Here is a 57,671-nt window from a genome sequence, read left to right as displayed (position 1 = left end):
ACGCCATGGGCATGGTGGATCTGCGTGATGACGCCAATCGCGTCTTCATGCAGAATTTCCCAAAAAGTGATTACCTGTCTGGCAAAGCACGCTCTCGTGATGCCTGGTGGAAGTTCTGGTAGGTCTTGGCAATAAGTCAGATCAAGCAGTCGGTCACAGCAAAAGTTTTACCTCTTGCTGTGACTGAACAAAGCATATTGTTTGCTTAATCCTCGATTTTGCGGCGAAAAAACCAATTACTGCCGGTGGACTCTTCCTGGCAATAATGATACCCCTCTTCTGCAAATGCCTTTAGATCATCAGGGCGACGAATCGCATTTTGTGCGCTGAACCTGGCCATCAGGCCGCGCGCACGTTTGGCATAGAAAGAAATGATTTTATATTGACCATTTTTCCAATCCTGAAACACAGGGTGAATCACCGGCACATGCAATAGCGAAGGCTTGACAACCTTGAAGTATTCATCAGAAGCCAGATTGACAAGCACCCTGGACTTTTGTGGCCTGTTTTGTTGCTTAATGACATCGTTTATGAGCAAACTGACCTTCTCACCCCAGAAAGCATACAGATTCCTGCCGTAAGGGTTATCCAGCGATGTTCCCATTTCCAGACGATAGGGTTGCAAGGCATCCATAGGGCGCAGCAAACCATACAAACCAGACAATATCCTTACGTGATCCTGCAGGTATTTCAATTCAGAGGTGTTCAGGTTTTTGACATTCAGGCCCTCGTAGACATCACCATTAAAGGCGAATACGGCTTGCCTGACATTTTGGGGAGACGCATTTTTTTCCCAATCAGCAAAGCGTTGTGCATTGAGTTGCGCCAGCGCCGGTGAAATATTCATCAGTTGTCCAAGCTGATCAGGACTGTAGCCTCTTGCTATACGAGCCAGCTCCTCTGCCTCCTCCAGAAAATGTGGAGCAGTCAACGTTCTACGCTTGACCGGGGTCTCAAAGTCAAGGCTCTTGGCAGGAGATAATACAATAAGCATAAATTCAATTTAAAAGACGAAAATGACCGACATCATACCTAAGCGCCTCGTTCTTGACACCAATGTCTGCCTGGACCTGTTTGTCTTCAAAGACCCAAGATGGGCTGTTTTACTTGACGATCTCCAGAGCGGTCATTTGAGTGCCGTCACCCGCCAGGATTGCAGGGATGAATGGATAGCTGTACTTGACTACCCCCACCTGTCTTCCAGGCATGCAGGGAGTGCGGCAGTCACGGCAGTATTCGACGCCCATATCAGTTGCATCACCTCCGCTTCGCCTTTCAGCTATAAATTACCAGTATGTAGTGACAAGGACGATCAGAAATTCCTCGAAATTGCCAGGGATACCCAAGCTGAAGTTTTGATCACCAAGGACAAAGCCTTGTTGAAACTCGCCCGAAAAATGAAACATGCAGGCATGTTCAGAATAGAGACACCAGAACAATTTTTGCGAACTTACGTAAAAGAATGTGACAAAACTGCATCGCGACAAACAAAAGAATGACAAATTTTATTACTCTGGGTTATTCTTCGGTAATGTCCTGCTACTATGAATGAGAGCGAAAAACAGTCTTGTTCATAGGTGAAATTTGCATCCGGATTGAACAAGTTTAAGTTGCGAAAATTACCGGAGTCCATGCGGAAACTTAACATCTGAATGGCAGCAGCCCTCAGAAATTTCTGCATACTCTCGCTGACACACCATGATATTTGTGAAGCTTTGCACAATAATCAATGCGATTATGGAGAATAAAGGACTATGACCGATTCAGCAGATGATCTGGACGCATTATTTGAAGAAATGGCCAATCAGCGCCTTGAAACAAATGTAGAGTCCCCTTCTTCCCCAGCCCCGACGCCAGCGACGGAAACTGCGCCGCCACAAGATTCACATCCCGCAAAATTCAATTTCAATAATGATGATGCTGATGCGACTAAGCCAATGTTTGATCGCCTGGGCGGGCTTGTCAGAATGCTGCACGACTCCATGCGGGAACTGGGCTATGACCGTTCACTGTCGGATGTTGCTGAGCAGATTGCAGATGCCCAGGGCCGACTGGAATATGTCGCCACACTCACGGAACAGGCCGCAAACAAAGTCTTGAATGCAACTGATCTGGGCATGCCTGAACAGGATGAACTGGCAAAAAAAGCCAAGTCCATGGACGCCAGATGGACGGATCTATTTGAAGGCAAACTCAGCATTGATGAATTCAAGATCCTGGCCAACGACTCCAAGACCTTTGCCAATTCCGTACTGACCGCCACAGACGCAGAAAAAGCACGCCTGCTTGACATCATGATGGCACAGGATTTCCAGGACTTGACAGGACAGTTGATCAAAAAAGTCGTTGCCATCAACAAGCGCGTAGAACATGAGCTTGCCCAGATACTGCTGGACAATGCGCCTAGTGATCTCAAGGAAAAAGCAGTGGAATTGATGGAAGGTCCTTCCGTCCCGAACGCAGCACTGGAACAGGACGATGTAGATAATCTACTTGATAGTCTGGGTTTCTAATGGATGACATGCTCAAAGAATTCGTCGTCGAGGCGCTCGACCTGGCGACCAATGTAGAAGAACATCTTCTCTCCCTCGAGCGCAATCCGGGTGACATGAATACACTCAATGCCGTATTCAGGTCTTTTCACACCATCAAGGGTGGTGCAGGCTTCATGAATTTGAGTGCCATGGTTTCAGCCTGCCACCTGACTGAGAATCTTTTCGACGCCCTGCGTACAGGTCAGGTCCCGGTCACGCCAGAAGCCATAGAGGCAGCGCTGGAAGCCAGTGGTTTCGTGGCAGATCAGTTGACAGCACTCAATAATGGCACCGAGCCGGACAAGCTGTCGACAATGCCCAAGTCACTTGAGAAAATGCTGACGGATGCCATAGAAATGAAGGGCGGCAGCAAAAAGGCTGCTCCCAAGGCAAAAAAAGATGAAGCACCTGCCCCAGTAGAAAAAACCGCAGCAGCAGCCTCGCCCAGCAAGACCGAAGCCAAGCCTGGAGAAATCGACTGGGAAGGTTATTTCCGCGCCGTGACACCAGCCGGCACCCTGCCAGAAGCGGAAGCTGCAACTGTTGATGAGGAACAAGCAGAAACACATACGCCATCACACAAAGAAGAAAACGAAGCAGTCAAATCCTCTCTGTCTGGTGGTGAAGTCAAGCAAAACGCACCAGCCAAAGAAGAAAGCATACGGATAGACGCTGTTAAACTCAATGTCTTGCTTGAGGTTGCTGGCGAATCAGTGCAAGCAGCCAATCAGGCTGCCGTACTGCTAGAAAAATTATCTCAATTCAAATTTGATGGCCAGGCTGCACCATTGATGTCAGCCCTGACAGAAACCCTGACACGTGCATCGCGTTATTCGACTGAATTGCAGCGCGCCACCCTGGCAACACGCATGCAACCAGTCGGCCGCCTGTTCCAGAAGTTCCCTCGCCTGGTCAGGGAACTCGCTCGCGACCTGGGCAAAGAGGTTGACCTCAATATTGCCGGCGCAGAAACTGAAGTTGATCGCGTCGTGGTAGACAGCCTGTATGACCCACTGGTACACATGTTGCGCAACGCACTCGATCACGGACTGGAAACGGCGGAAGAACGCATCAATGCCAACAAATCGCCACGCGCAACCATCTCACTAAAAGCTTGGCAAGAAGCCAGCAGCGTCATGATAGAAGTTACCGACGATGGCAAAGGCATGGACGCTCAGCGCCTGCGCGATAAAGCGGTCTCCAAGGGGCTGATCAGCATCCATGATGCACGCACCGATGACGAGGCATTCCAGCTGGTTTTCCTGCCTGGTTTTTCCACCAAGGAAGTCGCATCAAGCGTATCAGGACGTGGTGTCGGTATGGATGTGGTCAAGACTGCAGTTGAGCGCCATCGCGGTGCCATCCGCATCGCTTCGCAATTAGGTACCGGCACTACTTTCCTCATCCGTTTGCCGATCGAACTGTCCATCGTACCGACCATGCTGGTTCGCACCGATGGTGCCTCGCTTGCCCTGCCCATGGCTACTGTACAACGCGTAGTAGAACTGCCAGAGACTTTTGAAAGTGTCGGTGGTCAACCAGTTTTACGCGATCTGGGCAGGCCGTTACCGGTCAAGTCTTTGGGTAAAATTCTGGGATACACACCAGTATCGGAGCGCGTAGGCATCGTGATTGCTGCCCCCAGCCCGTACATATTATCAGTCGACTCCGTCGATGGCACAGCCGACCTGGTCATCAAACCTTTGACCTGCATCAGCACGCCGGGCATTACGGGCACTGCACGCTCCGCCGAAGGCGAACTGGTGCTCGTGATCAGCCTGTCTTTCCTGATTGATGGATGCAAAACCAGGGAGCGCATCACGGCATAAGTCATAGTCTGATTTCACAAACTGATTTACTACACCTGCCGGTCAGAAGCAAAAAGCTTTACACGGGCCACAGGCATCATCTCTGGACAAACGCATTTTGGGCAAATCTGTCAAAATGCGTTTATTCTTTTCAGAGCCAAACGGCATCTCATGATTTCTGCAAATCCCCCACTGACACTGGATAAACTGAATCTCGAAAACAGGTTCGCCGGATTGCCACCACATTTTTATACCCATGTGCAGGCAAGTCCTGTCAGCGCTCCTTACCTGGTTGCTGCCAGCCCTGCTGTTGCCGCCACTCTTAACCTCGACAGTGCCAGTCTGGACACCCCAGAGTTTTTGGCATGCTTTTCCGGCAATCAAACGATGCATGGCAGCACACCACTTGCTGCAGTTTACTCGGGGCATCAGTTTGGTGTATGGGCAGGCCAACTTGGCGATGGCCGGGCATTATTGCTTGGCGGCGTCACTCATGCCGGCAAGCATCTGGAAATTCAATTAAAAGGCGCAGGCATGACTCCCTATTCCCGCATGGGCGACGGCCGCGCCGTGCTGCGCTCGTCCATACGCGAATTCCTGTGCTCCGAGGCTATGGCTAGCCTGAACATACCGACTTCACGCGCACTTTGCGTCATAGGATCAGACCAGATGGTTTTTCGTGAGATACCGGAAACCAGTGCAGTAGTGACACGCATTGCCCCGAACTTTGTACGCTTTGGTTCATTTGAGCATTGGTATTACAACGACAGAATGGATGACCTGCGCCAGCTCGCTGATTATGTGATTGAGCACTCCTACCCTGAATTGCAGGCACATCACAACAAATATCAGGCACTGCTCTCCGAAGTCACCAGGCGCACGGCAGAGCTGATGGCGCAATGGCAATCTGTCGGCTTCATGCATGGCGTCATGAACACAGACAACATGTCAATATCAGGTCTTACTCTCGACTATGGGCCATTTGGCTTCATGGAAGCCTTTGATGAAAAGCACATCTGCAATCATACTGATCAACAGGGACGGTACTCTTACCGCATGCAACCGGCGATTGGCAACTGGAATTGTCAGGCTCTGGCGCAGGCACTATCCCCTCTGATAGGCAGCGTGGATGATACCAATGCAGCTCTGGCACAATATCCAGCCATATATCGCCAGAAATGGACAGATCTCATGCGTCAAAAACTCGGCCTGCACACGGAACATGAAAATGACCTTGATTTGATTGCCGGCTTTTTCACTTTGTTACAAAGTAATCATGCTGATTTCACACTGAGTTTTAGGAATTTAAGTAAGCTCTCCCTGCAAAAAACGACCAATGATGAGCTGCTAAGGGATTTATTTATAGACAGAGATGGTCTTGATAGCTGGCTACAGGCATATAGAGAAAGACTGAACTTTGAACAAAGTGATGATCATTTACGTCAGACTGGCATGATGGCAGTCAACCCCAAATATGTCTTGAGAAATTATCTGGCGCAAGTAGCGATAGAAAAGGCGCAGAAGAAGGATTTTTCTGAAGTAAGGAAATTACTCCAGATTCTGGAAAAACCCTTTGATGAACAAGATGAGTATGAGCAATATGCAGACCTGCCCCCCGATTGGGCCAGACACCTGGAAGTCAGCTGCTCATCCTGACCAACAATGAAAGAATAGAGGAAATCATGAGCAAGATAGTTAAAACCGACGCAGAATGGAGGGCACAATTAAGCCCTATCGAATACCAGGTCACCAGACATGCGGACACAGAACGGGCCTTTACCGGGAAATTCTGGGATCACCATGAAACCGGCATTTATACATGCACCTGCTGCAATACGCCACTTTTTGCATCTGATGCCAAATTTGACTCAGGATGTGGTTGGCCAAGCTATTTTCGCGTGCTGAATCCGGCCAATGTACGTGAGAAGATTGATACATCTCATGGCATGACGCGGACTGAGATATTGTGTAATATCTGCGACGCCCATCTGGGCCACGTATTTCCTGATGGCCCGCCACCGACCAGGCTACGTTATTGCATCAATTCGGCATCCTTAAAATTCGAACCCACACCATAAGTTGCTGTAAATGAAATTTCTTTTTGACATGTTCCCGGTCTTGCTGTTTTTTATCACCTTCAAATGGGGTGAGAGGAACGTCACGACTGCGCAATCACTGGTATCTGACTACCTGTCAGGCATAGTTTCTGGCGGTGCCACCACTGCCGAGCTGGCGCCCATCTTGCTGGCGACAGCAGTCACGTTGGTGGCATCCATCTTGCAGATAGGTTATTTGTTGGTCAGTCGCAAAAAAGTCGATGCCATGCTATGGATTTCTTTCATCATTATCATGGTCTTTGGTGGAGCCACCCTGTACTTCCAGAGTGAAGCCTTCATCAAATGGAAGCCAACTGTCTTGTACTGGTGTTATTGTGGCGCTTTTGCACTGGCTCAATTTGTTTTCAGGACCAACCTGATCCAGGCCGCCATGGGTTCGCAAATCAAGCTGCCGGCACCAGTCTGGACACGCCTCAGCTATGCATGGATGATTTATTTCCTGGCCATGGGCATCATCAATCTGTATGTGGCATACAATTTCTCCACGGATACCTGGGCTAATTTCAAATTGATCGCTGTAGTCGCGATCATGCCGGCATTTGTCATTATACAGAGCCTGTTCCTGGCAAAATACATGGAAGAACCTGCGCAATGACACGCTACGAACGAATATTAGAAAAATTGACTGAAACCTTGCGGCCAATTGACTGTCAATTGCATGATGATTCAGAATCCCATCGCGGTCATGCAGGGGCTGCTGGCGGTGCCGGTCATTACAGTGTAAGAATAGTTTGTCAGCAATTTGAGGGTTTAAACCGTATTTCTCGCCATCGACTAGTGTATGATGCCGTTGGCGATATGATGCAAACGGAAATTCATGCCCTCAATATCGTGGCATTAAGTCCGTCAGAGATACCGACCTAAGCAGTTTATCTATAATCCGTTTTATTTATTTTGTTATTTAGGAACAGACAATGACTTTTAAACCTGCTCATTTGCTGGTTGTACTTCTTGCAACTGCCCTGCCTGCAATGGCTCAAGATCTCGCCAAAGTTAATGGCAAAGCAATCCCTTCCAGTCGCCTTGAAGCACTTGTCAAACAAGTAACTGCCCAAGGCCAGCAACAAGACAGCCCTCAATTGCGCCTGATGCTGAAGCAGGAATTGATCAATCGCGAAGTATTGATACAAGAAGCAGAAAAATCCGGACTGGCAAGCAATGCTGAAGTGAAACAGGCTATCGAAGCAAGCCGCCAATCCATTCTGGTACGCGCCTTGATGATAGAACATCTGAAAAAGAACCCAGTCACTGACGCAGAAGTACAAGCCGAATACGACAAACTGAAAACCCAGGCTGGCGATAAAGAGTACCATCTGTACCACATCCTGCTGGAAAAAGAAGATGATGCGAAAGCAGTTATTTCCAAACTGAAAGCCGGCGCCAAATTTGAAGAGTTGGCCAAACAGTCCAAAGACGCGGGCTCCGCAAGCAAAGGTGGCGATCTGGACTGGTCCACACCTAACAATTGGGACCCGACTTTTGCCCAGGCTGTCACCGCCCTGCAAAAAGGCCAATTTACAGAAACACCTGTAAAATCACAAGCTGGCTACCATATCATCAAGCTTGATGATATCCGTACAGCGAAGTTCCCTACAGTCGAAGAAGTGAAACAACAGTTTGTCGAAGGCTTGCAACAACAACGCGTACAGGCTTATCAACAAACTTTGATCAAGAAAGCCAAAATTCAGTAAGACTGAGTTTTCAGTTCCCCCCAAGAAAAGAGGTGCAGTGCACCTCTTTTTTATTGCCAGCCACTAATGTCATTTATTGATATTTGTTGATAATGCTGTTCAGTTTTCCATTGCGCTGCAATTCAGCCAGCCCCTTATCCACCTGATCAATAATTTGCTGCGCCCTTGGGTGTTCTTTGCTCACACCAAAATGCAGCGGATACTTCTCGGTCTGCGGCAGATTGAGGATGCGATAGGTATTCATATCAAAAGGGAGCAGACTCAAACGTGCGAAACCACGCAATACCTCCTGCATGTCAACCACAATGTCACAATGTCCCCTGTCAATTTTGCGTAACAGACTGGTGTAATTTGTTGCCCCGCTCTCTATCGCACCGGCTGGAAGTTTGGTGTAAAAGGTGGATGAGCCATGCAGGGAACAAATCTTGAATTTTTCCAGGTCACCAAGATTTTGTAGCGGCGGTGTCGGGAAACGTGCCGTAGCGTATAAATAGGAAGGAGTCAGGCTATGGTAGCTGCGGGAAAACAGAAACAGTTTTTCCCGCTCCGGTGTCTTGAACACCGACATGACTATGTCAAACCCTTCTCTGGCCTGCACCTCAAACAGACAGCGTGCCCACGGCCTTAATTCTATCTTGGGTTCGGTAAAAATATTCCTCAGAATATCAGCGGACAAACCCTCCACTGCCGCACCACTCGTCTTCACGTAAGACATGGGTGGCCAGTTGCTGTCTCCCCCGCAGGCACGCACTCTTTCCGAAGCACTGGCAACGGGCAATGCGAGAAGCAGCAAGATGAAGGCAAAACGAGGCATCGGACAAAGTATGGGTTCCCAAGCAATTCATTATATGGAAAGCTTTGCCGGTGGAAAGATTAATTCCACCTTAGATTGCAAATCATGTTCAGATTTCGAACCTGACCTTATCAAGCGAACAAAGCCTGATTCACAACTCCTTACCTGCACGGTGACATACTTCCACAATGGCGATATCACCATGCAAATAACAGGATCAACCTACCCAGACACGTGCATTACGGAACATACGCATCCATGGCGAATCCTCACCCCAGCCGTCCGGATGCCAGGATTGCAGTACTGTACGGAATACTCGCTCAGCGTGCGGCATCAATACCGTAAAGCGTCCGTCTTCATTGGTAACGGAAGTAATGCCCTGCGGCGAACCATTCGGATTGTATGGGTAGGCTTCTGTCGCCTGGCCTGCATTATTGATGAAGCGCATGGCCACCTGTGCTCTGGCGATATCACCGGTCGTTGAGAAGTCAGCAAAGCCTTCACCATGGGCAATAGCGATAGGTGTTTGCGTGCCAGCCATGCCCTGAAAAAAGATGGAGGCAGACTCAGCCACCTCTACCATGGCAAAACGCCCCTCGAATTGCTCGGATTTATTCCTGGTGAATTTGGGCCAGGCCTGCGCACCAGGGATGATGGATTTCAAGTTACTCATCATCTGGCAACCATTACAGATACCCAGTCCAAAGGTATCACCGCGATGGAAGAATTGCGAGAACTGATCAGACATCATGGCATTGAACAATATGGTTTTTGCCCAGCCCTCGCCCGCACCCAGTACGTCGCCATAAGAGAAGCCGCCAACAGCGATCAACCCCTTGAAGTCGGTCAGTTTTGCACGACCGGCAATCAGGTCACTCATGTGCACATCCACTGCTTCAAAACCGGACTTGTGCATGACATAAGCGGTTTCTATATGCGAATTGACACCCTGCTCACGCAGGATGGCAACCTTGGGACGCACGCCGCTCGCAATGAACGGTGCAGCGACGTCCTGTTGCGGATCAAAACTAAGCTTGGGTTGCATACCTGGATCTGCCGCATCAGCAATGCGTGCATATTCCGCATCAGCACAAGCCGGGTTGTCACGCAGGCGCGCAATTTGCCAGCTGGTCTTGCTCCACAACTGATGCAGGGCAGTTCTGGGCTGTGCATAGATTTGCTTGGCGTCACGCATGAATTCTATGCTGTCACCCTGATTCACCTTACCGATGATATGGCTGCAAGCACCCAGGTTAAAGCTGCGCAAAACGTCCATGACTTCCGAGCGCTGCGCCGTACGCACCTGAATGACAGCACCAAGTTCTTCACTGAACAAGGCACGTAAAGTCATGTCGTTGCGACGCTCCCCAACCTGAATGGCCCAGTTCTTGGCATCGCCCTGGTCAGCTGCATGCTCGCTGTCCAGAGTCAGAATATCAAGGTTCACGGACAAGCCCGCACGACCGGCAAAAGCCATTTCACACAAAGTGGCGAACAAACCGCCATCAGAACGATCATGATAGGCCAGTAATTTAGCTTCGCGATTCAATTGCTGTATCGCTGCAAAGAAAGCTTTCAAGTCTTCCGGGCTATCAACATCCGGCACCTCATTGCCCAGTTGCTGCATCACTTGCGCAAAGCAGGATGCGCCGAGACGGTTCTTGCCACGCCCCAGGTCAATCAGGATCAGGCTGGTATCACCCTGGTCCAGGCGAATTTGCGGAGTCAGAGACTTACGCACATCGTACACAGGCGAGAATGCAGAAATAATCAGCGACACCGGCGAAGTAACTGCCTTGCTTTGCCCCTCATCATTCCAGGTAGTACGCATGGACAGGGAGTCCTTGCCCACAGGAATGCTGATACCCAGAGCCGGGCACAACTCCATCCCCACGGTCTTGACCGTATCGAACAGTGCGGCATCCTGACCAGGCTGACCACAAGCAGCCATCCAGTTCGCCGACAACTTGATATCCGTTATGTCTGCGATTGGTGCAGCAGCGATATTGGTGATGGCCTCACCGACCGCCATACGGCCAGATGCCGCAGCATTCACGATAGCCAGCGGTGTGCGCTCGCCCATGGACATGGCTTCACCCAGATAGCCTTCCAGGCTCATTGTTGTCACTGCACAATCAGCAACCGGTACCTGCCAGGGGCCGACCATCTGGTCACGTACCGATGTTGCACCAACTGTGCGATCGCCAATGGTAATGAGAAAGGATTTATCAGCTACGGTAGGCAAACTCAGAACGCGCTGAGCAGCTTCTTGCAAATCGATGCCCGTCAAATCAATCGCCGGAAAATCCTGCTCAACATGGACAACATCCCTGTGCATCTTGGGTGGTTTGCCAAGCAAGACATCCATGGGCATATCAACCGGTGATGTGTTATTTTGCGGATCGATGAGTCGCAATTGACGCTCTTCTGTCGCCGTACCGACTACCGCAAACGGGCAGCGTTCACGCTCGCAGAAGCTACGGAATATCTCCAGGCTCTCTGGCGCAATGCCGAGCACATAGCGCTCTTGCGACTCGTTACTCCAGATTTCCTTGGGCGCCATGCCGCTCTCTTCCAGCGGCACTTTACGCAAATCAAACAAGGCACCACGCTTGGCATCATTGGTGATTTCAGGGAAAGCATTCGACAAACCACCTGCACCAACGTCATGAATGGACAAAATAGGATTGTCGTTACCCATCTGCCAGCACGAATTGATGACTTCCTGCGCCCTGCGCTCCATTTCCGGATTGCCACGCTGCACGGAATCAAAATCCAGGTCTGCCGTATTCGTACCGGTCGCCATTGATGAAGCAGCACTGCCACCCATGCCTATGCGCATGCCGGGGCCACCGAGTTGTATCAACAAACTACCAACTGGCAAATCATTCTTTTTCGTGTGCTTGTCAGAGATATTGCCTATGCCGCCGGCTATCATGATGGGTTTATGATAGCCATACACATTGCCGGCAACATTTTGCTCGAACGTGCGGAAATAGCCACCAAGATTGGGGCGACCAAATTCATTGTTAAAGGCAGCACCGCCAATTGGCCCCTCTATCATGATTTGCAAGGGTGAGGCGATACGGTCAGGTTTACCATAAACTGCGGCTTTTTTTTCTTGTCTCTGCACGGTATCAGCAGAATTTTCCCAAGCCTGTAACGTACCGGGTAACATCAGATTGGACACGGTAAAACCCGTCAGACCTGCCTTGGGCTTGGCACCACGACCTGTGGCACCTTCATCACGAATTTCGCCACCAGCGCCGGTAGAGGCACCAGGGAAAGGTGAAATGGCAGTCGGATGATTATGCGTTTCCACCTTCATCAGAGTATGCGTCAACTCAATATCAGACCGGTAGACCTGGTCCTGGCCGGGATAAAAGCGAGTAACGACCGCACCTTCCATGATCGATGAATTGTCACTATAGGCAACGATAGTGCCCTTGGGTTGCAACTGATGAGTGTTCTTGATCATCTGGAACAGGGATTTATCCTGTTTCACGCCGTCGATATTCCAGTCAGCGTTAAAGATCTTGTGGCGGCAATGCTCGCTATTTGCCTGGGCAAACATCATCAATTCAACGTCAGTAGGGTTGCGTTTTGCATTGGTGAAGGCTGCAACCAGATAATCGATTTCATCATCAGACAGGGCCAGACCCAGCTCGGTATTTGCCTTCAACAGTGCCGCTTTGCCGCCTTCCAGTATGTCGACAAACTCCAGGTCTTTCGCCACCAGCTCCGTGAACAAGGCTTTTGCCTGCTTTGCATCATCGAGCACCATTTCCGTCATCCGGTCATGCAAGAGGCCAGCCACCAGAGGGCGGCTGGCTTCAGCCAGTTTTTTAACCCCACCCAACAAACCAGACTTGACCTGAACCGAGTAAATAATGCCGCGCTCTATGCGATGTATATGTTGCATACCACAGTTATGGGCAATGTCCGTAGCCTTGCTCGCCCAGGGTGAAATCGTGCCAAAGCGCGGGATGACGACAAAAGTGTCGCCTTCACTGCTGGCTGTAAAGGCATCGCCATAAACCAGCAAGGCATTGAGTTTATCCTCCTCTTCTTTGGACAGTTCAGATGCACTATCAACGAAATGAACGAAGCGACCACTGACACCAACTATAGTGGCATCAACCGATTGCAAGCGTGAAAGAAGACCGGAGGTACGAAAGGCAGACAGGGCGTTAGAGCCTGGCAATATCAACATGGTGAGTGAGGTAGTTGAGGCAATGTACACAAAACTGCCATGCACGATTGCTGGTTGGATCAGAAACCGAGATTATACCTTGATGACCTGACCGACTCCAGCCGACAAAAAGAAGAAATTGCCCGACACAGCAAACTCAATTCATAAACACTGTACTGCGGCCAATTTTTTTAATGTTCTGGAATTTGTCAGCATACTTCTTCTCTTGAAAACTTGCCAAATCCTCATCAAGAACAATCAGACTGACCTGCTGCTGAGCAATCAACTTATCAAAAAAAGTGTCAGAAATAACAATATTATTTTTATGTAGCTTATTACCCCAGAACAAATCACTGCTGCGACTTTCAACCACCCTGACAGGTCGCTTGAGATAAAACGGCAGTGAAGACTGGTGTTCGAATACCCTGAACAGAAACACTTCACGGCTCCCTGATGAAGACTGCAAATCCCGCACCATAGGCAGAGTTGAAGTCTGTCCCGCCATGGCTTGCAAGATACCAATAGCCGCGACCAGTAAAAATGCAGGCAAGACAATGTAGGGAATAATACCTATCCGCTTATTCCACCAGACGATGAAAGATGCAACCAGGCTGGCTAAACTCAGAGAGGTCATCAGCAGCGTCAGAAACTGAATTGCACCATAGCCAAATATCTGCAGATTAGCCATTTCACCTGAAGCCTGTTTATGGACCCACCATGCAATTGCAGCAAACATCAGAGACAGGGTCAAGCCTACCAGCGCCCTGCTCCAGGAGCGGGCAACCGTAAGCCTGTCTTCCAGAGCAATGGCCAACTGCAAGGCAGCCAGAGGCATCACGACGACAAGATAATAATTGGCCTTGGCACTGGACAAGGAAAAGAACAGTACCGGCATAATCCATGCACTGGCCAAAAAGACATGCAAGGCTCTTGGTGTCTGTTGCCTGGCCCTGATCAGCAACAAAGGTAAAAAGAAAGACCAGGGGAACAGGTAAATCAGCATCCTGGGCAAGTAATACCACCAAGCCCCGGCATAGTAATCATGTGGCTCACGCTTCCCCAGGAAGCGTAGCACATGTTCATTGATGAAATAGAACCAGGCAAATATAGGCTCGGTCAAAGTTGCAGCGATATGCCAGGGCATGGCGATCAGCAAGAAAATGGCGATCGCCTTGGGGTCAAACCAGGCCTTGAACCTCATCCAGAAATCATGCAAGGATGTCGAAAGCAAAACCGTATAAACGAAGGTCACAGCGGCAAAAAGAATAATGGCGACAAACCCCTTGGCAAGCAAAGCCAGAGCCAGCATTGCCAAGGAACGACATAAATTTTTCTTATCCCGGGATACGCTGAATAAATAGCCGTACATCAGCGCTGCCGACAAAAATGCTGTCAACAACATGTCAAACATCAGCGTGCGCGACATCGCCATGACGCCCAGTCCACTGATGAACATCAGTGCTGCCAGCCTCGATGCAGCAACCCGACCTATCTGACGACCGAACCACATGAGCATGGCGACACAAGACAAGGCGGACAAGGCCGGCACCAGCCTCGCAGCCCATTCATGTTCGCCAAAAACTGCAAATGAAAGCGCCGTCAGCCAGTACAACAGGGGCGGTTTTTCCATATAGGCCAAACCATTCAGGTGAGGGATGATCCAGTGATGCCAATCACCTGATGCCAGCATTTCCCTGGGGATTTCTGCATACAGTCCCTCATTGTTATCGAGTATCGGATAACAACCCAGACCATAAGCCAAGAAAAAGACGGTCAGCAACCAGACCAGCCAGGCAGGTATAGTCGTAAAACTTGATTCTTTATTCTCTGGCAAGACCGTCATAAATTAAAACTATTATTTTTTGTCAAGAAACAACAAACATTCTTACACGTGGTCTGTTTTTTTCGAAAATCTGCTTCTGAGACCCTGACCAAAATCCTTGCACTGAAAACAAAAAAAAGACAAGCAATATTGCTTGTCTTTTTCATCAGCAATTAAGACATCAAGCCATGGAAGCTACATTTTTTGCCCAAACCAGGGCGGACATATGCGCCGCATTTAAATCAGGAGGTGTAATTTTCAAGGATTCTGCCAGAGAACCAACCAGCATGCTATTCAATTCGCAGGCTTCTGCCAGTGCCAGGAAGGGGCCATACACACCACCACGCGAAATCAGGGCCTCTGTCACCACATCAGGCAATTGTATGGTGGACAGGACCTCTTCCATGGGTATGCCAAGCAATCTGTCGAGCAAAGAAAACATGCCGGCGACAAAAAGATTCTCTGCTTCACTCTTGGACATTTTGCTCTGCCCCAGCATTTCTGCCAAACGTCCACGCACGATGGCAGTTTCCAGCAATACGGGCGAATAGCCACTTGTACTTGCCGTTGCCAATAGCAAAGTCAACCAGCGGTACAAAGGGCTATAGCCAAGCATTTGTACAGCATGCTTGAGTGACTGTACCTCTGTTCTCAAACCAAAACCGGCGGAATTGATGTAGCGAAGCAGCTTGTAAGCCAGTGTCGCATCGCGTTTCACAACCGCTTCCAATTGCTGGATGTCAGCATTTTTTCTGACCATTTCCATCAATTGCAGGATGGTGGTTTGTGCAGTATTTAAAGTTTTTGGGGCAGTGCTTGGTCTGGGAGTCAGATGCAATTTCCCAACAAAACTATCCAGACCCAAAGCTGAACAGGCATCAAAATCCTGCCAGGTCATGATGTTGCGTGCCACCATCCGCACACTGGACTGCTTCAATGCAGCATAAACTTTGGCCTGAGACGCAAAGTTGGCAGCATTAAGCTTGACTTCCAGATGGGTAATTTGTGCGAAATAGGAGCGTTCCAGCGTCGTCACTTCGGCGCCGCGCAGACAAATCCCATAGCCTTGCTGACGCAGCTCAGTAATCTTGTCCAGGGTTGCAGGTTCAACGAAATACTTCTTGTGAAGTATCAGCACGGTGTTTTTTGCCGGCAGCAACTGCAGTCCCTCAGCATACAGAAGTTCAGGAACTGCTTCCAGGAACAGCAGGCTCTCCCCTAGCAGAAAACCTTTATCGTCATCATGTAGCTGCTCAGCAACAAATTCGAGCAAATCATTGAGGCTCTCTGTTGTCGCCTCAACATTCTGGTCACGTTGCAGCCATGAAAACTGAAAGCCGATCACCCTCTGCTTGGGATCGAGTAAAGGTTCTCTTACAATGAAGCTATCTTCTATCATTTTATTTTTTTGTCTATATCAGTTGAGCATGACTGCAAGGCTTAAAGTCGCAAATTAACTAACTGGTAATTCATCAACCTAGGCTCGACACACGACAACGTGGAAACGTCTTTCCTGGTGAATCTCGATTTTCGCAGTTGCCACCATTTCGTCGGATAAAAAGATAGTCATCACTCCCGACCACCACACCCATCAAATTGACGACCTCTACATCACTGGCATATCCACTTTACTCATGCATAAAAGCATTTGTTTTTGCAACCAAGATTGTTCTCAATCGCGCAAATCGAAGTTCTTACTTACCTAACTTTTCAAAAATCTTGGTCAGCTTTTCATCCAGGGTTGCAGCAGTAAATGGCTTGACGACATAACCGTTTGCACCAGCCTGTGCCGCAGCAATGATATTTTCCTTTTTGGCTTCAGCCGTCACCATGAGAACCGGCATTTTTGACAGCGCCGGGTCGGCCCGGATATGCTGGAGCATCGTCAGGCCATCCATATTCGGCATATTCCAGTCCGAGATGACAAAATCGAAATCGCCATTCTTTAGTTTTGCCAATCCCATTGCGCCATCTTCTGCTTCATCAACATTGGAATACCCCAATTCTTTAAGCAGATTCCGCACAATGCGACGCATAGTAGAAAAGTCATCAACTACTAAAAATTTGAGATTTTGATCGGCCATGAATTACTCCACTATTTCTTTAAGGACAGTTATTAGCATTATCGGACAAATTGACATAAAACGGTGGTGAAATTGCAGTAACACATTAAATTCTATCAAAGCATCACACCCTTAAGGCCCGGCTGCCATGCGTTGCCAGGTAATTCAGTACTTTTGAGGGTAATTCATTGAGTGGGCCAACCTCATGTGTAGCACCAATTGCAATCGCCTCACGTGGCATACCAAATACTACACAACTTGCCTCATCTTGGGCAAAATTGTAGGCGCCGGCATTTTTCATTTCCAGCATGCCAGCGGCACCATCCTTACCCATTCCGGTCAAAATCACACCAACGGCATTTTTACCGGCAAAACTTGCTGCCGATCTGAACAATACATCGACAGAAGGCCTGTGCCGATTCACTGGCGGCCCCTGATCAAGCTGAGTCACATAGTTTGCACCACTACGACCTAGCAACAGGTGTGAGTGCCCTGGTGCTATATATGCATGCCCAGGCAATACCCGCTCACCACCAGCGGCTTCGGACACAGAAATTTTACAAAGCCCGTCAAGTCTCTTGGCAAACGATCTGGTAAAACCTTCAGGCATGTGTTGAGTGATCAAAATACCCGGACAATCCGAAGGCATCTGCACTAAAAAATTTTTGATCGCTTCGGTTCCACCGGTAGAAGCGCCGATAATAATCAACTTTTCACTACTCGTCAGCGGGTTACGCACCTGTGGCAATACCCCAACACTGGCTGGAACAGCGCCTGCCACTGGCAATGATTTTGGCCTGATGCGCGCTTTCGACGCTATCCTGATTTTATCGGCAATCAGATCAGCATACTCATGCATGCCGCTTTGTATCGACAATTTTGGCTTGGTAACAAAATCAATGGCGCCCAATTCCAGCGCCCGCATGGTTATCTCTGAACCACGCTCGGTCAACGACGACACCATGATGACTGGCATAGGACGCAAACGCATCAAGCGCTCAAGAAAATCCAGACCATCCATCTTGGGCATCTCGACGTCGAGAGTCAGCACGTCGGGATTGGTTTGTTTGATCAGTTCGCGAGCTACCAGAGGATCAGGAGCGACGCCGACGACTTCCATGTCAGGCTGACTGCCGATGATTTCGCTCATGACGCTTCTTATCAGCGCAGAGTCATCAACAATTAATACTTTTATTTTCATTAAAATACTCCGCGCTCTGCAAGATGACCGGCATTACGCAAAAATAAGACTAAAACAAATCGATATCCCCGCCAACTGATGTGGTTTTGAGGCGACTGGCGTAATCCTGTTCACGCCTTCTGAGAGTATCGTTATGTTCAACTTTCAATTTTTTTACCAGAACTTTGCCTGTCCTTGGAAAGAAATAGACTTTTCGCGGATAAATATCATTAAGGTCTTCTGCAATTACACGCATTCTTTCAGCACGTAAATAGTCAAGTACAAACTTGGCATTGCGTTCACCTACATTAATGGCAGTAAAACCGCGCAGGACGTTGCCGCCGCCGAAAACTTTTGCCTCCATGTTTTCTCGCTTTGCACCAGCCTTCAATAGCTCATTGATCAGTACTTCCATCGCATAAGTACCGTAACGCATTGATGCTGAAACGGGATTGTCCGCGTCGCCACCCGTATCAGGCAGCATGAAATGGTTCATGCCACCAACACCAGAGACACGATCACGAATGCACGCAGAGACACAAGATCCCAAAACAGTGACGATCAACATATCTTTGTTCGTAAAATAAAACTCACCAGGCAGAATTTTTGCGGCATCGGTATCGAATGTCCGGTCATAATAGACATTCGTTGCAAAATGCTCTTCACTCAATTGGCTCATGTTTTAACCTTTTTGCAGATGACGCAACGTCGTTTTATTGCCGGAAGCATGAGATGCGGCCAGATCATAAACTGTTTTGCCTCTTAGTTTGAAGTCATCTGAGACATACAAAAAATTTTCCGAATGACCTGCGAAAAGCAAACCGTCAGGTTTCATCAAGGGGACAAATTTCTTCAAAATTTTACCCTGCGTTGGTTTGTCAAAATAGATCATGACATTCCGGCAAAAAATCGCATCAAATTCACCACTTAAAGGCCAGCCATCTTCCAATAAATTTAATTGTTTGAACGTGATCAGCTCTCGCAATTCCGGTCTTACCCTGACCAGCCCTTCTTGCGACCCTTTGCCTTTCAGGAAAAACTTACGAATACGTTCTGCTGAAAGCTTTTCTATCCTGTCTATACTATATACGCCGCGTGATGCTGTCTCCAGAACATTGGTGTCAATATCAGTTGCCACTATATGCGCCTGTGGCCGCATGGTGCCAAAGGCTTCGCAGAGCGTCATTGCAATTGAATAAGGTTCTTCACCAGTAGAGCTGGCGGAACACCAGATATTGACCATTTCACGTTTTTTTGAAATATGTTCCGCAAGTATGGGGAAATGATGTTCTTCCCTGAAAAACGAAGTCAGATTCGTTGTCAGGGCGTTCGTAAAGGCCTCCCATTCAGATTCAATCTGATTTCTTTCCAGGCCATCAAGATATTCAGAAAACGAACTGATCCCTGTCGCACGTAGCCTACGTGCGAGTCGGCTATACACCATTTCCTGTTTGCTATCAGCAAGGGAAATGCCTGCCCGTTTGTAGATCAGGTCTCTGACGCGGTCAAAATCCCTGGAATTAAATGCAAATTCTTTTGAAGATTCTGATCTGGTTCTGTCAACGGATTTCGTCATTCAATGCTTTCCCGAACTTTCCCCATCCAACTACAGAGACGAAAGCTGCTGTCAAATAAAAATCCAGATAATCAAAACTCTGATTAAGTACTTTCAAACCCCGGACAATCATCCTGTCCTTTATAAAAAGAGTGATGCATGGCCATGCCGTTGTCAAAACTCTTCCCATTCATCTTGCCCACCAGCCGCCGCTTGAGCTGCCGGCTTCGCTGACTTGGCTGCTCTGGTGCCAGATGCGGCATCTGCTCTCGGCAGAGCCTTGACTTCGGGTCGTGCACTTGCTACCGGCTTGCCTGGTGCTTTGCTGACCACAGGCCTGGCCACCGGAGTGGTGACTTGCGTTGAAGCCATATTGGTCTTGAATACACTGACAGCCTGTGCCAGAGCCACTGCCTGCTCTTCCATGCTTTCAGCCGCTGCCGCTGCCTGCTCTACCAATGCCGCATTCTGTTGTGTCATTTCATCCATTTGCGTTATCGCCAGGTTCACCTGTTCTATTCCTGAACTTTGTTCCTGGCTCGCTGCCGTGATCTCGCTCATGATGTCGGCAACATGCTGCACACTGGTGACAATTTCATCCATGGTCTTGCCTGCCTCGTCAACCAGCTTGCTGCCCTGGTCTACCTTGTCCACAGAATCACTGATCAGGGATTTGATTTCCTTGGCCGCGCTGGCACTGCGCTGTGCCAGGTTACGCACTTCTGCCGCCACCACGGCAAATCCCCGCCCCTGCTCCCCGGCACGAGCTGCCTCTACTGCAGCATTCAAAGCCAGGATATTGGTCTGGAAGGCAATGCCATCTATCACACCGATAATGTCGACTATCTTGCGTGAGCTTTCCTTGATCGAGCCCATGGTCGTCACCACCTGCCCTACCACTTCTCCACCTTTGACAGCAACACCTGATGCAGATACCACCAGCTGGTTGGCCTGGCGGGCATTGTCAGCATTCTGGCGCACGGTGCTGGTCAGCTCTTCCATGGAACTGGCGGTTTCTTCCAGTGAACTCGCTTGCGATTCCGTCCTGCTCGACAGATCGGCGTTACCAGAGGCAATCTCCTGTGAAGCAACCGTGATGGTTTCAGTGCCCAGCCTGACCTGCCCGACAGTAGCGGCCAGGTTGTCGTTCATGTTTTTCAAGGCCTGGAACAAGGATGTCACTTCATCGTTGCCAGAAACACTGACCTCACTGCGCAAATCACCGCCTGCAACCGTCTCTGCCAACCCTAAAGCGTCTTGCAAAGGTTTTGTAATACTGCGTGTAATGGCCCAGGCAACCAGCGCACCAATTACCAGCGCGCTACCCAGAATGACATACAGCCAGATAGTAAGGCGTGCACCTGCAGCAGCGAATGTTTCAAAAACCTGCTTGGATGCGACATCCTGCAAATCAACCAATCTGTTCATTTCCTGTATGGATTTGACGCTCAGCGGATCAATCACAGTTGCGATAATTTTTGCCGCACCTTCCGCGTTAAAAGCCAGAGCCTGTCCAACAGCATCTTTAAGCGGTTTTTCTATTTCCTTATCCACCTTGGCTATATCGCCCAGAATCTTCTTCTCTTCGTCACTTAGTCCCAGGGACGCAATCTTTTCTTTCGCCTCTTCGTATTTTTTTCTCTGAAGTTTTACCTTGGCTTCTTCCTTTTGCATTTCACCGACGTCAGATTGGATGCCAATATTGCGCATGGCAATCCCGCCCTCAAAAAGCGCGCTCTTCATGTTATTGGCCAACACTTGTTTTTGGCTTGCCAGACTCAACCCCTCAACCATGGCTTTGCGATTATTTCCACTCAAGGCGTTGACAAACAAGATAACGACGATCAGACCGACCAGAATCACCGCGAAACCTATCCCCAGCCGGGTGCCAATTTTAAAATTTCTTAGATTCATAGTGTCTCCTGTTTTTTTAAACTTATGACTATGTCCGCTTAACGCTTTCACTAACAGCATTTACCCCAAGTTTTATAACATCATGAGGTCAGACCGTTGCGTCAACCAATCCCATTTCAGGGCTGGACATTAACTTATCAATGTCAACCAGTATCAGCATACGATCATCCAGAGTACCCAAACCGATCAAAAAATCTGTGCTGAAAGTCGTGCCCATTTCAGGTGCAGGTCTTACCTGCTCAGGCAATAAAGTCGTGACGTCGGAGACACTGTCAACAACCATCCCGACTATACGTCCCTCAATATTCAAGATGATGACGACTGTAAACTGGTCATAAGTTGGCGTGCCCAGGTTGAACTTGATACGCATGTCCACAACAGGAACAATAATGCCGCGCAAATTGATTACGCCCTTTAAAAAGTCAGGCGCGTTGGCTATTCTCGTCACGGCCTCATAACCACGGATCTCCTGAACCTTGAGAATATCAATACCGTACTCTTCTTTACCCAGAGTGAAGGCAAGAAATTCATGTCCAGCAATATCGGACTTGCTTCCATCACCCGAACCGTTATCACCAGCAACCATTGAAATTTGCGACATTTCTTTTCCCTCGTCTTAATTTTTCAATTCAATATTCATCGCGCAGTACGCAGAACAGCAGCGACATCCAAAATCAGTGCAACACCACCATCACCCAGGATCGTAGCTCCAGATATTCCGGGGACTTTCTTGTAATTCGATTCTATGTTTTTTACGACCACCTGCTGCTGGCCAACCAGATCATCGACAAACAAGGCCGCTTTTTTTCCATCGACCTCTACAATCACGACAATGCCATCTGATGGATCGGTGTATTTGGGCTCGATATCAAAATATTCGTACAGCGGCACCAAAGGCAGATATTCATCACGAACCTTGACCACGCGCCCTTTACCACTGATTTCTTTAATGTCAGCCTTTGCCGGCTGCAATGACTCCATCACATACCCCAAAGGCAGGATATAAATTTCATTACCAAATTTGATGGACATGCCGTCAAGTATGGCCAGAGTCAGGGGCAAAGAGATCGTGATAGTCGTGCCATACCCTTTTGCGGAGCGGATGTCGACAACCCCTCCCATAGCCGCAATGTTACGCTTGACGACGTCCATGCCGACACCGCGCCCTGACACATCAGTAACAGTCTCTGCGGTTGAAAAACCGGGTGCAAAAATCAATAGCCAGACTTCACTATCGCTCATGGAATCAGATACTGTCAGCCCATTCTGTCTGGCTTTGGCAAGGATCTTTTCACGATGCAAACCACCGCCATCATCGCTGACCTCGATCACGATATTGCCCCCCTGATGGACGGCGGACAGGGATAGCTTACCAGTTTCACTCTTGCCCGCCTGCGCTCTGGCAGCTGGCATTTCTATGCCGTGGTCAATACTATTTCTAACCAGATGGGTCAAGGGATCAACGATCCTTTCTATCAAGCCCTTATCCAATTCAGTTGACGCACCATAAGTAATGAATTCAACCTTCTTTCCAAGCTTGGTCGCCAGATCCCTGACCATGCGGGGGAAGCGGGAAAACACATAATCCATAGGCATCATGCGTATGGACATGACTGCTTCCTGCAGATCCCTCGTGTTCCTGGTCAGATGCGCTACGCTGCTCAGCAAGCGCTCATTGGCTATCGGATCGAGGTCTTGAGTACGTTGCTCAAGCATGGCCTGGGTGATCACCAGTTCACCAATCAGATTGATTAACTGGTCAACTTTTTCTATTCCTACACGTATCGTCGAAGATTCTTGCGAGACAGGAGGTTTCTCGACCTCTTTCTTGGTTGCCTGCTTCTTCTCAGGCGTGATCACGGATTTTTCCAGCGGCGCAGCCTGCTCATGTTTATCATCCGCCAAATCCGCCTTAACCTCTTCTGGCGGGAACATTGCGTCCAAAGGCTCAAAGAAGCCATAACCTAGTTCATCCTCGGTCGGCTCTACTTTTTTTACCGGAATATTGGTAATCTTCTCTTCCGTTATTTTCAATGTATCCGGATTGAGAATAAAGGAACAGATTGAGACGATGTCGTCCTTGCTTTCATTAGTGCGCAAATAGAGCACCACATTCCCGCCCTGATCGTCCAGGCGGGAGATCGCCCCCAGCAAACCCAGCTCTGACATGATGGCAGATGCATCGATGTCCGAGACTTGTGGCAACTCCACTTTGAAAGCCGTCTGGTATACGACATCTGCATCATCCGTTTCTGGTGCTCTACTGGCAAAGCTGGCTTTTGGAGCAGATTCAGGCACGGTATCCTGGGACAAGGATTGCAATAACATCCTGACATCGGCAACTGCGTCCTGGTCTACAGGGGTACCCAGCCTGTGGCCATCCAATTGCATTTTAAGAATGTCCTTGGCAATCAGAAACGCATCAACATGCTCCGCAGTCAACGCCATTTCGCCTTTGCGTATCTTATCGAGCAACGACTCCAGGATATGCGTGACTTCCGTCATATCAGTCAGGCCGAAAGTCGACGCACCGCCCTTGATGGAATGAGCCGCCCTGAATATGGCGTTCAGATCCTCAGGGTCTGGTGAAGAGATATCGACGGCAAGTAACAATTTCTCCTTCTCGGCAAGAAGCTCTTCCGCCTCGTCGAAAAAAACCTGGAAAAACTGACTCATGTCAATCGTCATTATTAAGCTCCGTGATTTACATTTGGTAGCCCGGATACCGGACAATTAGTTCAGCCAATCACTTTTTTTACAACTTCGGTCAATTTTTGCGGATCAAAAGGTTTCACCAGCCAGCCATTGGCTCCGGCTGCACGCCCCTTTGCCTTCATATCGTCACTTGACTCCGTTGTCAGCATCAGAATTGGCACGCGTTGATAGGAAGGTAAGCCACGCAGGGACTTGATCAGCGTAAGGCCATCCATCCTTGGCATGTTCTGATCAGTCAGGACCAGATCAACAACCTGATTGCGGGCCTTTTCCAATCCATCCTGGCCATCAACCGCTTCGATTACCTGATAACCTGCAGCCTTTAAACTGAACGCCACCATCTGTCTCAAAGAGCCAGAATCATCCACAGCTAAAATTGTCTTGGCCATATTTACTCCATTATGCAAATTGTAGACAGTTTATGCAGACTGTCGCTTGATTTAAAATAATTCTATGTCACCACTATCCAGGTGTTTCTGGTGTACTGCTTTTCGCAGTAAACTCTTGAGATCGGCACTTTGCTTTTCCAGACGCAAGGTAGTTTCACGCAAAAGTGCACTCAAATCATCAGATTCTCCATCGTGCTCCATATCGTTTCCGACCACTCCCAGAGTACCCAGAACTTCACGCAGGCCCTCGCAACGCTGCAACGTTCTTGAAATCAATTGACTGGTCAGATCCTGAAATTGCAGGCTGGTCACTGCTGAACCTATGTGTCTGGAAATATCTTGCTGCAGCATCTTCAGGCGCTTGACACTTTCGTCTGACACATTGCCGGCACTGACGATCAAGTCAATCTCTTCCTGCTCGCTGGTAATTGCTGCATGCAGAGCCATGAAGCTGACACCCAGCTTCTCTATTGCCTCACCGAGCAACAAAGTGGTTTGAGCAAGGTCAGTTTCAACCTCAAGCAGATGTGCATTTCCATGATCAGACACACCGGATAAAAGTTGCTTAACCTGAGAACCCAGCAATTTCTTCTTGGACATCTTAAGCATCCTATCTATGCATGTTGACGAAACGATGCGACGTCTTTCCAATGATTAAGGCTTAACAGAAATCTCTGCACTTGAATCAGACTGATTCGCAACCTCAATCGATCCGCCATCCTGAGAAGCAGATTCTTCTGCTTTTTTATTCATGACAATGATACTGATTCGCCGATTGATGGGATTCAATGGGTCTTGTTTGTCAAACAAAACAGAAGAAGACAGTCCAACTACGCGCAAGACCTTGGTTTCGTCCATACCGCCAAAAATCAATTCTCTTCTCGATGCATTGGCACGATCTGCGGACAACTCCCAGTTGCTATATCCGCGTTCGCCACTGCCATAAGGCGCCGCATCGGTATGTCCGGACAAGCTGATACGGTTAGGAACATCATTGAGCGCCTTGCCAATCTCATGCAGGATTTCCCTGGTATACGGTTGCAAATCAGCCTTGGCAGAGGCAAACATGGGCCTGTTCTGCTCATCCACCATCTGTATGCGCAAACCGTCGGTCGTAATATCAAGCAGCAATTGCTTCTTGTATTGCTTCAAGGTCGGGTTTGATTCTATAGCCGCCTCAATCTTTTGCTTGAGACCCTTCAGGCGTTCCGCCTCCACTTTCGCCAATGCAGCCTCAGCTGCCTGCAGATTGTAGGTTTTCTTTTGTGCGTCTATTTCACCCTTGCGATTCTGCCCTTCGCGTGCACTGAGATCCTTACCTCCGCCCTTGATGACGCTGGAACTGTCACCGCTACCATCACCACCAGCCATCGCCACTTTCAGCGGGGTCTGGAAGTATTCTGCAATACCCTGCAAATTACCCTTGGCAGTGGACCCAAGCAGCCACATCAACAGGAAAAACGCCATCATCGCCGTGACAAAATCTGCATAGGCGATTTTCCAGGCTCCACCATGGTGACCGCCAGCCACCTTTTTAATGCGCTTGACAATGATCGGTCGTAGTTCTTCGCTTGCCATTATCAATCCTGTTTTTACTATTTAGACTTTGATTGCTTGATGTGATCTTCCAGTTCAGTGAAAGTCGGTCTTTCGGTTGAATACAAGACTTTCCGACCGAATTCGACTGCCAATGCAGGGGCATAGCCATTCAGGCTGGCCAGCAAGGTCACTTTGATACATTGAAAAGTTTTGGACGATTCATCAAGCTGCTGCTCCATCAATCCAGCCAAAGGGCCAACAAAACCATAAGCAAGCAAGATACCAAGGAAAGTACCAACCAGCGCATGAGCAATCAGAATTCCAAGCTCCGACGGCGGTATGCCGACAGACTCCATTGTATGCACCACACCCATCACCGCTGCCACAATACCGAAAGCTGGCAAGCCATCACCGAGTTTGGCAATGAAATGGGCAGGAACTGCCCCCTCGTGATGGTGAGTTTCCAATTCGTTGTCCATCAAGTTCTCAATTTGAAACGCATCCATATTCCCCGACACCATCAGGCGCAGGTAATCTCCAATGAATTCCATCATATGATGATCATGGACGATGGCTGGATATTTGCTGAATAAGGGGCTTTCTTCCGGGCGCTCAATATCACCCTCTATCGACATCAGACCTTCTTTGCGCACCTTGGTCAATACATCGAACAGCATTGTCATCAGCTCCATGTACAAGGCTTTGGTATATTTAGAGCCCTTTAAGACACCAGGAACTGCCTTCAGTGTCGCCTTGAGAGTCTTGGCGTTATTACCTACAAGAGAAGCACCGACAGCTGCGCCACCTATCATCAGCAATTCAAGTGGCTGAAACAATACCGCAATATGTCCACCAGACATGACAAAGCCGCCGAAGACTGAACCTAATACGACGATATAGCCGACGATAACTAACACGAGCTTTTACTCCTTAGAGGATTTTTTATAATATCGACTACACTACTCCAGACCACAAACATAAACCAGAAGCTGAAAGTTAAATATTGCTTCAGGAATACATTTCACAATAATCATTATATGCGCCAGACATAAAGAGCGGGGTCATTAGCATTGCTATTTATTATTAAATCCGCCTCAACTCCAGGCACCGTGAACTCGTAACTCATAAATAAGCTACCTGGCCGCATTTCGGAATGTAGTTTTTCCCACAAATCCGGCATTGCAGCAGGTGACAAGTAAGCAAAAACCACATCAAACCCAGAAAAATCCAGATCCATGTAATCCCTCAGGTAAAACTGGACCATGCCGCCTGAAAATCTTGCCCGCAACCAACTCACCAGCCATGGAAATGGTGCCAACTCAACACCATAAAAACATTGGCTGGACCGGGATTTGGACAAGCTGATAGAAACACCGCCAAAGCCGCTGCCTATATCGATAAATCGCAAGGATTCGCGCTGAGGTAGTTGCTCAAGAATACACGGCAACAAACTAGATTTGGAAGGAAAATATGGAACTTGGGTACGGTATGTTGACCAAAACAACAATACCATCAACACAAAAATGGCCAGGCTCAAGCCAGGGGGGAGCTGAAAAACCAAAGAAGCGACTACCGCAAAAGGAAAAATGAACTGGATGAGCCACCACCACCAACTCAAACGCAGCAGCACACTGATCAATACCGAACAGGTCGCGTGAAAGCCAAGTAGGAGAAATGGCGGGAGCAGCCCGCCAAACAGTCGCTTATCCAGGAAATACAACAGGTAAGAGAGAGCAAATGCAAGGACCTGTGCCAATAAGGCACGAAACACTGGCAATACCAGGATACCTGCCTCATGTAAGAATTTGCCTTTACGGGTTTTAGATGCCACTACCTGCAAGGCGCCTCCTAAATTTTATGCAACCATCTCCAATCCGGATTCTGCATCTTTCGCTTTTTTTGTCTTACCAGCCCGTGACGGAACGTGGCATAAACCACAAGCATAATCATCATGCAAATCCAGGCTATGCGCAACAAAATGACCACCGCATTTGCAACATTTTGCAAAACTGAGCATCTTCCCCTCAAAAAACCTGACCAGCGTCCAGGCGCGCGTCAAGGAAAGTACCGGCTCCTCGCCTGCTGGAACAGGTACTTGCTCCAGGTAAAGACGATATGCCTTGATTACCGCATCAATCCCTTCGACACCTGCATGTTCGCGCAGGTATTTATGGATATTCATGAACAGGGAAGAATGAATATTGGGCTGCCAGGTGATAAACCAGTCGGCAGAAAAAGGCAGCATCCCTTTTGGCGGAGAAACCCCTTTCAATTCTTTGTAGATCTTTAGCAAACGCTCACGCGACAGGGAAGTTTCTGACTCCAGCAATTGCAACCTGGCGCCCAGGTTAACCAATTCAATTGCCAATTGAATTTCATTTGCTTCATTCACTACGCTTTTGCCAGCCATGATCTTCTCCATCCACCGTTATTCTATCGATTCAAATCAATGGATTTCTTCCACTGCCTGCCCCGCCATCAGGATGGCCGCATGAGAGTGCGCCAGGGCACGCTCTTTGTTGTAATTTGTCAACATGCAAAGAATCGAGCTATCTTCAAAACGAAAGCGTGCCAGCATCATATTGGAACCTGCCAGCTTCAATATCTGCGCATTATTCAAACCTTCGATCAGGTCAGCAATCTCTTTACCTATCCCCAGGCGAAAAATGGCAGTTGCCTTATCAGCACGAATCATTTGTTGCGCAAGCATCAAGTAACTCAAGTTGGCATCGCGAATCTCGGCCATCATATCGTTCTGCGTCATTTTCCTACCCTCCAATCTGTAATCAGCGGCAACGTTTGCATTGCCAGTGAGATACATTGTGCAGGTTGCGAAAATAGCGCTCTATCAGCGCAAGTCCGTATTTAAACCAAGAAATAAACGAAGACATGCCATAGGATTTTATCCTACAGGCACATAAAGATATCTGCAAAAATATTTTTTACAGAAAATAGATTTTTAAATTTCAGAGTACCAAACTAACAACCTCTGAAAATATCCAATGAAAACAAGCAGTTAGATAACGCACATACTTTCACATAACTACCACATCTTCTTTAACGGCAGCACTTTAGAAAACTTTAGGGAATATTTAAAAATATTTTTGAATTATTTTCTTACCCATCTAACGGCAGCAAAACCGAAAAACTTTAGGGTTGAGCACAAAAAATTTCAAAAAAAAATCACCTGATTGCAACAGGTGATTATCTTTTTAACCATTTATCAACAGAATTAATGGCACTTACTTGTCTTTGCGACACACTTATCCATGTCGACATGACCGGTCCATTATTGAATTTCTACAAAACAACATGCCAGATACACTTGTCTTTTATTTGCTTATCTAGCCCGGCCAGCAATTTTTCATGCTCTTCAAGCTCGGCATCAGATGCCATTTGCACAGCAATTTCGCCGACTGGCGCATCAAATGCGACAACCTCCTGGACAGCTGGCGTGTCATCTTCCGTGATATCAATTTCAAAACTGTTCTGACCGCGTGACATCGCCAGAAAAACATCCGCCAGCAATTCCGCATCAAGCAAGGCTCCATGCAATTTGCGGTGGGAGTTGGATATTTCGTAACGAGCGCACAGGGCATCCAGTGAGTTTCTCTTACCTGGGTGCAATTCCTTTGCCTGGACCAGGGTATCAATAACTTCAGGGCAATAATCAGTAATTGCAGGCAAATTGAGCCTGGCAAATTCAGCATTCAAAAACCCGATATCAAACGGGGCATTATGAATAATGATTTCTGCACCTTTAATATAGGCACAAAACTCTTCGGCTATTTCAGCAAACTTTGGCTTGTCGCTCAAAAACTCCGTTGTCAATCCATGAACTGCCAACGCACCTTCTTCAGAGTCGCGCTCAGGATTGATGTAGCGATGATAATTATTGCCAGTCAACTTACGGTTGATCAGCTCAACGCAGCCAATCTCGATAATACGATCGCCATTGCGTGCATTCAAACCAGTTGTTTCTGTATCCAGGACGAGTTGTCTTCGCATTTTTCCCAATTTCCAATATAAATACTACAGGGTCCGATCTTCGTCAAAAACCCAGCGCAAACTGATACAGCCCCCGTCCACCGCCCTAAGGTAACGACTTTGCATGCCAACGCCAGCCGCAAAGAGTAAATCCTTGCCCATCGATACATACGGCAATCTTTCGCGCTGCCAGAACGGTACGTTCAAAGATTGAAAGTGGCTCTTCATATCGCGCGTTGGGCGATTTTCTGCCAATTTCAAACGTTCGCCGCCACGCCTCAGATGCAAACACAGCTGCTGCCGCCTCAGCCAAGCCGCTTCAAGGCCAACATCCGCGATCTCAAAAACCAGGCTACCGTGAAACTGAGGAAAATGCATACTGGACTGATCTTGCCACATAAACTCCAGGCTTCCCGCAAGTTCGGTCACGGGCTTCTGCCCCGAAAAATAGACAACGTTTTTATAGCGATGAATGGCGATGGTATCGTGATTGACTGTAATCCGGGCATCCTCGCGCCCTTCAAAAAGCTGGCTTTGCATTTCTTTAAGCCTGGCAGTTGTCGGCATACGCACACCTGCCTTGGACAGCCAGTAGCGAAACAGGTTATCCCTGCGTGCGGCACTCAGGTTTTGCATGGATTCCAGCTGCAAACCTGTCCCGGCGGCACAAGCAGAAAAATCCTGCTCAGCCACTTCAAGCAGCAAATCCTGCGCAGCCTGGAAATGTCTGGCAGAACGAGCCATACGTTCGACATAACCCGGCGACAGCTCTTGCAATGTGGGCATCACCCTGTGTCGAATGGCATTTCTCAAATAGCGATGATCAAAATTTGATTCATCCTGTATGTAGCTCAGCTTGCGCAGCGCCGCATAGGCTTCCAACGTTACCCGCTTCTCACTCAATATGGGACGCCCCAACACGACCTGCTCATGCCCGAATAGATTCTGGGCCCGGTTACAGGTGCTCATGCCCGACATGCCAGCCACGCCACTTCCTCTGAGCATTTGCAAGAGCAAAGTCTCGGCTTGATCATCCTGATGGTGAGCAGTCAATATCAAGGGGATTTCGTGGTTTTGCGAAAAACGACCTAAAGCCTGGTACCGTCCTTGCCTGGCAGAGGCCTCAATACCGTCGCCACTGTCCGAAGCAACAACGATTTTTTCGTAATGAAAAGCAACACTTCCAGCAAGACAAGCAGCCTGGCAATGAGAAAGCCAGGCATCTGCGTTGGGACTCAAGCCATGATGGACATGGAAGGCAGACAGCGGCAAGTGTCGGGGGTCGCAATATTTGATGGCCAAATCCAGCAACACACTGGAATCCAACCCACCGCTATACGCGATTGCGATGCCATTTTGCAATTCTTCAACAGAAAAATGGTCGAGAATGGCATCGAGATTTCTTGCAAAAGCATGCTCCAAGGCAGAGCATAGTTGATCCGACCTCATTCAGCGAGTTTCGTTTCCTTAAACTTGCCATAACTCATCAATTTCTCATGACGAGCAGCCAACAGGTCCTTGGTTTTTACGCCCTGGAACTGGCGCAGGGTATCGGCCAGGGCACGCTTGACCAGCGCGCACATCTGTTTCGGATCCCTGTGAGCACCACCCAAAGGCTCATTAATGATCTTGTCAATCAGGCCCATGGCCTTCAATCTGTGTGCTGTCAAGCCCAATGCTTCTGCAGCATCAGATGCACGATCTGAGGTCTTCCACAGGATGGACGCACACCCCTCGGGGGAAATGACTGAGTAAGTCGCATATTGCAACATCAAGACGGCATCGCCTACAGCCAACGCCAAGGCGCCACCCGAACCACCTTCACCAATAATGGTGGTGATCAGCGGCACTTTCAGCTCCGCCATCACATACAGGTTATGACCAATGGCTTCAGACTGCCCGCGCTCTTCAGCATCTATGCCTGGCCAAGCACCGGTTGTATCGACAAAAGTAAATACAGGAATATCAAACTTTTCGGCCAATTTCATCAGACGCATGGCCTTGCGATACCCTTCCGGCTTGGGCATGCCAAAATTACGCATGGCACGTTCTTTGGTATCACGCCCCTTTTGATGCCCCATGACCATGCAAGCCTGACCATTAAACCTTGCCAGACCACCAACAATTGACTGATCATCGGCAAAACTGCGATCACCATGCAACTCATGGAAGTCGGTGAATATCTGACTGATGTAGTCCAGCGTATAAGGGCGTTGAGGATGACGTGATATCTGCGACACTTGCCATGGGGTCAACTTTGCATAAATATCCTTGGTCAACATCTGGCTTTTTTTCGACAGCCTGTCAATTTCTTCAGAAATATCGACTGCAGAATCATCTTGAACAAAGCGCAGTTCTTCTATTTTTGTTTCCAGTTCCGCAATAGATTGTTCAAAATTTAAAAATGTCGTTTTAGTCATCATACCTCCTTGACATCACACGAGTTGATAAAAAATTCAATTCCATTTAGCTGCAGGCACAAGGTGGGATTGAATTCGGTGCCACTATACTGGCCAAGCATGCAAAATCATCAAAGTTATTTTTTGCAAACTTTTAATTCATTTCTATGGACTTAAAATCCTGACGGACCAGATTAGATATCAAAACCAGTCCTGCTGTCCAGTGCTAAGACTATCTACCCTATGGCAAATGATGTAAATCAACTTGAAAATAAAGTGCATAAGCAAGAATTTAAGCAGTATCTCGCAGGATAATATTGAAGAACACCACAGTTTTTCAAGAAACAGGGGAAATTAAACCAGATCAAAATGCTGTTTGTTTGTCAAACACCCATACCTGGCAACTTATTTGATAAGATGGCGCTTTGCCTGAAGCCCAGTATAACATTGCTGCTAACATGTTCTGCCAAACTCCTATAAATCCAAGACCGAACACCATGCGCCACATTTTAAAGAGTGTCCTTACCTTATCCAGTCTTACCCTTATGTTGATGTCAACCCAGGTCCGTGCAGATGACGCGGCAGACATAGGTAAACTACTACGATCAGGTCAGGTTGCCGAAGCCCTGCAAAAAGTTGACAGTGCTTTGGCTCAACGCCCCAAAGATGCGCAATTACGTTTTTTAAAGGGCTTGATACTGACAGAGCAAAATAAATCCGCTGAAGCGATTACTGTTTTCTCCAAACTGACAGACGATTATCCGGAACTGCCTGAGCCGTACAACAACCTGGCAGTTCTGTATGCGTCATCCGGGCAATACGACAAGGCACGTGCTGCGCTGGAAATGGCCATCAGAACCAATCCTACCTATGGCACAGCACACGAAAATCTTGGCGATGTGTATGCCAAACTGGCCAGCCAGGCCTACGACAAAGCCTTGCAGCTTGACTCCAGCAATAACACTGCAAAATTAAAACTGACACTGGTAAAAAATCTTGTTGGAAACACAACTGGCGGTACCAACCCCAAAACAGCGACAGCAGCAGTGACAACACCAACAGCTCCAGCCAGCACAGCGCCGGCAGCATCCACCAAGCCTGCTGTCGTAGCGGCGAACAAACCTGAGGTCGACAAACCGGAAGCCAAACTAGCACCCAAGCCAGCAGCTTCGACTGCAACCGCTGCAACTGACCGGGACGAAGAAGAGGTATTGAAAGCCGTCGAAAACTGGGCCAAAGCATGGAGCAACAAGGACACCAATGCCTATCTCGCTCACTACGCAAAAGATTTCCAGACACCCAAAGGCGAGACCCATAAGGCGTGGGCAGATGAGCGTCGCAACAGGATAGAAGGAAAAGGCCGCATCAATGTAAAAATTGAAGCCGCCAAAGTCGATGTAGAAGGCAACACCGCAACCGTGAAGTTCAGGCAAATCTATAGTTCTGACCAGTTGACTGCCAACAGCCGTAAAACCTTGCACATGATTAAGCAAGATGGCAAATGGCAGATCAAACAGGAGCGTGCGGGTAGCTGATGTCTTTCGCTGTCGAACTTGATTCTCCGAATCCGTGCAGATTCGGAAAGTCACTTATTTTTACCGTTATTACGACAATCGTTATGGCAAGCACAGTCTTGCCAGCTTCAGTTGTAGCCAAAACGCGCCCGAACAAGCTTGCACCTGCAGAAATCAATCCCAATGCCCCCGACCCCGATACATTATTGATTGATGTGTATAAGAACCTGTCCGCCAATAATCTGCGGGCAGCACAAGCCAAGATTGATGCCCTGGTTGAAGCCTATCCACATTTTCAACTTGCTCACCTGATCCAGGGTGATTTGCTGCTGATGCATACCCGCCCGGTACGCAGCTTTGGCGCAGGGGCCTTGATGCAACCGGACAAGCTCAAGGATTTGCGTGATGAAGCTGCGGCACGCATACGTTCTTACCGAGAGCGCCCCGACCCTGACCTGATACCCCGCGCCATCCTGCAATTGCGCGATGACCAGAAGCAGGCCATTGTCGTTGATGCCAGAAAGTCACGTCTTTACGTTTATGAGAACGCTGCTGGCCAGCCGCGCCTGATCAACGATTTTTATATCAGTCAAGGCAAGTTTGGCATCTACAAGCTGAAGGAAGGCGACCAAAAAACACCTATAGGCGTGTATTACATCACCAGTCGCCTGGCTGGTACCAAGCTGCCTAGTTTTTATGGTCCGGGTGCCCTCCCTCTGAACTACCCGAACGAGTGGGACAAGTTCAATGGCCGTAATGGCTCGGGAATTTGGTTGCATGGCATGCCACCGGAAAGTTTCAGCCGCCCACCTCTGGCATCTGACGGCTGCGTGGTACTTACCAACCCGGATTTCCTGAAAATATCGTCCATGGTCGATATAGGTAAAACCCCGGTCATCATCAGCGAGCAACTTGAGTTTGTGAACCGCAACAAATGGATAGCCGACCGCAACCTGGCAGGCAAGCTGATCGATGATTGGCGCCTGGATATGGAAAGCCAGAATGCCAACCGCATACTGACCAATTACTCACGTAATTTCAAGACGATGCAGGGCGACAACCTGAATACGTGGTTTCCCAAACAACAACAAGCCTGGGATAACTGGCATAATCCCAATATCAAGCTCAAGGATGTAACCCATTTCCGCTATCCAGGCAAAGATGAGCTGATTGTCAGTACTTTTACCCAGGAAACGGTGAATGGCAAAACCCGAGCGGCGGTCCGCAAGCGCCAGTATTGGCTGAAAGAAGCGGCAAGATGGCGCATCATTTACGAAACCACTGTCTGATACCATATACAAATATTACTGATATTTTTTCATTCATTCTGAGAAACAAACTGACCATGAAAATCTCAAACACCAAAATTGCCAGTTTTTTACTAAGTGCCTGCGTACTGCTGACAAGCCCCTTCAGCCTTGCCGAAGGACAACCAAAAGTCTCACTCAAAACTACCATGGGTGAAATCGTTATTGAACTTTATCCGGAAGCAGCTCCCAAAACAGTGGAGAATTTTCTGAAATATGTCAAAAGTGGTCATTACAAAGGCACCATTTTCCATCGCGTCATCGACAATTTCATGATACAGGGTGGGGGCTTCGACAAGGACATGAAAGAAAAACCGACCAACAAACCTATCGCACTGGAAGCCAGGGAAGCACTGGAACACGGGTTGAAGAATGACCTTGGCGTGGTTGCCATGGCCCGCACCCAGGACCCAAATTCCGCCAGCGCCCAGTTCTATATCAACGTCAAAGACAATGATTTTCTCAATCACCAGGTATTGCCAGAGGGTGATCCTGTCGAATATCAGTATCGTGGTCAGCCCGTCGTAGAGCCACGTTCCCGCGCACTGCTGAAGACCGCTGGCTACACACCCTTTGGCAAAGTGATCAAGGGTATGGACGTGGTAGAAAAAATCAAGGTTGTTGAAACTGGCGACGCAAAAATGATGCAAAATGTGCCGACCAAACCAGTTATCATACAATCTGCCACCTTGTTGAAATAAGCAAATCATCAACCTTTTTTAGAAACGAAAGACTACCATGGCCGTTATCCTGACCACCAACTTCGGTACCATCAAGATTGAACTGAACGAAGAAAAAGCTCCTAAAACTGTCGCCAATTTCCTGGCCTATGTTGAATCTGGTCATTACAACGGCACGATTTTCCATCGCGTTATCGATGGTTTCATGATACAAGGCGGCGGCTTCGAACCAGGAATGAAGCAAAAACAGACCAATGCGCCTATCGAAAATGAAGCAAAAAATGGCTTGAAAAACGAGCGTTATGCATTGGCCATGGCACGCACCGGCGACCCGCATTCCGCATCGGCGCAATTCTTCATCAATACTGCCAACAACAGCTTCCTCGATTTCCCCGGGCAGGATGGCTGGGGTTACTGTGTATTTGGCAAAGTCACAGAAGGCACCGATATCGTCGACAAGATCAAAGGCGTCAAAACTACACGTACTGGCATGTTCCAGGATGTGCCGGTTGAAAATGTCGTCATCGAAAAAGCTGAGATCGTTTAATCACTGATTGACTGCTGCCGCAATCATGATCGCAGACCAAATCGCGAATCAGACAAAAGCGCAACCTGAACCGGTTGCGCTTTTTGTTTCTGACACTCATTTGAATCCGTCACTGCCAAAGACAACGGAAGCTTTCCTGCATTTTCTGCGCCATCATGCAAAACATGTCGGATCACTATACTTGCTTGGTGACCTGTTTGAGTATTGGGCAGGTGATGACAACATGGACGATCCCTACAACCGGTCTATTGTTGACGCCTTGCTTGCGGTACATGAGCATGGCGTCAAGCTGTATTGGATAGCTGGCAACCGTGACTTTCTGGTCTCCAACGATTTTGCCAATGCGACAGGCGCCCAATTATTGCCAGACCCATCTATCATCGAATTAGGTTGCAGGAAAACGGTCATCACGCATGGCGATGCACTCTGTACCGATGACCTTGCCTACATGGCATTCAGACAACAGGTCCGCCAAGCCGAATGGCAAAAAAACTTCCTGTCCATGCCGCTGGAACAGCGCAAGCAAATCATTGAAGGTTTGCGTAACGAAAGTAAGAAGGAGCAACAACATAAATCCATGGAGATCATGGATGTTAACAGCAATGCGGTAGAACAATTATTTACCGAATCCGGCACTGAACTTATGATACATGGACATACTCACAGACCTGCAATCCATGCCATGAACGGCAAAATCCGCCATGTCTTGCCCGACTGGGATTGCGACACGGACGCCCCGCGTGGTGGCTGGCTAGCCGCCTTTGCAGATGGCAGCCTGCTTCGCTATCAATGGAATGGCGCAAGTGAACTGTAACTGCTAAAACAGGAGTGGCAGAAGTGAGGCGTACGTTGCGGGCACATTGCTTTCAACCGAACGCTAACTATTCATCGTATCAGACCGTAAATGCCCTGCACTGATAGTCAGTACACGGCTGCATTTTGCTGCAATGGACAGATCGTGTGTTACCAGCACGAGTGTCGACCCACGCTCACGGTTCAATGTGAACATCAGGTTGATGATCGCTTCACCGGTTGCCGCATCAAGACTGCCAGTAGGTTCATCAGCAAACAGCAAAGGTGGTTCAGTCACAAAAGCCCTGGCCAAGGCCACCCTTTGCTGCTCACCGCCAGACAAAAACTTTGGATAATGCCTGAGCCGAGACTCCAAACCGACATGCTTGAGCATTTTCTCTGCCTTGTCGCGAGCCATTTTGTCACCTCGCAGCTCCAGTGGCAGCATGACATTTTCGAGTGCATTCAAATGCATCAGCAATTGAAATGACTGAAAAACAAAACCCAGATTTTCTTTACGAAATTTTGCCCTGCCATCTTCTGACAAGGCAAAAAGATCAACGCCATCGAGCAAAACCCTGCCTTCCGTAGGTGTGTCCAGACCTGCCAGGATACCGAGCAGCGTTGACTTACCTGAACCGGAAGCACCAACAATTGCAAGCGTCTGACCGGCTTGCGCGGTAAAATCTATCCCATTCAATATACACAGTTCGCCCGTCGCATCTGCCACGCGCTTTACCAGGTGTTTTACTTCAATTGACGCTTTGTTCGATTCCATAAGGTCTTTGTCTATGCTCTTTTCTCGATTTACCGGTCATGCAAACAGGCTCTTGCAGCAGTACCTGATACTTGCCCTATTTGCGCTTTTTGTCACGCCTGCTCATTCTGCATCAAAAACCATCGTCGTGCTTGGAGACAGCCTGTCTGCTGAATATGGCCTGACCAGGGGCAAAGGCTGGGTCCAACTCCTGGACCAACGTCTGCAACAAAAAAACATACCTGCCAAAGTGATCAATGCCAGCATCAGCGGGGACACCACCAGTAGCGGCAAGTCAAGACTGGGCACACTATTGAAAAAACATCATCCCGATATCGTCATTATTGAACTTGGCGGCAATGACGCCTTGCGCGGTCTGTCACTGAAGGCATCCGAAGCCAACTTCAACAGTATGATAGATATGGCCAAAAAGCAGAATGCCAAGGTCTTGCTGGCCGCAATGAAAATACCGCCCAATTATGGCCCTGACTATTCAGAGCAATTCTTTGCCATGTTTGGAAGACTGGCAAAGGCCAATAAAATCGCCCTCATCCCTTTTCTTCTGGAAGGCATTGCGGAAAAAAACGAACTGTTCCAGGCAGACCGCATACACCCTGTTGCCGAAGCACATCCTGCCATACTTGATAATGTATGGCAGCACCTGCAACCATTACTAAGCAAATAAGATATGAAATACCCTGAGTTACTGGACTTTTCAGATGTATTGCTGCGCAGGAGCGAATTTGACACAATTATCGACGTGCGCAGTCAGGCGGAATTTGCAGAGGACCATATCATTGGCGCCATCAACTGCCCCGTCCTCAATGACGAGGAGCGTATCGTCATTGGCACCATGTATAAGCAGATCGGCTCGTTTGAGGCAAAGCGCCTTGGCGCCGCTCTGGTCGCAAAAAACATAGGCAGCCACATTGAAAGCATGTTCCAGGATAAACCGCGCGACTGGAAACCTTTGATTTATTGCTGGCGTGGCGGCAATCGCAGCGGTTCCATGGCACACATCTTTGCCAGAATAGGCTGGCCAGTTGCGCAATTGAATGGCGGTTACAAAGCTTATCGCCAGCATGTCAATCAAAGCCTGGAGTCAGTACAGAACAGGTTTCAATGGCAGGTATTATGCGGCCCTACCGGCAGTGGCAAAAGCCGGATTTTGCAAACACTGGTATCGCTGGGCGCGCAAGTCCTGGACCTGGAGCAGTTGGCCGTACATCGCGGTTCCGTCCTGGGTAATATACCTGAACAGGCACAACCATCGCAGAAACAATTTGAAAGCCGGATTTATGAATGCCTGCAGAGCTTTAATACGCAACAACCTGTTTACGTAGAAGCGGAGAGCAAAAAAATTGGTAATCTCAGAGTGCCGGAAAACCTGATGACAGCAATGCGCGCGTCACCATGCGTAACTATTCACCTACCCACAGAACAAAGAGTGGCGCTGCTGATGAATGAATATGCGCATTTCATGGAAAACACACATCAGTTGATCCAGCAATTGCATTTTCTGATCAGTCTGCATGGCAAGGAAAAAATATCACACTGGAAAACCCTGACAGAATCAGGTGAAATCAAGCAACTGGTCAGTGAATTACTAAGACAACATTACGACCCCGCCTACAGCAAATCAATCACCAGAAATTTTACTCACTATACTGATGCCATGATGGTGGAACAAACCGGTATAGACGAAGCTGATTTCATCGATTCCGCAAGAATGATACTGCAGAATGGCACACACCCTGCCACCTGAGTATCTTGATCAATGACATGTGTTGCGCAAAAAAAAATCAGCCATCTGTATCATTGACGATCATTTGCCCAGCCTCGTCCAGGTCATCGAATTGCCTGCGGTCGATGGCCCACCAAAATAAAGCCCCAATGGCAAACACGAGCACCAGGCTAAGAGGTACGAGCAAATAAAGTATGTCCATAATTATCCATCCATTGTCTATGCCATGTCCTGCATCAGGTGCAAGGGTTGCGGCACCCGATACAGGCGCAAGGCATTCAATACCACAATCAAAGAACTGAGCGACATACCCAGCGCTGCATGCCAGGGCTCCAGCCAACCGGCCATTGCTGCCGGAATGGCGATCAAGTTATATAACACTGCCCAGGCCAGATTTTCACGTATCAAGGTATAAGCCTTGCCCGCAAGCGTCATACCAAAATCCAGGTCCAGCAAGCGATTCGACATCAACAATATGTCGCTACGCGATTGTGATATCGGCGCCCCCTGCCCCATTGCCACTGACACATCAGCCAGTGCCAGCACCGGCCCGTCATTCATGCCGTCACCAACCATGACCACGGTCGCACCTTGCTGTTGCAAAGTCTGCACGATCTGGTATTTCCCTGCAGGACTCAGACCGCCATGCGCCATCTCAATGCCACACTCTTGCGCCACCCGATTAACGACGTCGCGCCGATCACCCGACAAAAGCAGTATCTGCTTGCCAGCAGACTTCAGGCGGGAAATCGTCGCAATGGCATCATCGCGCAGCACATCGTCAAGTGCGAACCACAAGACATTACCGTCACTGCTGGCCAGCACTGAAATACTCTGCCCTGTGATTTCAGAAGGAATCGCCTGATGCAGTCCATGAAGCTCCTGCGCAAACGCCAGATTACCTAGACGATAGATGCGTCCATCGACAACAGCCTCCACACCTGCGCCTGGCAGTTCATGTACCTGTTGTAGCTCTGCATTTATCTTAACCAGTTCTTTTTGCGCCAGAAAGTCGGCAATTGCCCGTGCAACAGGATGTGCAGATTTGCAGGCCAGAGCAAATGCGATGGCCATATCCTGCAACTGCGCGACTTCAGTCAGCATATGACTGACCTGTAATTTACCAGCTGTCAGTGTACCGGTTTTATCAAATACGACATGCGTAGCGTCGGCCATCGCCTGTATTGCTTTTGGCTTTGCCAGCAATACACCATTCTTTGCCAGTATGCCAGTCACTGCAGACATGACACCAGGCGTCGCCAAAGACAGCGCACAAGGACAAGTGACGACGATGATACTGATAGCTATCCACAATGCCCGCGACGCATCGACTTGCCACCAGACAAGGCCGCTGAAGAATGACAACACAAGTATGACAATCAGGAATCGGCTGGCATGTTTATCTGCCAGCAAAACCAACGCGGGTTTTTCTTGCGCAGCAGACTCCATCATGGCTATCAGCGCCGACAACTGGGTCGCACCACCAACCTGTGTGGCCTGCATCACGAGAGCACCATGAAGATTCACTGAACCAGCCAATAACTGACTGCCAGCAGATTTCTTGACCGGCAAAGATTCTCCTGTCATCAGGGATTCATCACACGTACTGTCACCTTCGACAACAATACCATCAGCTGGAATGTGCTCACCGGCAGCGACAAGTAAAAAATCATTGGCCTGCAATGCAGCGACATCAACCGTTTCCGTCGCTTGCAGGCTGGGATAGGCCGCAAATCTTTGCGCCGTTGCAGGAGACAGTTGCGTCAACAGGCGCAATGCAGCGGTGGTTCGTTTCTGTACCCTGGATTCTATATACCTGGCCCCGAGCAAGAGAAACACAAACATGATGGCAGAATCAAAATAGACTGCCCCGCCATGGAAAGTTGCCCAAACGCTGGCCAGAAAAGTCAGCAATATTCCCAGAGAGACTGGTACGTCCATCCCTATATGGCGGTTCTTGAGGTCGCGCCAGGCTGATGCGAAAAAGGGGGTAGCAGAAAAGCCTATGACAGGCACTGTGATAATCATGCTGGCAAGCTTGAGCAACTTATCTAGATCCGGCGTCAAATCGCCATCAAGTTGCGGAATCGGCACCAGATATGCCGGGAAAGCATACATCATGACTTGCATCATGGCAAAACCAGCGACAAACAGTCGCCAGATGGTGCGCTTGTTTTCTTTTTGCTCAATTTCATCTGGCGACTGCCCTGCTGGCAAGGCACCATAACCAAGTGCGCTAATAGCAGCGATAATGTGCTTGAGAGAAATCAAGCTATCATCCCAACTGATGTCTGCACGGTGACTTGCAGGATGGATGATGAATTGCGTAATGCCTGGCAATTGCCGAACTCTGAACTCTATCAATTGTACGCAGGCCGCGCAACGCATACCTGACAGATTTAATTTTTCACTGAGCAACCCCGAGGGCTGCATCGTGACTTTTTCCATGCTGATGAGACTATCGGCGTTTGTCATGCGTCTAACCGGCAAGATGCAAGCTGGCTTTATTCTGCAAATATTCATCAACCAGCTTGTTGCGTTCAACCGCATGCAATACCGCAAGGCAACCATGACAGCAAACCGGGTGCAGACCACCATTGAAACGTGCGGTCAGGGCGTTGGCCTTGCGCATTTTTTCCCCGCAGTGAAAACAGTCCAACTTCTCCCCTGTACCGAAGGAAGAAAAAACTGTATCTAGCAACCTGGAAAAAGCAAATACCATGGTTTTCTGAAAATGAATTGATAGGAAGAAGATTTACTACTGATCGTACCGAAAATGAAATCACTGGCCTTGATACGGATCAAGAAAGAGGCAGGAACAAGGAAAAAAGAACTTCGGGCAAAAAAAACGGTAGCATTGCACTACCGTCTCTTTTTTTTCATGGATGCATTGTTACTAGCATTTGGCTACTACATAGCGAGGAATCTGAGAAACCTCTGGTCCGCTAACTACTCGGATGGTCACTGCACAAATTGTAGGTCTATCCACTTCATTAATAACCGGCACGCAAGACTTTACCGGAGCTCAAATTTAATCCGCCTAGGATACAAAAAACGATTTTGTATATCGACCTCCTTCTTTTGAACCAGTTACGCCCCTAATATAGACCAACTCAAAAGTGAGGAAAAGAAAAAAATAACTATCGACCGACAAACAAGATTAAAAAAATCAACCAAACTAAATGGTTGATTTAGCGCATGCTTGGAGTATTTCCCTTCATTAATGTCGATGCTGCGCTGGAGCCAATGGAAGCACCAAACTTCTTCAGAACACGCTCTGGCAAACCTTCTTTTTGGGTGTAGTCAACTATGTTTTCCACCTTGATGACATCGCGAGCAACCGTATCCACGGAGCCAAAATCGTCTGCCAATCCCATTTGCACTGCCTTACTGCCTATCCAGAACAAACCCGAGAACATCTCTGGCGTTTCTTTCAAACGCTGACCACGCCCAGCCCGTACCGTATCAATAAATTGCTGGTGGATTTCATTGAGCATGGATTGCGAAAAGGCCTTCTGCTTCTCCGTCTGCGGTGAGAACGGGTCCATGAAACCCTTGTTTTCGCCAGCTGTCATCAGACGGCGCTCCACACCGAGTTTTTCCATGATGCCGGTAAAACCAAAACCATCCATGAGCACGCCAATGGAGCCGACTATACTGGCTTTATTCACGAAAATCTTATCTGCAGCAACAGCGATATAGTAACCACCGGACGCGCAAATTTCGTCGACAACGACATACAATTTTTTTTCGGGATATTCTTTGCGCAAACGCCCCATTTCATCATTGATCATGCCAGCCTGGACTGGGCTGCCACCAGGACTATTGATACGCACAACAACGGCAACTGAAGCAGGATCTGCAAAAGCGCGGTTCAATGCCGGTATGACGGCATGGGCGCTGGCATTACCTTCAGCCTCTATCGTGCCTTCAATTTCTATCAAGGCTGTGTGATGCCCCAGGTTTTCCATCTCACCTGTCGCATAATCACTGAAATAGTAAAATCCAAAAACAATTACCAGCAAGAACGCGAACTTGAAAAAGATCCCCCAACGCCTGCGCAGGCGTTGCTCACGCAAGGATTCGGTGGACAGTTTTTCCAGCAGTTCACGTTCCCAGCCCAATTTTTTTGTCTCAGCATCAGTTGCCTGCGAGTTCGGTAATTCTTCATTCATCATTTTTTCCTGGCTTCAGGCATTCTCAAGCGTGTTCAGGCGACCACGGCCTGGATATAATCATCGGGATGCCAGTACACCTGCCCATCAACTTCACTGACATTTATTTTTCGCAGACGACCGCCGCGACATGGGCCGCCAGTGCAATACCCGGTGTCCGGCTGGTAAATCGCGCCATGCGTTGCGCACATGATGTACAGTCCGCTTGATTCCAGGAATTCACCGGGGTTCCAGTCCAGTTCAACCGGCACATGAGCGCAACGATTCAGGTAACCGTGAACGGCGCCATCGTAACGAATCACAAAACCAACCGCATCATCACTGCCGGCAGTGACTGGAAAACGTACACCCTTGCCGCCTTCGATCAGTTCATCGGATTTACATATAGCGATTATCGTCATCAAGACCTCTTGTACCTCTTGTCAGTCACACTGCTCAGGCCACCCTGGCTGTTTTCGTGCCTCATGCATTTTCCCGCAGCCACCCATGCAATTGCATGACGTCTTTTGCTGAAAACAAGGGACGCATGTTTTGCAGTGCTGTAGCATCGTGTGCACCGTATTCAACTGCAATCGCTGCAGCACCGGCATTGTTTGCCATCTGCAGGTCGTGTGTGGTGTCCCCTATCATTACCGTACGTCGCATGTCCTGGCCCAATTCACGCGTCAGCTCCTGCAACATGGCCGGGTGAGGCTTGGAAAATGTTTCATCAGAGCAACGCGTTGCATCAAAAACGGAGGTCAGTTTGGCGGTATGCAAGGCACGGCTCAAACCAACCCGGCTAGCCCCCGTTGCCACCGCAAGGAAGTATCCTTCCTGCGCCAGTTCAGCCAGCATTTCCCGCACCCCCTTAAACAGGGGTAATTCGTGATCCCTGGTTAAGAAATGGTGGCGGAAACGCTCTATCACTCGCGGGTATAGTTTGGGATCTATGCCCGGCATGGCCACCTGTATTGCTTCCGGCAAGGCAAGCCCTATCACATAAGATGCGATATCTTCTTTGGGAATTGGCAAACCAAGGTCTTTCGCTGCAGCCTGTATGCATTTGACGATGGCTGCCGTGCTATCCATCAAGGTACCATCCCAGTCAAATACAATTAAATCGAATTGCTTTTTTGCCATAATATCAATAAAGGCATATGCTATTGCACATGTCACATGTTTCTCATCAATAACGGCATCATACCATTACTAAACCATTAAGACTTTTGCCCTAAGCAAGGGTTTTCAAAAAGTCTTCGCATTCTTTTGGCAAACCTGCGTTTACCGTCATTGTCTTGCCTGTCTCAGGGTGCGTGAAGCTGATCTGATGTGCGTGCAAAAACATGCGCTTCAATACCCCGCGCCCTTCACCTGGCTTCAACAATGCACGATTGAGGGCAAAATCACCGTATTTATCATCACCGGCAATAGCAAAACCACTGGCAGACAAATGTACACGGATCTGGTGGGTACGCCCTGTTTTTAATTCTGCTTCCAGCAAGGCAAAATCGCGGTACTTCTTTTGCAGTGAGAAAACTGTGTGGGATGGCATACCATCAGCCTGCACACGGACACGACGTTCTCCCTCAGCAGTTGTATATTTATGCAATGCCAGCTTGACATGCTGCCTGGCATTCTTCCAGTCACCATGCACCAGAGTGAGGTAACGCTTGTCAGTGATACCGTCACGCATCTGCTCATGCAGATTGGTCAGGGCACTACGTTTTTTGGCAAGCAACAGTATTCCTGAAGTTTCCCTGTCCAGCCTGTGCACCAGCTCAAGGAACTTTGCGTCCGGCCTTGCTGCACGCAATTGCTCAATGACGCCATAACTGACGCCTGAACCACCATGGACAGCCACGCCTGCCGGTTTGTTAACAATCAGCAAATGATTATCTTCAAACAGGATGGGGAATTCTTGCCTGGGCACCGCCTGTTCGACAGTTTCTGCCATGCGTATAGGTGGAATACGGACAACATCACCTTCTACCAGCCGGTACAGCTGATCTATGCGCCCTTTGTTGACACGTACTTCACCAGATCGCAAAACACGGTAAACATGACTTTTTGGCACGCCTTTACAGATACGCAGCAAGAAATTATCTATACGCTGACCCGCTTCTTCTTCCGAGATGGTGAGTAATTGAACTTTGGGTTGTGAGGCCGAAGGCTGCTGAGGAGTGGGTTTTTCCATCTGAATTTGATGTGCTCCCCTATTAATTGTCGCTAAGTCCTTCATTTTGAATATATAATCATTTTCGCTTCAGCATTTAATGCTTTAGCAGTGTAAGAGGAATAAACGACTATTTTACACAGGGGCATGTCCATCGGCCTCGCCTGTTTGCAAATTTGATGGAAAAGATGTGTATGCAGCGTCATTTGCATGTCAAGGTAGCAGCCAATTGTTGCTGTCGGGCATGGACAGATGAAGTTGGATCAGAGAGTTTGAACTGTAAGGATATAAGTCTGGCAAGAGGTGCAGGTTTAAATATGAATCAGCGCGCTTGCCGGTTGATGGTTTCAGTAATAGGGTCGATTCCGCCAGACACAACAAAATAAGATGGTCTGGCACTAAAGTTGCTCATCGCCTGGCGTTGCACTTGCTTTGTAATATATGAACAGCGTTTATATAAAATAGCAAATAAGACAACGCGGGGGACATGTGCACTCGAACTTTTTGCTTTAATTGTCCGCGCCCAACGCAAAACAGATGGCTGTACCATTAGTCTACCTGGCGATAAATTGCCATGCAGATTCCGCCCTGTTTTGTCTCAGGCATTTCCCTCCCCCTCAAACACTCCGCTCCCGCGTACATCCCGTATCAGCACAGTTGCCGCTTTCACAAAGTAGCAACACAAGATGACCACCAGGTCACGGAGTAAAACATGAAACGTATGCTGTTCAATGCGACGCAGCAAGAAGAGTTGCGCGTTGCCATTGTCAATGGGCAAAAGCTCATCGACATAGATATTGAGACTGCCGGTCGCGAACTGCGCAAATCAAATATCTACAAAGGTGTGATCACTCGTATCGAACCTTCCCTTGAAGCCTGTTTCGTCAACTACGGCGAAGAACGTCACGGCTTCCTCCCCTTCAAAGAAGTTGCCCGTACCTATTTCAAAGAAGGTGTCGACGTGCGCAATGCCTCCATCAAGGAAGCGCTGCGCGAAGGCCAGGAAATCATGGTACAGGTCGAAAAAGAAGAACGTGGCAACAAGGGAGCAGCCCTGACCTCGTTCATTTCCCTGGCTGGGCGCTATCTGGTCTTGATGCCCAACAACCCGCGTGGCGGCGGCGTTTCCCGCCGTGTGGAAGGTGAAGATCGCCAGGAGTTGCGCGAAACCATGGACAAGCTGGACTTACCAAGTGGCATGTCCGTTATTGCCCGCACAGCCGGTATAGGCCGCAATGTTGACGAATTGCAATGGGACTTGAATTATCTGATGCAACTCTGGCGCGCGATCGAAGGCGCTGGCAAATCTTCTCCGGGTGCATTCCTGATTTACCAGGAGTCTTCGCTGGTCATTCGCGCCATCCGCGACTATTTCCAGCCTGACATCGGCGAAATCCTCATCGATACCGATGAAATCTACGAACAGGCCCAGCAATTCATGAGCCACGTGATGCCCGATATGGTGCACCGTGTCAAACGCTATAGCGATGATGTGCCGCTGTTCTCCCGTTTCCAGATCGAACACCAGATCGAAACAGCCTATTCCCGTACCGTACCACTGCCGTCTGGCGGCGCGATCGTTATCGATCATACGGAAGCCCTGGTATCCGTTGACGTTAACTCGGCCCGCTCCACCCGTGGCGGTGACATTGAAACGACCGCTTTCAATACCAATCTGGAAGCCGCTGAAGAAGTAGCCCGTCAATTGCGCCTGCGCGACCTGGGTGGTTTGATCGTGATCGATTTTATCGACATGGAAAACGCCAAGAACCAGCGCGAAGTGGAAACACGCCTTAAAGATGCACTGCGTTATGACCGCGCACGCGTGCAAATGGGCAAGATTTCCCGTTTTGGCCTGATGGAACTGTCACGCCAGCGCCTGCGCCCTTCCCTGTCCGAAGGCAGCCATGTGACCTGCCCACGCTGCAACGGCACTGGCCATATCCGCGATACTGAATCTTCAGCCCTGCAAGTCCTGCGTATCATCCAGGAAGAAGCCATGAAGGAAAATTCAGCAGCTATCCACGTCCAGGTCCCTGTCGACGTAGCTGCCTTCCTGCTGAATGAAAAACGTGGTGAAATCCTGAAGATAGAAACGCGTCATCGCGTGACTGTCATCCTGATCCCGAACAAGCACCTGGAAACCCCGCATTACAAGCTGGATCGCCTGAAAAACGACGACCCACGCCTGGAAGATCATCATGCAAGCTATGCCATGGCAGAGCAGGCAGATACCGACATAGGTTACAGCAAGCGTCAAAAAGAAGACGTCAAGCCACGCCAGGAAGCTGTCGTCAAGAGCATCACGCCCGAGACCGCTCCTATCGTCGAACGCAAAGAAGTTGTGCCAGTTGTTGCCGCTCCTGCCCCTGAACCAGAACCTGGTTTCTTTGGCAAACTGTTCGGTTTCCTGTTTGGCAAATCTGAGCCTGCTGCCAAGGCCGCTGCTGTTGAAGAGCCGACAGAAGAAAAAGCCAATGGCCGTGACCGTAACGGCCGCAACCCACGCAATAACCAGCGCAACCGCAATCGCCGCAACCGTGATCGCGATGAGCGTGAAGATCGTCCGGCCCGCGCTGAGAAATCTGAACAGGAAGCCAAACCTGTTGCAGCGGAAAACCCACGCCCGCCTAAAGCACCCAAACCACCTCGCGAGGCTCGTGAAGAACGCGAACCGCAAGAAGGTCGTCGCGAACGCCAGCAACGCCAACGCGAAGAGCGCAAGGAAAACCTGGTTGCAGAAGCCAAGCCAGAAGAGCCTACTATCCATAAACATCCTGATCCTGTACCAGTCGAAGTCATGCCTGCGACAGCACAGCTTGAAGCACTGGAATCCGGCGCAGAAAATGAGACTGGCGAACAAGGTGAGGAACGTCGCCGTCGTCGTCGTCGCGGCGGCCGCAACCGTAATCGCCGTGACCGTGATGGCAATGAACAAGTCAATGAGCAAGGTGAATTGCCAATAGACGGCAACGAATCTGTTAGTGAAGCTGGTAATGAGACTGGCTTTGCTGAAGTCGCCCCGGCGCCGGCATTACCGGTAGCCGTCGAGCATATTGCCGTAGTCAGTCAGGCTGTCGAGACAAAATCTGTGCCGACAAATGAAGGCGTCAATACAGAAGCAGCCCCAGCGATCGACATCCCATCAGCACCGGCCATCAGTGCTGTAGTTGCCGATCAACTGCCTGCTGCAGAAGCAGTTGCAACGCCGACGGCAGAAGTGCCAACAGAAGCAATACCAGTCCAGGAAGCTCCTGCACCTGCAGTTGAACCTGTGACTGCAGTCGTAGAGGCTGTCGCTTCTGATAGCGTTGTTCACGCAGGAGCAGAAACACCCGTCGCAACGCCAGCACCAGTTTTGGCAACAGCAGTCAAACCGGCAGAAGCCTTGATGCCACTCGAAACACTGAATGACATGCTAAAAGCTGCCGGACTGGAACTGGCAAGTACTGATCCGGTAAAATTGCAGGCCGCAAAAGCAGCAGCAGAAAACCAGGTAGCACCGGTACGTGTTCCACGTGAACGCAAGCCTGCGCCAATAGCTTCAGAAGAACCACTGATCATGGTTGAAACACGTCGTTGATACGTTAGTGACCTGAATCCAAAGCTGCAAGCAGCATGATCAAAAAGCCGGTACATCAGTTATGATGAGCCGGCTTTTTTAATACAAGCTGCATCTCCCCATGATCAAAGACAGACAAAAATAGCAAGTAACATTCAGGTATGGTCTTCATAACTTGTCTATGAAAAACGGCCAAACCACCAATACGCAACTTGAAAAAAACCAGTACATGTCATCAAACCAGATCAGCTTGAAAACCGCCTTTCTGTATTGGCTCAAACTCGGTTTCATCAGTTTTGGCGGCCCGGCTGGCCAGATTGCCCTCATGCATGCGGACCTGGTGGAAAAACGTCGCTGGATATCCGAGGCGAGGTTTTTGCATGCGCTAAACTATTGCATGCTGCTACCTGGCCCCGAAGCAACCCAACTAGCTATCTACATAGGCTGGCTTATGCATAAAACCCGCGGCGGCATCATGGCCGGACTGCTGTTTGTCCTGCCAGGTTTTTTGGTATTAATACTGCTATCCTGGATATATATGCGCTTTGGTAACCATGAGATTGTCAAAATCATCATGTCCGGCGTCAAACCTGCGGTTGTCGCCATCGTCCTGACTGCAGCCTGGCGCATAGCACGGCGCAGCCTGAAAACAAAATTATTGATGGCTGTAGCGACAATGGCCTTTCTCTCCATCAGCTTCTTGCACCTGCCATTTCCCGTCATCATCCTGTCGGCTGCAGTGACAGGCCTGGTTTTTCGCCACGCTTGCGAAGCTCACCACCCCTCAGCCAATGCACCCGGACTTGCCTCTCAAGCTCATCCTGCCGCCCTTATTGATGATGATACGCCTACGCCGGCACACGCCCATTTCTCGTTGGTACGATTGCTCATGACGGTTGGGCTAAGTATTTTATCTGTCGTTGCAGTGTGGCTATTGCTTGCCACGGCCTTTGGTACAACCGGCCCTTTGACCGATATGGCAAACTTCTTCAGCAAGGCCGCCATGCTGAGCTTTGGTGGTGCTTATGCGGTACTGCCATATATGGTGCAAGCAGCGGTTGAACAATATCACTGGCTAAATATGGCACAAATGATGGATGGCCTGGCACTGGGGGAAACTACGCCGGGACCATTGATCATGATAGTTGCCTTCGTCGGTTTTATTGGTGGCTGGAATAATGAACTATTTGGCGCAAATCACCTGCTCTTGTCAGCATGCCTGGGAGCTGGCGTTGCATTCTTCTTTACCTTTTTCCCCTCTTTCGTCTTTATTCTGGCAGGCGGCCCACTGGTTGAGGCGAGCAGGAACAATTTACGTTTGAATGCCCCCTTGAATGCCATTTCAGCAGCCGTCGTTGGCGTCATCCTCAGCCTGGCATGGCTATTTGCTGGCAATGTGTTTTTTCACGAAGGTACGCAAATTGACCTGTTTGCAGTAGGCATTACTGTAACGGCAAGTGTTGCCACATTCAGGTACCAGGTATCGACAATCAAATTATTGGCAGCTTGTGCGCTGGCTGCCTACGGCCTATCCTTATTTCATTGATATCATGAAACACTGCGGATACGCAGGTTTTCAAGTCATGCTATTGTTCAATGTTAAGCACACAATCGAGCATCAGCATCATGACGGAAAAATTCATTCCGCTTAAAGAAATCAGCCCCTCGCAACCAAGCTTGTCCATCCCCGAGGTCCTGACTACTCCAGATGGCGAACTGCGGGATGCTCTTGGGCGGCCTCTGCACGACTTGCGCGTCTCGGTCACAGATCGCTGCAATTTTCGTTGCATATATTGCATGCCAAAGGAAGTCTTTGACAAAGACTACCGATATCTGCCTCATGATTCCCTGCTCAGCTTTGAAGAAATTGCTCGCATCAGCAGCATTTTTGTTGCTCACGGAGTCAGAAAAATCCGCCTGACAGGTGGGGAGCCGCTATTACGCAAGCATCTGGAACGCCTAATAGAAATGCTGGCAAAACTCCGGACCACAGATGGCCAGCCACTGGACCTGACCCTGACAACCAATGGATCATTACTTGCACGCAAGGCACAGAGTCTTAAAGATGCAGGACTGACACGCGTGACCGTGTCACTGGATGCACTTGACGATACCATCTTCAAGCGCATGAATGACGTGGATTTTTCCGTCAACGAAGTACTCAAAGGCATAGATGCGGCAGAAGCAGCGGGCCTGGGGCCGGTGAAAGTCAATATGGTGGTAAAAGCCGGATTGAATGACCAGGAAATCATTCCCATGGCGCGTTATTTCAAGGACAGACAGGCTATCCTGCGCTTTATTGAATATATGGACGTAGGTGCATCAAATGGCTGGAAACTTGACGAAGTCCTGCCATCCGCAGAAGTCATACAGCGCATACAGGATGCCGGCATGCCCTTGCAGGCCATTGACGCAAACTACACCGGCGAGACTGCCAGTCGCTGGCGCCATGCCGATGGCAGCGGGGAGCTTGGCGTCATTTCCAGCGTCACCCAGGCTTTTTGCAGTGATTGCAGCAGAGCCAGATTATCTACCGAAGGCAAACTGTACACCTGCCTGTTTGCCTCACATGGTCACGATTTGCGCGCCCTCCTGCGAAGCAGGCAACAGCATGATGATCTGGCAATCGCCAATGTGATCTCGCAAATCTGGCAAGGTCGCAGTGATCGTTATTCTGAATTACGTAGCAAGAGTACTGATCTAAGTCAGCGCAGGAAAATTGAAATGTCGTATATTGGTGGCTGAGACTGGTATTATTTATCACTAAGCCATCAAGCACCATCATAGCTCAACCAATTTTTAAATTTATCGTATGCAAGTCATACAAAAAGACCAGATCACCGGACTGCTGCTTGCCGGTGGCAGAGGTACACGCATGGGGCAAGTGGACAAGGGGCTGCAGAGTTTTCGCAAACAACCCCTGGCTTTACATGTTTTGCAAAAACTATCCATGCAGACTGCGAGCATATTAATCAACGCCAATCAAAATCTCGACATCTACCGCAGTTTTGGTTATACCGTCTGGCCAGACCTGCTGCCAGATTTTGCCGGCCCGCTGGCCGGCATACATACCGGCATGCATCATTGCCAGACACCGTACCTTCTATGTGCGCCATGTGATTCCCCTTTATTGCCGGACAATCTGGCCGAAGAACTGTCGTCTGCATTGATCAAAGAAGCAAGCGACATCGCCGTAGTCACAACAATGGAAAACGTGGCCGGCACACCAACGAGGCAAAACCACCCTGTGTTTGCCTTGATGAAAATCAGTTTGCTCGCCAATCTGGACAATTTCCTGGCTGCAGGGGAACGCAAAATGCAAGACTGGTACGCGCGGCTGAAACTGAGCGAGGTCGTATTTGAAGACCATACAGCCTTTCGCAATATCAATACGCTGAAAGAACTACGAGAGCTGGAAAACTGACATGAACAACAGGCAAGAGGCAGGCAACAGCTTGCAGGAAATCAGCAGTTGCATAGCCAATGTTGACCCGAACGCATTAACGGTTACCCAGGCACAGGACATCATGCGCCAGTTTGTCCAGCCAATAGAAGGTATGGAAAAACTCACCATACGACAGGCACTGGGGCGTGTTCTTGCGCAAGATATCGTCTCGCCCATCAATGTCCCGGCGCATGACAACTCCGCCATGGACGGCTATGCCTTTTGTGGCGATATCCTGTCGACAGAACCGCAAGCCTTGCTTGAAATTGTCGGCACAGCCCTGGCCGGCTCAGGATTTACCGGAACTGTTACCGCTTGCCAGTGCGTGCGCATCATGACAGGCGCCCTCATCCCTGCCGGTTGCGATACCGTAGTTGCCCAGGAGTTCACCAGCAAAATCGATGATAGTCACATCCAGATTACCTGCCCCAGACTGCAGCAGGGCGACAATCGTCGCCGTAAAGGCGAAGACCTGGCATTGGGTACGATAGCCTTGAGCAGGGGCAAAATACTGACACCGGCCGACCTGGGCCTGCTGGCTTCCCTGGGCATTGCAGAAGTCAGTGTGCAAAGACGTCTGCGCGTAGCGTTCTTCTCAACTGGCGATGAATTACGCTCGCTCGGTGAAACCCTGGATGCCGGTTGCGTCTATGATAGTAATCGCTACACCTTGTATGGCATGCTGACGCGGCTTGGTTGTGAAGTGATGGACATGGGTGTCATACAAGACCACCCGCAGGCGCTGGAAGCAGCCATGCGCCAGGCCTGTGAAAATGCTGATGCCATCATTACTTCCGGCGGCGTATCCGTAGGCGACGCAGACCATACCAGACGCCTGATGCATAGCCTTGGAGACATTGCCTTCTGGAGCCTTGCGATGCGCCCAGGGCGTCCCATGGCGTTTGGCAAAATCAATTCAATGGGTAGAAGCGCCTATATATTCGGCTTGCCAGGTAACCCCGTAGCAGTCATGGTGTCGTTTTATTTTTTTGCCAGGCAGGCCCTGTTACAGCAAATGGGGGCGAAAACCAGTCCTTTGCCTCTGATGAAAGTCAAAGCAAATGCTGCCATCAAAAAACAACCTGGTCGCACCGAATACCAGCGTGGCATTGTCGCCTTGCGGGCAAATGGTGAATATGGGGTCAGTGTCACCGGTGCACAGGGTTCAGGTATCTTGCGCTCCATGTCTGAGGCCAATTGCATCATCGTCCTGGCACACGAGCAAGGAATGGTCGCTACAGATGAATTTGTTGACATTTTACTATTCGAAGGTTTGACTTGAGTCTTGCCCCGGAAGGCAGCGTACAATTTCATGACAACTGGATACTCTTTGTTAATTGAGTGACCATCAATAAATGGTAACATGCACCTACGTGAATATATGCTAACCAGATATAGCAAGATATACCGATTAATTTACTCCTGGAGAATAGTTTGAAAGCATCAATTGGCTTAATGAGCGCGTGTGCATCCCTGGCCCTGCTGAGCGGTTGCGGTGGAGGCTCCTCAAGTGATTCGACACCTGCTTCTGTGACAAAAGTAACAACAGACCAGGTTGTTTACCGTAAAGTAACCAATTTCACCATTACCGGCCAGAATCTGGACAAGGGCTACAATGCGTCCATCCCTGCCTGCCTTACCATCACCGAACTGCCAGGCGGTTCTTCCACGCAAAGAATCCTGTCCTGTAAAATCGTCGGCGTAGGCACCAGCAACTACACGATCACTGCAGGCAGCGGCCTGACACTCTACAATGGCATGATCACCGTTCCACTGGCGGCGCAACCACAGGTCACCATGACTACCAGCATGGGCACCATGGTGGTTGAACTGAATCCGGCCAAGGCGCCAATCTCGGTAGACAATTTCCTGCAATATGTGGAAAACGGTTTTTATCCGAACAAGATTTTCCATCGTGTCATCAAAGGTCAGATCATCCAGGGCGGCGGCTTCACTTCTGACCTGCAACAACCAGCAACACTGTCCCCGATTCGCCTGGAAACTCCGAATGGCTTGAGCAATTTGCGCGGCACTATCGCCATGGCACGCACCAGTGTTGCCGACTCTGCAACTGCACAGTTTTACATGAATGTTGCCGACAATACCGGTTTTGATGCGACGACTGCCGGCACCGGTTACGCAGTATTTGGCAAAATTGTTAGCGGTCTCGATATCATGGACAAGATCAACGCTGTACCAACCACAACGGCTGGCGGCATGACTGATGTTCCTGTCACACCGGTGCTGATTAATTCGATGGTACAAACACAATAACATGTTATGCTGCCCAGGCAGCTCTCGTGATTTGTAAAAAACAGGAGCCGTTGCGCTCCTGTTTTACTTTTAAAAGGTGGAGAAAAAGATGAAAAGACAATGGCAAGCCATGCTGATAGCCACAGCATTCACTGCACTGACAGTCGGACCAGCCTGGGCAAAAGATGAAGTCAAAAAGGCCCCGTCCCCGGCTTCAGCCAGCGCATCAGCGTCCGCATCCACCTCCGCCAAAGTCGAATTAATGGACTTGAACAGTGCAACAAAAAAGGAATTGGCAACGCTGCCAAAGATAGGTGATGTTCGCTCTGACGCTATCATCAAGGGGCGTCCTTACAAAGGCAAGGATGAATTGCTGAGCAAAAAAATAATCCCCGAAGATGTCTACAACGGTATTAAAGATCTGGTTATCGCCAGACAAAAACCGACAGAAAAGAAATAAGGATTGTCAATTTTCAGCGAGCAGCATATCAAACGCGTGCTCGCTGATAAAATAGCTTGTATCGTATGTGCAGCGCTTTGCCATGACAGAGAGGTCCTATGTCAAGCAGGTTTTCACGTATCAGTGCAGTCGTCGCCCTATCGGCGCTGAGTGCGCTTGCCAGGGCTGGCGACGATGACAAGCCATTCTCCATGAGCGGTTTTGGCACTCTTGGCATCGTCCACAGTGACACCCGTAAAGTCGATATAGTCCGTGACCTGACGCAAAGTGAAGGCGTGGGCTTTACCAGGCAAACCGATGTCGGCATGGACAGCAACTTTGGCGTCCAGATCAACAAGAGACTGACTGATGACCTTGACGCCGCCCTGCAGATCGTCAGCCGCCGCTCGGTAAACGGCTTCCAGCCTGACGTTACCTGGGCCTTTGCGCGTTACCTGCCCAATGATCACTTGCAGTTACGTGCCGGACGACTGGGTTTTGATGTCTATCCTCTGGCTGATTCGCGCAACGTCGCCTATTCTTATTTGTGGGTACGCCCGCCCATCGATTTCTTTGGCAGTCTGATCATCTCGTATTTTGACGGTGCCGATTTATTACTATCCAGACCACTGGGAAATGGTATCTTGCGCGGCAAGCTATTTGCCGGTATCGCCAGGGAAAAAACGTCAACCGGCAGCCCCGATGAATTTCTCTCATTGAATCATTCACATCTGCTCGGCGGGCATATTGAATACCAGACGCCAAGCTGGTTATACCGACTAGGTTACGCAGAACTCAAATTCAAGAATGAGTTCTCTTCGCTGCAAGCCCTGCTTGACGGCCTGCGCTCCCCCGCTTTGAATGCTTTTGTACCGGCTGCTGCCGGCATGGGCAACGATCTGGCGATGGAAGGCAAGAAATTCAAATACCTGTCCGCAGCAATAGCCTACGATCAGGGGCCTTTGCAGGCGCAATTGATGCTGAATCAATTAAGTTCAGAGTCCTTGCTGTTCCCTACCAATAGAGCCACGTTTCTGACGGTTGGGTACAGGATCAGTCAATGGACTCCCTATTTCACTTATTCAGCGGCAAGACCAGTCAATCGTAAAATCCCGAATAGCCTGCCAGCAGGCGTCAGTCCGGATATCGATATGCTGTCGACAGCCTTTGATCAGTCCATAGTCAATCAGTTTAATCATCAGCGCACATTATCACTGGGTGTGCGCTATGACTTGTCTGACAAAACCAATGTCAAAGTGCAACTTGACAGGATCAAGACACAAGATTTTCTGCTGGTTCGCAACAACCAACCCGGCTGGGATGGCAATGCCAGCCTGATCAGCCTTGCTTTCAGTTTTATTTTTTAGGCAGGCATGATGAAAACGATCTGTCGCCTCCTCCTGTCCGGCAGTCTCTGCCTGGTTTGCCAGCATGCATTTGCGGATCTGATTGTCGTCGCCAATCCGCAAAGTGGCGTCGATAAATTGAGCAAGGATGAAATCATCAATCTGTATATGGGGCGTAATCGCAAACTGAGTTCGGGCATCAATGCCATACCGGTAGATTTGTCAGCAGCCAATGCTGAGAAGGCGAATTTCTACTC

At 49.1% G+C, this 57,671-nt stretch carries 55 protein-coding genes (2 of these 55 cut by a window edge); 25 read left to right on the top strand and 30 right to left on the bottom strand.

Translation table 11 applies throughout. The annotated features are described in order from the left end of the window. On the top strand, positions 1 to 122 hold the end of the coding sequence (locus LZ463_RS21670; protein ID WP_241458369.1) for an outer membrane protein assembly factor BamD. It extends 682 nt beyond the left edge of the window; 122 of the gene's 804 nt are visible here — the last part of the coding sequence; its start codon lies off the left edge, out of view; it ends in the stop codon at positions 120 to 122. Positions 123 to 205: 83 nt separating this feature from the next. Here LZ463_RS21670 and yaaA read toward each other — a convergent pair whose 3' ends face one another. After that, positions 206 to 994, bottom strand: coding sequence for a peroxide stress protein YaaA (gene yaaA, locus LZ463_RS21665; protein WP_241458368.1), 789 nt, complete (start codon positions 992 to 994; stop codon positions 206 to 208). Positions 995 to 1,016: 22 nt separating this feature from the next. Between yaaA and LZ463_RS21660 the strand changes: the two genes are divergently transcribed. The 8 genes from LZ463_RS21660 to LZ463_RS21625 all read left to right on the top strand — a co-directional run bounded on the left by LZ463_RS21660 (position 1,017) and on the right by LZ463_RS21625 (position 8,150). Beyond that, a complete protein-coding gene (locus LZ463_RS21660) occupies positions 1,017 to 1,499 on the top strand; it encodes a putative toxin-antitoxin system toxin component, PIN family (RefSeq protein ID WP_277624137.1) in 483 nt (160 codons plus the stop codon). A gap of 255 nt (positions 1,500 to 1,754) precedes the next feature. After that, the gene (locus tag LZ463_RS21655) at positions 1,755 to 2,513 is read left to right on the top strand and encodes a protein phosphatase CheZ (protein ID WP_241458367.1); all 759 of its coding nucleotides are present in this window, start codon (positions 1,755 to 1,757) and stop codon (positions 2,511 to 2,513) included. Beyond that, a complete protein-coding gene (locus tag LZ463_RS21650; RefSeq protein ID WP_241458366.1) occupies positions 2,513 to 4,363 on the top strand; it encodes a chemotaxis protein CheA in 1,851 nt (616 codons plus the stop codon). Before LZ463_RS21655 ends, LZ463_RS21650 begins: the two co-directional genes overlap by 1 nt. 150 nt (positions 4,364 to 4,513) lie before the next feature. Then, positions 4,514 to 5,998 carry a protein adenylyltransferase SelO gene (locus LZ463_RS21645; RefSeq protein WP_241458365.1) on the top strand — a complete coding sequence of 495 codons (1,485 nt, stop codon included), beginning with the start codon at positions 4,514 to 4,516 and terminating at the stop codon, positions 5,996 to 5,998. 26 nt (positions 5,999 to 6,024) lie between these two features. Then, the gene (gene msrB / locus LZ463_RS21640) at positions 6,025 to 6,420 is read left to right on the top strand and encodes a peptide-methionine (R)-S-oxide reductase MsrB (RefSeq protein ID WP_277624136.1); all 396 of its coding nucleotides are present in this window, start codon (positions 6,025 to 6,027) and stop codon (positions 6,418 to 6,420) included. Between the two features lie 10 nt (positions 6,421 to 6,430). Beyond that, positions 6,431 to 7,054, top strand: coding sequence for a septation protein A (locus tag LZ463_RS21635; protein ID WP_241458363.1), 624 nt, complete (start codon positions 6,431 to 6,433; stop codon positions 7,052 to 7,054). Continuing rightward, on the top strand, positions 7,051 to 7,323 hold the full coding sequence (locus LZ463_RS21630) for a BolA family protein (protein WP_241458361.1): 273 nt from the start codon (positions 7,051 to 7,053) through the stop codon (positions 7,321 to 7,323). The genes LZ463_RS21635 and LZ463_RS21630 overlap by 4 nt, the downstream gene beginning before the upstream one ends. A 50-nt stretch (positions 7,324 to 7,373) precedes the next feature. After that, entirely contained in the window at positions 7,374 to 8,150 is a 777-nt protein-coding gene (locus LZ463_RS21625) for a peptidylprolyl isomerase (protein ID WP_241458359.1), read from the top strand. Between the two features lie 73 nt (positions 8,151 to 8,223). Here LZ463_RS21625 and LZ463_RS21620 read toward each other — a convergent pair whose 3' ends face one another. The 21 genes from LZ463_RS21620 to LZ463_RS21520 all read right to left on the bottom strand — a co-directional run bounded on the left by LZ463_RS21620 (position 8,224) and on the right by LZ463_RS21520 (position 32,719). Then, positions 8,224 to 8,964 carry a substrate-binding periplasmic protein gene (locus LZ463_RS21620; RefSeq protein ID WP_277624135.1) on the bottom strand — a complete coding sequence of 247 codons (741 nt, stop codon included), beginning with the start codon at positions 8,962 to 8,964 and terminating at the stop codon, positions 8,224 to 8,226. 196 nt (positions 8,965 to 9,160) lie between these two features. Next, positions 9,161 to 13,156 (bottom strand): phosphoribosylformylglycinamidine synthase, encoded by a 3,996-nt coding sequence (gene purL, locus LZ463_RS21615; RefSeq protein ID WP_241458441.1) that lies wholly within the window; start codon positions 13,154 to 13,156, stop codon positions 9,161 to 9,163. 136 nt (positions 13,157 to 13,292) lie between these two features. Beyond that, positions 13,293 to 14,978 carry a glycosyltransferase family 39 protein gene (locus tag LZ463_RS21610; RefSeq protein ID WP_241458355.1) on the bottom strand — a complete coding sequence of 562 codons (1,686 nt, stop codon included), beginning with the start codon at positions 14,976 to 14,978 and terminating at the stop codon, positions 13,293 to 13,295. A gap of 160 nt (positions 14,979 to 15,138) precedes the next feature. Further along, positions 15,139 to 16,356: an EAL and HDOD domain-containing protein gene (locus tag LZ463_RS21605; RefSeq protein WP_241458353.1), complete on the bottom strand. Its 1,218-nt coding sequence runs from the start codon at positions 16,354 to 16,356 to the stop codon at positions 15,139 to 15,141. 295 nt (positions 16,357 to 16,651) lie between these two features. Then, positions 16,652 to 17,041, bottom strand: coding sequence for a chemotaxis response regulator CheY (gene cheY, locus LZ463_RS21600; protein WP_110253727.1), 390 nt, complete (start codon positions 17,039 to 17,041; stop codon positions 16,652 to 16,654). A 103-nt stretch (positions 17,042 to 17,144) separates the two neighbouring features. Then, the gene (locus LZ463_RS21595; protein ID WP_241458351.1) at positions 17,145 to 18,221 is read right to left on the bottom strand and encodes a protein-glutamate methylesterase/protein-glutamine glutaminase; all 1,077 of its coding nucleotides are present in this window, start codon (positions 18,219 to 18,221) and stop codon (positions 17,145 to 17,147) included. 49 nt (positions 18,222 to 18,270) lie between these two features. Next, positions 18,271 to 18,879 carry a chemoreceptor glutamine deamidase CheD gene (cheD, locus tag LZ463_RS21590; protein WP_241458348.1) on the bottom strand — a complete coding sequence of 203 codons (609 nt, stop codon included), beginning with the start codon at positions 18,877 to 18,879 and terminating at the stop codon, positions 18,271 to 18,273. Positions 18,880 to 18,882: 3 nt separating this feature from the next. Further along, a complete protein-coding gene (locus tag LZ463_RS21585) occupies positions 18,883 to 19,776 on the bottom strand; it encodes a CheR family methyltransferase (RefSeq protein ID WP_241458346.1) in 894 nt (297 codons plus the stop codon). A gap of 153 nt (positions 19,777 to 19,929) precedes the next feature. Beyond that, on the bottom strand, positions 19,930 to 21,669 hold the full coding sequence (locus tag LZ463_RS21580; protein WP_241458344.1) for a methyl-accepting chemotaxis protein: 1,740 nt from the start codon (positions 21,667 to 21,669) through the stop codon (positions 19,930 to 19,932). A gap of 88 nt (positions 21,670 to 21,757) precedes the next feature. After that, positions 21,758 to 22,255 carry a chemotaxis protein CheW gene (locus LZ463_RS21575; RefSeq protein WP_241458440.1) on the bottom strand — a complete coding sequence of 166 codons (498 nt, stop codon included), beginning with the start codon at positions 22,253 to 22,255 and terminating at the stop codon, positions 21,758 to 21,760. A gap of 50 nt (positions 22,256 to 22,305) precedes the next feature. Next, positions 22,306 to 24,357: a chemotaxis protein CheA gene (cheA, locus tag LZ463_RS21570; RefSeq protein WP_241458342.1), complete on the bottom strand. Its 2,052-nt coding sequence runs from the start codon at positions 24,355 to 24,357 to the stop codon at positions 22,306 to 22,308. Between the two features lie 50 nt (positions 24,358 to 24,407). Next, positions 24,408 to 24,773 (bottom strand): response regulator, encoded by a 366-nt coding sequence (locus LZ463_RS21565; protein WP_188568472.1) that lies wholly within the window; start codon positions 24,771 to 24,773, stop codon positions 24,408 to 24,410. A gap of 51 nt (positions 24,774 to 24,824) precedes the next feature. Then, positions 24,825 to 25,373, bottom strand: a complete 549-nt coding sequence (locus LZ463_RS21560; protein WP_241458340.1) for a chemotaxis protein — start codon at positions 25,371 to 25,373, stop codon at positions 24,825 to 24,827. A gap of 54 nt (positions 25,374 to 25,427) precedes the next feature. Beyond that, positions 25,428 to 26,351 carry a flagellar motor protein MotB gene (motB, locus tag LZ463_RS21555; protein ID WP_241458338.1) on the bottom strand — a complete coding sequence of 308 codons (924 nt, stop codon included), beginning with the start codon at positions 26,349 to 26,351 and terminating at the stop codon, positions 25,428 to 25,430. 17 nt (positions 26,352 to 26,368) lie between these two features. Then, a complete protein-coding gene (motA, locus tag LZ463_RS21550; RefSeq protein ID WP_241458336.1) occupies positions 26,369 to 27,229 on the bottom strand; it encodes a flagellar motor stator protein MotA in 861 nt (286 codons plus the stop codon). Positions 27,230 to 27,345: 116 nt separating this feature from the next. Next, positions 27,346 to 28,143, bottom strand: coding sequence for a class I SAM-dependent methyltransferase (locus tag LZ463_RS21545; protein ID WP_489686141.1), 798 nt, complete (start codon positions 28,141 to 28,143; stop codon positions 27,346 to 27,348). A 24-nt stretch (positions 28,144 to 28,167) separates the two neighbouring features. Further along, positions 28,168 to 28,722 (bottom strand): flagellar transcriptional regulator FlhC, encoded by a 555-nt coding sequence (gene flhC, locus LZ463_RS21540; RefSeq protein WP_241458332.1) that lies wholly within the window; start codon positions 28,720 to 28,722, stop codon positions 28,168 to 28,170. A 36-nt stretch (positions 28,723 to 28,758) separates the two neighbouring features. After that, on the bottom strand, positions 28,759 to 29,076 hold the full coding sequence (gene flhD / locus LZ463_RS21535; protein ID WP_186945507.1) for a flagellar transcriptional regulator FlhD: 318 nt from the start codon (positions 29,074 to 29,076) through the stop codon (positions 28,759 to 28,761). Between the two features lie 536 nt (positions 29,077 to 29,612). Continuing rightward, the gene (gene dnaQ, locus LZ463_RS21530) at positions 29,613 to 30,320 is read right to left on the bottom strand and encodes a DNA polymerase III subunit epsilon (RefSeq protein WP_241458439.1); all 708 of its coding nucleotides are present in this window, start codon (positions 30,318 to 30,320) and stop codon (positions 29,613 to 29,615) included. A 24-nt stretch (positions 30,321 to 30,344) separates the two neighbouring features. After that, the gene (tilS, locus tag LZ463_RS21525) at positions 30,345 to 31,748 is read right to left on the bottom strand and encodes a tRNA lysidine(34) synthetase TilS (protein WP_241458330.1); all 1,404 of its coding nucleotides are present in this window, start codon (positions 31,746 to 31,748) and stop codon (positions 30,345 to 30,347) included. Next, the gene (locus tag LZ463_RS21520; protein WP_241458438.1) at positions 31,745 to 32,719 is read right to left on the bottom strand and encodes an acetyl-CoA carboxylase carboxyltransferase subunit alpha; all 975 of its coding nucleotides are present in this window, start codon (positions 32,717 to 32,719) and stop codon (positions 31,745 to 31,747) included. Before LZ463_RS21520 ends, tilS begins: the two co-directional genes overlap by 4 nt. 524 nt (positions 32,720 to 33,243) lie before the next feature. Between LZ463_RS21520 and LZ463_RS21515 the strand changes: the two genes are divergently transcribed. From LZ463_RS21515 to LZ463_RS21495, 5 genes are all read left to right on the top strand, one after another. Further along, positions 33,244 to 34,233 (top strand): nuclear transport factor 2 family protein, encoded by a 990-nt coding sequence (locus LZ463_RS21515; RefSeq protein WP_241458328.1) that lies wholly within the window; start codon positions 33,244 to 33,246, stop codon positions 34,231 to 34,233. A gap of 83 nt (positions 34,234 to 34,316) precedes the next feature. Further along, positions 34,317 to 35,501 carry a L,D-transpeptidase family protein gene (locus LZ463_RS21510; protein WP_241458326.1) on the top strand — a complete coding sequence of 395 codons (1,185 nt, stop codon included), beginning with the start codon at positions 34,317 to 34,319 and terminating at the stop codon, positions 35,499 to 35,501. A 56-nt stretch (positions 35,502 to 35,557) separates the two neighbouring features. Continuing rightward, positions 35,558 to 36,220 carry a peptidylprolyl isomerase gene (locus tag LZ463_RS21505; RefSeq protein WP_241458324.1) on the top strand — a complete coding sequence of 221 codons (663 nt, stop codon included), beginning with the start codon at positions 35,558 to 35,560 and terminating at the stop codon, positions 36,218 to 36,220. A 37-nt stretch (positions 36,221 to 36,257) separates the two neighbouring features. Beyond that, on the top strand, positions 36,258 to 36,746 hold the full coding sequence (locus LZ463_RS21500; RefSeq protein ID WP_241458322.1) for a peptidylprolyl isomerase: 489 nt from the start codon (positions 36,258 to 36,260) through the stop codon (positions 36,744 to 36,746). Positions 36,747 to 36,771: 25 nt separating this feature from the next. Beyond that, positions 36,772 to 37,560, top strand: coding sequence for a UDP-2,3-diacylglucosamine diphosphatase (locus LZ463_RS21495; RefSeq protein WP_241458320.1), 789 nt, complete (start codon positions 36,772 to 36,774; stop codon positions 37,558 to 37,560). Between the two features lie 63 nt (positions 37,561 to 37,623). Here LZ463_RS21495 and LZ463_RS21490 read toward each other — a convergent pair whose 3' ends face one another. Beyond that, positions 37,624 to 38,316: an ABC transporter ATP-binding protein gene (locus LZ463_RS21490; protein ID WP_241458319.1), complete on the bottom strand. Its 693-nt coding sequence runs from the start codon at positions 38,314 to 38,316 to the stop codon at positions 37,624 to 37,626. A 13-nt stretch (positions 38,317 to 38,329) separates the two neighbouring features. Here LZ463_RS21490 and LZ463_RS21485 point away from each other — a divergent pair, with 13 nt between their 5' ends. Then, entirely contained in the window at positions 38,330 to 38,980 is a 651-nt protein-coding gene (locus LZ463_RS21485) for an arylesterase (protein WP_241458317.1), read from the top strand. A 3-nt stretch (positions 38,981 to 38,983) separates the two neighbouring features. After that, positions 38,984 to 40,060: a tRNA 2-selenouridine(34) synthase MnmH gene (gene mnmH / locus LZ463_RS21480; RefSeq protein ID WP_241458315.1), complete on the top strand. Its 1,077-nt coding sequence runs from the start codon at positions 38,984 to 38,986 to the stop codon at positions 40,058 to 40,060. A gap of 37 nt (positions 40,061 to 40,097) precedes the next feature. Here the strand turns inward: mnmH and ccoS are convergent, their stop codons facing one another. The 7 genes from ccoS to LZ463_RS21445 all read right to left on the bottom strand — a co-directional run bounded on the left by ccoS (position 40,098) and on the right by LZ463_RS21445 (position 46,435). Beyond that, positions 40,098 to 40,241 (bottom strand): cbb3-type cytochrome oxidase assembly protein CcoS, encoded by a 144-nt coding sequence (gene ccoS / locus LZ463_RS21475; protein ID WP_241458313.1) that lies wholly within the window; start codon positions 40,239 to 40,241, stop codon positions 40,098 to 40,100. A gap of 17 nt (positions 40,242 to 40,258) precedes the next feature. Beyond that, complete coding sequence (locus LZ463_RS21470; protein WP_241458311.1) at positions 40,259 to 42,514, bottom strand: heavy metal translocating P-type ATPase; 2,256 nt, start codon at positions 42,512 to 42,514, stop codon at positions 40,259 to 40,261. A 4-nt stretch (positions 42,515 to 42,518) separates the two neighbouring features. Next, the gene (locus tag LZ463_RS29145) at positions 42,519 to 42,761 is read right to left on the bottom strand and encodes a heavy metal translocating P-type ATPase metal-binding domain-containing protein (RefSeq protein ID WP_277624131.1); all 243 of its coding nucleotides are present in this window, start codon (positions 42,759 to 42,761) and stop codon (positions 42,519 to 42,521) included. A gap of 469 nt (positions 42,762 to 43,230) precedes the next feature. Beyond that, on the bottom strand, positions 43,231 to 44,217 hold the full coding sequence (locus LZ463_RS21460; protein WP_241458307.1) for a S49 family peptidase: 987 nt from the start codon (positions 44,215 to 44,217) through the stop codon (positions 43,231 to 43,233). A 32-nt stretch (positions 44,218 to 44,249) separates the two neighbouring features. Then, on the bottom strand, positions 44,250 to 44,615 hold the full coding sequence (locus tag LZ463_RS21455; RefSeq protein WP_241458305.1) for a Rieske (2Fe-2S) protein: 366 nt from the start codon (positions 44,613 to 44,615) through the stop codon (positions 44,250 to 44,252). Positions 44,616 to 44,676: 61 nt separating this feature from the next. Then, positions 44,677 to 45,336 carry an HAD-IIIA family hydrolase gene (locus tag LZ463_RS21450; protein WP_241458303.1) on the bottom strand — a complete coding sequence of 220 codons (660 nt, stop codon included), beginning with the start codon at positions 45,334 to 45,336 and terminating at the stop codon, positions 44,677 to 44,679. Positions 45,337 to 45,427: 91 nt separating this feature from the next. Beyond that, the gene (locus LZ463_RS21445; RefSeq protein WP_489686140.1) at positions 45,428 to 46,435 is read right to left on the bottom strand and encodes an RluA family pseudouridine synthase; all 1,008 of its coding nucleotides are present in this window, start codon (positions 46,433 to 46,435) and stop codon (positions 45,428 to 45,430) included. Between the two features lie 646 nt (positions 46,436 to 47,081). Here LZ463_RS21445 and LZ463_RS21440 point away from each other — a divergent pair. The 9 genes from LZ463_RS21440 to LZ463_RS21400 all read left to right on the top strand — a co-directional run. After that, entirely contained in the window at positions 47,082 to 49,952 is a 2,871-nt protein-coding gene (locus tag LZ463_RS21440; RefSeq protein WP_241458299.1) for an Rne/Rng family ribonuclease, read from the top strand. Positions 49,953 to 50,112: 160 nt separating this feature from the next. Next, the gene (gene chrA / locus LZ463_RS21435; RefSeq protein WP_241458297.1) at positions 50,113 to 51,477 is read left to right on the top strand and encodes a chromate efflux transporter; all 1,365 of its coding nucleotides are present in this window, start codon (positions 50,113 to 50,115) and stop codon (positions 51,475 to 51,477) included. Between the two features lie 80 nt (positions 51,478 to 51,557). Further along, positions 51,558 to 52,676 carry a GTP 3',8-cyclase MoaA gene (moaA, locus tag LZ463_RS21430; RefSeq protein ID WP_241458295.1) on the top strand — a complete coding sequence of 373 codons (1,119 nt, stop codon included), beginning with the start codon at positions 51,558 to 51,560 and terminating at the stop codon, positions 52,674 to 52,676. Between the two features lie 67 nt (positions 52,677 to 52,743). Further along, positions 52,744 to 53,355, top strand: coding sequence for a molybdenum cofactor guanylyltransferase MobA (gene mobA, locus LZ463_RS21425; RefSeq protein ID WP_241458293.1), 612 nt, complete (start codon positions 52,744 to 52,746; stop codon positions 53,353 to 53,355). Position 53,356: 1 nt separating this feature from the next. Beyond that, on the top strand, positions 53,357 to 54,658 hold the full coding sequence (gene moeA / locus LZ463_RS21420) for a molybdopterin molybdotransferase MoeA (protein WP_241458291.1): 1,302 nt from the start codon (positions 53,357 to 53,359) through the stop codon (positions 54,656 to 54,658). A gap of 152 nt (positions 54,659 to 54,810) precedes the next feature. Continuing rightward, the gene (locus tag LZ463_RS21415; protein ID WP_241458289.1) at positions 54,811 to 55,650 is read left to right on the top strand and encodes a peptidylprolyl isomerase; all 840 of its coding nucleotides are present in this window, start codon (positions 54,811 to 54,813) and stop codon (positions 55,648 to 55,650) included. A gap of 88 nt (positions 55,651 to 55,738) precedes the next feature. After that, complete coding sequence (locus tag LZ463_RS21410) at positions 55,739 to 56,089, top strand: ComEA family DNA-binding protein (RefSeq protein ID WP_241458286.1); 351 nt, start codon at positions 55,739 to 55,741, stop codon at positions 56,087 to 56,089. A 98-nt stretch (positions 56,090 to 56,187) separates the two neighbouring features. After that, entirely contained in the window at positions 56,188 to 57,435 is a 1,248-nt protein-coding gene (locus LZ463_RS21405; protein ID WP_241458284.1) for a porin, read from the top strand. 6 nt (positions 57,436 to 57,441) lie between these two features. Next, positions 57,442 to 57,671 carry the 5' portion of a hypothetical protein gene (locus LZ463_RS21400; protein WP_241458282.1) on the top strand. The gene runs 202 nt beyond the window's last position, so 230 of the gene's 432 nt are visible here — the first part of the coding sequence; the start codon lies at positions 57,442 to 57,444; the stop codon falls past the right edge of the window.

This window comes from Undibacterium paludis (assembly GCF_022568815.1).
GTDB lineage: Bacteria > Pseudomonadota > Gammaproteobacteria > Burkholderiales > Burkholderiaceae_D > Undibacterium.
The sequence above is the reverse complement of the archived record's forward strand: the minus strand, read 5'-3'. Positions and strand labels throughout refer to the sequence as shown.

Coding starts and splice junctions, on each gene's coding strand:
- yaaA (WP_241458368.1), bottom strand. CDS start 994: ATGCTTATTGTATTATCTCCTGCCAAGAGCCTTGACTTTGAGACCCCG.
- LZ463_RS21660 (WP_277624137.1), top strand. CDS start 1,017: ATGACCGACATCATACCTAAGCGCCTCGTTCTTGACACCAATGTCTGC.
- LZ463_RS21655 (WP_241458367.1), top strand. CDS start 1,755: ATGACCGATTCAGCAGATGATCTGGACGCATTATTTGAAGAAATGGCC.
- LZ463_RS21650 (WP_241458366.1), top strand. CDS start 2,513: ATGGATGACATGCTCAAAGAATTCGTCGTCGAGGCGCTCGACCTGGCG.
- LZ463_RS21645 (WP_241458365.1), top strand. CDS start 4,514: ATGATTTCTGCAAATCCCCCACTGACACTGGATAAACTGAATCTCGAA.
- msrB (WP_277624136.1), top strand. CDS start 6,025: ATGAGCAAGATAGTTAAAACCGACGCAGAATGGAGGGCACAATTAAGC.
- LZ463_RS21635 (WP_241458363.1), top strand. CDS start 6,431: ATGAAATTTCTTTTTGACATGTTCCCGGTCTTGCTGTTTTTTATCACC.
- LZ463_RS21630 (WP_241458361.1), top strand. CDS start 7,051: ATGACACGCTACGAACGAATATTAGAAAAATTGACTGAAACCTTGCGG.
- LZ463_RS21625 (WP_241458359.1), top strand. CDS start 7,374: ATGACTTTTAAACCTGCTCATTTGCTGGTTGTACTTCTTGCAACTGCC.
- LZ463_RS21620 (WP_277624135.1), bottom strand. CDS start 8,964: ATGCCTCGTTTTGCCTTCATCTTGCTGCTTCTCGCATTGCCCGTTGCC.
- purL (WP_241458441.1), bottom strand. CDS start 13,156: ATGTTGATATTGCCAGGCTCTAACGCCCTGTCTGCCTTTCGTACCTCC.
- LZ463_RS21610 (WP_241458355.1), bottom strand. CDS start 14,978: ATGACGGTCTTGCCAGAGAATAAAGAATCAAGTTTTACGACTATACCT.
- LZ463_RS21605 (WP_241458353.1), bottom strand. CDS start 16,356: ATGATAGAAGATAGCTTCATTGTAAGAGAACCTTTACTCGATCCCAAG.
- cheY (WP_110253727.1), bottom strand. CDS start 17,041: ATGGCCGATCAAAATCTCAAATTTTTAGTAGTTGATGACTTTTCTACT.
- LZ463_RS21595 (WP_241458351.1), bottom strand. CDS start 18,221: ATGAAAATAAAAGTATTAATTGTTGATGACTCTGCGCTGATAAGAAGC.
- cheD (WP_241458348.1), bottom strand. CDS start 18,879: ATGAGCCAATTGAGTGAAGAGCATTTTGCAACGAATGTCTATTATGAC.
- LZ463_RS21585 (WP_241458346.1), bottom strand. CDS start 19,776: ATGACGAAATCCGTTGACAGAACCAGATCAGAATCTTCAAAAGAATTT.
- LZ463_RS21580 (WP_241458344.1), bottom strand. CDS start 21,669: ATGAATCTAAGAAATTTTAAAATTGGCACCCGGCTGGGGATAGGTTTC.
- LZ463_RS21575 (WP_241458440.1), bottom strand. CDS start 22,255: ATGGTTGCTGGTGATAACGGTTCGGGTGATGGAAGCAAGTCCGATATT.
- cheA (WP_241458342.1), bottom strand. CDS start 24,357: ATGACGATTGACATGAGTCAGTTTTTCCAGGTTTTTTTCGACGAGGCG.
- LZ463_RS21565 (WP_188568472.1), bottom strand. CDS start 24,773: ATGGCCAAGACAATTTTAGCTGTGGATGATTCTGGCTCTTTGAGACAG.
- LZ463_RS21560 (WP_241458340.1), bottom strand. CDS start 25,373: ATGTCCAAGAAGAAATTGCTGGGTTCTCAGGTTAAGCAACTTTTATCC.
- motB (WP_241458338.1), bottom strand. CDS start 26,351: ATGGCAAGCGAAGAACTACGACCGATCATTGTCAAGCGCATTAAAAAG.
- flhC (WP_241458332.1), bottom strand. CDS start 28,722: ATGGCTGGCAAAAGCGTAGTGAATGAAGCAAATGAAATTCAATTGGCA.
- flhD (WP_186945507.1), bottom strand. CDS start 29,076: ATGACGCAGAACGATATGATGGCCGAGATTCGCGATGCCAACTTGAGT.
- dnaQ (WP_241458439.1), bottom strand. CDS start 30,320: ATGCGAAGACAACTCGTCCTGGATACAGAAACAACTGGTTTGAATGCA.
- tilS (WP_241458330.1), bottom strand. CDS start 31,748: ATGAGGTCGGATCAACTATGCTCTGCCTTGGAGCATGCTTTTGCAAGA.
- LZ463_RS21520 (WP_241458438.1), bottom strand. CDS start 32,719: ATGACTAAAACGACATTTTTAAATTTTGAACAATCTATTGCGGAACTG.
- LZ463_RS21515 (WP_241458328.1), top strand. CDS start 33,244: ATGTTGATGTCAACCCAGGTCCGTGCAGATGACGCGGCAGACATAGGT.
- LZ463_RS21510 (WP_241458326.1), top strand. CDS start 34,317: ATGGCAAGCACAGTCTTGCCAGCTTCAGTTGTAGCCAAAACGCGCCCG.
- LZ463_RS21505 (WP_241458324.1), top strand. CDS start 35,558: ATGAAAATCTCAAACACCAAAATTGCCAGTTTTTTACTAAGTGCCTGC.
- LZ463_RS21500 (WP_241458322.1), top strand. CDS start 36,258: ATGGCCGTTATCCTGACCACCAACTTCGGTACCATCAAGATTGAACTG.
- LZ463_RS21495 (WP_241458320.1), top strand. CDS start 36,772: ATGATCGCAGACCAAATCGCGAATCAGACAAAAGCGCAACCTGAACCG.
- LZ463_RS21490 (WP_241458319.1), bottom strand. CDS start 38,316: ATGGAATCGAACAAAGCGTCAATTGAAGTAAAACACCTGGTAAAGCGC.
- LZ463_RS21485 (WP_241458317.1), top strand. CDS start 38,330: ATGCTCTTTTCTCGATTTACCGGTCATGCAAACAGGCTCTTGCAGCAG.
- mnmH (WP_241458315.1), top strand. CDS start 38,984: ATGAAATACCCTGAGTTACTGGACTTTTCAGATGTATTGCTGCGCAGG.
- ccoS (WP_241458313.1), bottom strand. CDS start 40,241: ATGGACATACTTTATTTGCTCGTACCTCTTAGCCTGGTGCTCGTGTTT.
- LZ463_RS21470 (WP_241458311.1), bottom strand. CDS start 42,514: ATGACAAACGCCGATAGTCTCATCAGCATGGAAAAAGTCACGATGCAG.
- LZ463_RS29145 (WP_277624131.1), bottom strand. CDS start 42,761: ATGGTATTTGCTTTTTCCAGGTTGCTAGATACAGTTTTTTCTTCCTTC.
- LZ463_RS21460 (WP_241458307.1), bottom strand. CDS start 44,217: ATGATGAATGAAGAATTACCGAACTCGCAGGCAACTGATGCTGAGACA.
- LZ463_RS21455 (WP_241458305.1), bottom strand. CDS start 44,615: ATGACGATAATCGCTATATGTAAATCCGATGAACTGATCGAAGGCGGC.
- LZ463_RS21450 (WP_241458303.1), bottom strand. CDS start 45,336: ATGGCAAAAAAGCAATTCGATTTAATTGTATTTGACTGGGATGGTACC.
- LZ463_RS21445 (WP_489686140.1), bottom strand. CDS start 46,435: ATGAAGGACTTAGCGACAATTAATAGGGGAGCACATCAAATTCAGATG.
- LZ463_RS21440 (WP_241458299.1), top strand. CDS start 47,082: ATGAAACGTATGCTGTTCAATGCGACGCAGCAAGAAGAGTTGCGCGTT.
- chrA (WP_241458297.1), top strand. CDS start 50,113: ATGAAAAACGGCCAAACCACCAATACGCAACTTGAAAAAAACCAGTAC.
- moaA (WP_241458295.1), top strand. CDS start 51,558: ATGACGGAAAAATTCATTCCGCTTAAAGAAATCAGCCCCTCGCAACCA.
- mobA (WP_241458293.1), top strand. CDS start 52,744: ATGCAAGTCATACAAAAAGACCAGATCACCGGACTGCTGCTTGCCGGT.
- moeA (WP_241458291.1), top strand. CDS start 53,357: ATGAACAACAGGCAAGAGGCAGGCAACAGCTTGCAGGAAATCAGCAGT.
- LZ463_RS21410 (WP_241458286.1), top strand. CDS start 55,739: ATGAAAAGACAATGGCAAGCCATGCTGATAGCCACAGCATTCACTGCA.
- LZ463_RS21405 (WP_241458284.1), top strand. CDS start 56,188: ATGTCAAGCAGGTTTTCACGTATCAGTGCAGTCGTCGCCCTATCGGCG.